The sequence below is a fragment of the Streptomyces mutabilis genome (genome assembly GCF_046628145.1).
Lineage (GTDB): Bacteria > Actinomycetota > Actinomycetes > Streptomycetales > Streptomycetaceae > Streptomyces > Streptomyces mutabilis.
Genome location: NZ_CP176874.1, coordinates 4,279,286 through 4,334,651, shown reverse-complemented (window position 1 = coordinate 4,334,651; position 55,366 = coordinate 4,279,286). Strand labels below are relative to the sequence as shown.

Here is a 55,366-nt window from a genome sequence, read left to right as displayed (position 1 = left end):
CGAGCCCGACCCGTCGGAGTCACCGCCGCCCGACTCGTCGCGTCCGCCCGGGGCTTCACTGATCGCCGGACCGGAGCTCGAGGGTCCGGGGGTGATCGAGGGTGCCGGGTTCTTGCCGTTGGCGCCGTCCTCACGGTCCTTGCCGCCGCCACCGTCGCCGGAGACCACGACCCACGCGATCAACAGTGTCAATAGGGCGAGCAGGGACAGCAGTACGGCCCTCCGTCGCCAGTAGATGGAGGAGGGAAGCGGCCCGACCGGATTGCGCAGAGATCCCACGGCGCAAACTGTACGAGAGATCGGCGCGTTCCCTTGTCCCACCCGCCGTTCGGGGCGGGATCTTTTACCGATCATCATTCCGGAGACGGTCCCGGACCCCCTGCCGATCGTCAGGGGCGGCACATGTCGATCGCAGGGTGTGACGACATCGGGCCGTTGCCTACCGTCCGTGAGCATGAACTTCGAGGACGACGAGCTCTACCGAGACATCACCGGCTTCGCCCATGACACCCCAACGTGGGTACAGCACACGGCGGAAGTGTGGACGGAGGCGGGAATCCTTCTGTTCGGGGCGCTGTTCGTCGTCGCCTGGTGGCGGTCGAGGAGCGACAGCACCCGCGCCTTCGCGATCGCAGCCCTTGCACCCGTGGCCACGGCTTTGGCCTACGTCGGCAGCGAGCTGGTCAAGTCCGTGTTCGCGCAGGAACGTCCGTGCCGGGCGGTCACCGGAGCGGTGCCGTCCCTGGCCGAGTGCCCGCCGACCGGCGACTGGTCCTTCCCGAGCAACCACGCGACGATAGCGGGGGCTTCGGCGGTGACGCTGGCCCTGGTCCGGCGTGCGCTCGTGTGGCTGACGGCTCCGCTGGCCCTGCTGATGGCCTTCTCCCGGGTCTTCGTCGGCGTCCACTACCCCCACGACGTCGTCGCCGGGCTGCTGTTCGGCGCCCTGGTCGCCGCCGTCGCCGTACGCCTGGGCACGCGCCCGGCGACACGACTGGCCGAGGCGATGCGGACGTCGTCGGCCCCGGCGGTGCGGTGGCTGACCGGGGAGGGGCCGCGCACCGCGTACGCCGCCTCGCACCGGCGTCGTTGAGACGGCACGGGCGTCGTCGAGTCGGCTCGGGCGCCATCGAGCCGACTCCAGCGCCATCGAACCGGCTCGGGCGTCGTCGAGTCGGTTCAGGTGTCCGTCTCGACGAGTCCCGCCTCGTACGCCACGATCGCCGCCACGACCCGGTTGCGTACCTCGAGCCGTTCCAGGACCGCGCTCACGTACGCCTTCACCGTGCCCTCGACGAGGTGGAGCCGGGCGGCGATCTCCGGGTTGGACAGGCCGGCGCCGACGAGGCCGAGGACCTCGCGCTCGCGCGGGCTGAGGAGTGCGACGCGTGCGCGTGCCCGCTCCTCGCGGGCGAACCGGCCGCCGTCCCTGCCCAGGTCCTCGACGACGTACCGGGCGACCTTCGGGGAGAGGAAGGCGGCGCCGTCCGCCACGGCCCGTACACCGGCCATCAGTTCGTAGGGGTCGCCGGACTTGAGGAGGAAGCCGGTGGCTCCTGCGGCCAGGGCGCGGGCCACGTAGGAGTGTTCGGAGAAGGTGGTCAGCATCGCCACCGCCGTGCCGGGGACGGTCCGCACCAGCTCCTCGGCCGCCGCGAGGCCGTCCAGGCGGGGCATGCGGATGTCCAGCAGGACCACGTCGGGGCGGTGTGCGCGGGCGAGTTCGACCGCCTCGCGGCCGTCGCCCGCCTCGGCGACGACCTCGCTCTCGCCGCCGCTCGCCAGGATGGCGCGCACGCCGGCCCGCACCATCGCCTCGTCGTCGGCCAGCAGTACCCGGATCACCGTGCGGGTCCCCCGTTCTCCGTGTTCTCGTCGCGGTCCTGGTCCGGCCGGCCGATGCCGGAGACGACGTCCTTCGCGATCAGTTTCCCCTGTTCTCCCCGGGCGTCGAAGCAGAGCCGGAAGTGGTCGATGGAGACCAGGAGTTCGCCGCTCGCCCGGTAGTAGACGCAGTGGGCGCCGGGTGGTGGTGCGGGGGCGCGGTCGGTGGGCGGGTCGTGCGCCTCGCGGTCCGGGAGCACGGGCACGACCTCGCCGTAAGGCATGCCCGGGCTCAGTTCCGCGTACGCGGCCGGGGTGAGCACCGAGTGCGTCTCCGTGTACGCGTACCAGCCGAAGGCCGCCCCGACCAGGACGGCGCCCGCACCGGCGGCGGCGCCCAGGCCCAGGGCTACGCGACGGCGGGCGTGGGTGAAGGGGGCGGCGGAGGTCGTGGGTGTGGTCGGGGTGACGGAGGACGTGGGGGCGGTCGTGGGAGCGGTGGGCGGCAGGGCGGAGGTGGTGGGCTGCTGTGCGGGGACGTACGCCCGCACGCGGAACCCCTCACCGTGCGGGCCTGCCCGGAAGTCGCCGCCGACCGAGGTGACGGCGGCGCGCAGCCCGAGCAGGCCGGAACCGCCCTGGCTCGGGGCAGCCTCCTGGGTGGCCGGTCCGTTGGTGACGGTGACGGCCGTGCCGTGGCCCTGGTCCTCGACCGCCACGACGACCGGGGCTCCCGGCGCGTGCCGGGCCGCGTTGGTGAGCGCCTCGCGCACGATGCGGTGCAGGAGGCGTCCGGCGATGCCGCCGGGCTCGGGGGCGTGGGCGGTGTCCGGGGCGCGCTCCCAGCGGACGGGGAGACCCGACTCGGCGGCCCGGGCGACGAGTTCCTCGACGCTCTCCCCCGCGGGGACGAGCGGGACCGGATCGTCGTCCTCGCGCAGTACGCCGATGATGCGGTGCAGGTGGTCGGTGGCGTCCGCGGCGGCGACGCGCAGGTCGGCCGCGGCGGCCCTGTGGTCGTCGGCGAGGCCGGGCGAGACCTGGAGGGCGGCGGCGCGCAGGGCGAGCAGGCTCAGTTCGTGGCCGAGGGAGTCGTGCATGTCCTGGGCGATCCGGGCCCGTTCGCGCAGCCTGGCCCGTTCCTCGGCGTGCCGCTGTTCGTCCTCCAGCCGGGCGGCCCTGAGCCAGCCGGCCTCGGCCAGCGCCCGGCTCTGGCGCCAGTAGCGTCCGCAGAGCCAGGGGAAGACGCAGCCGAAGAGCAGCGTGCCCGTCATGACCAGCCACTCGGGCGGCGGGTCGACTCCGACCAGCGCGATCCGCGCCGTGCCGACGAGTCCGAGGGCCACGAAGGCGGCGACCGCGGGGCGGGCCCGGGGGGCGCGCAGGCCCAGCAGCAGGGCGAAGACGCCCAGGGCGGGGCCGTAGGAGACGGTGAACAGGGCCGGGGCGGCGGCCAGGCTCACGCCCGCCGCGAGTACGAAGGCGACGAGGGGCCGGCGCCGGGAGCAGGCGGCGGCTCCGGCGAGCACCCCGAGGCCGGCCAGTTGCTGCCAGAGCGGACGGGGCTCGTTCATGCCGAGCCCGTCCGCGGTGACGGCCGGCAGCGCCAGGACGGCCCAGAGGAGGACGCCTCTGGCCACGGGGGCGAGTCGGGAGGTGGCGGGCGTGGGGGTTCCGGCGGCCGGGCCCGCCCCGAGGGCCGGGGTGGTGGCGGGAGCGGCGTCGGGGCCGGAGGGGGCGCGGTGGCCGGGAGCCGCCTCCCGTGCCGGGCCCGGTGCGGTGCGGTCGCCGGGGGAAGCGTGCCGGCCCGCTGCGGCGGGGCCCGCGTCGCCGGACGGACGGGTACCTTCCATGGGACCGACGCTACAAGCGGCGGACGGGGCGGCGCCCCTGCCGATCGTCAGGTGTCGTGGCCGCCACCGGGTGGCGGTGCGCCCGTGCGGTGGTCCTTCCGTGGCAGGATCGGAGGGTCATGACTGCGCCCACGAAGCCCTCGCACAACGGCCCCTCCGACCCCGCCGGGACCCCGGCCCCCGCCGCCGTCCCCGGTACGTCCGTCCCCGCCGCGGTGGCCGGTACGTCTGTCCCCGCCGCGTCCGCCGTGCCGCTGCACGCCCCCGTCGTCGACTGGTTCGACGAGCACGCCCGTGACCTGCCGTGGCGGCGTCCCGAGGCCGGTGCGTGGGGTGTGATGGTCAGTGAGTTCATGCTCCAGCAGACGCCGGTGAACCGCGTCCTGCCCGTCTACGAGCAGTGGATGGCCCGCTGGCCGCGCCCCGCCGACCTCGCCGCGGAGGCACCCGGCGAGGCGGTCCGGGCCTGGGGCCGGCTCGGCTACCCGCGTCGCGCCCTGCGCCTGCACGGCGCGGCCGCGGCCATAGCGGAACGGCACGGCGGTGACGTGCCGTCGGACCACGCGCAACTGCTGGCGCTGCCCGGCATCGGCGAGTACACGGCCGCCGCGGTCGCCTCGTTCGCCTACGGCCAGCGGCACGCCGTGCTGGACACCAACGTCCGCCGGGTCCTCGCCCGCGCGGTCACCGGGGTGCAGTACCCGCCGAACGCCACCACCGCCGCGGAACGGAAGCTGGCACGCGCGCTGCTGCCGGACGACGAGCGCGACGCCGCCCGCTGGGCGGCCGCGTCCATGGAGCTGGGCGCCCTGGTGTGCACGGCGAAGAACGAGTCCTGCCACCGCTGTCCGATCGCCGGCCGGTGTGCCTGGCGGCTGGCCGGAAAGCCCGCGCACGACGGGCCGCCGAGGCGCGGGCAGACGTACGCGGGCACCGACCGGCAGGTGCGCGGCCGGCTGCTCGCGGTACTGCGGGAGGCGCCCGGGCCGGTGCCGCAGGCGGCCCTCGACCAGGTGTGGCACGAGCCGGTGCAGCGTGCCCGCGCCCTGGACGGCCTCGTCGCCGACGGCCTGGTGGAACCGCTGGCGGACGGGCTGTACCGGCTGCCGCTGAGCTGACGTACGGCGCGGGCACAGGGCGGGATCAGGACGGGAACGGGACGGGATCAGGGCCGGCAGCGGTGTGCCGTCGTCCGTGACACCGGTGTGCCGCAGCCCGTCACATCCGCAGCACCCGTCACATCCGCACGATCGGACAGAACAACCCGTACCACCCCCGAACAGGGCATCGATTTACCCGGTTCCTCCTTCCGTTACACAACCGACGGACAGCCGAGGGCTTGCCGAAGGTTGCTCCGCACAGCGCCGTGACAACGGTTCCCTACCTTCGTTTCCGTGCCCCGCAGGCACAGACGACTACGGACCACAGGCAGTGGGCCGGCGGTGACCACCGTCGGAGTACGGGGAAGGCGGTTGACCATGGGCGAGGTGCTCGAGTTCGAGGAGTACGTCCGCACCCGGCAGGACGCGCTGCTGCGCAGCGCCCGGCGCCTGGTCCCGGACCCCGTCGACGCCCAGGACCTGCTGCAGACCGCGCTGGCGCGGACGTACCGCCGCTGGTCGACCATCGAGGACAAGCGGCTCGCGGACGCCTACCTGCGCCGCGTGATGATCAACACGCGGACCGAGTGGTGGCGGGCGCGGAAGCTGGAGGAGGTGCCGACCGAGCAGCTCCCGGAGTCCTGCGTGGACGACTCCACCGAGCAGCACGCGGACCGCGCCCTGCTGATGGACGTCATGAAGGTGCTCGCCCCGAAGCAGCGCAGCGTCGTGGTGCTGCGACACTGGGAGCAGATGTCAACGGAGGAGACCGCCGCCGCCCTCGGCATGTCGGCGGGAACGGTCAAGAGCACGCTGCACCGGGCGCTCGCCCGGCTCCGCGAGGAGCTGGTCGCCCGCGATCTGGACGCGCGGGCGCTGGAGCGTGAGGAGCGGGAGCGTTGCGCGGCCTGACCGCCGGTCGATCACCCGGCAAGGCAAGGAGTGGCACGCAGGCGGCGAGTGCGGCGGTGGCCGCGTTCGTCGCCCTCGGCGTTTCCCTGTCCGGCTGCGGGGCGGGCGGCACCGGCGCCCGCGACGAGGGGCCCGCCCACGCGGAGGCGGTGGAGGGCGCGGCCTCCCCCTCGCCCGTGGCCTCTCCCTCGAAGGTTCCCGACCGCGTGGACGCGGTACGGCTCGTCAAGACCGACCCGAAGGTCTCCGCGGAGGTCAAGCGCGAGCTGAAGCCGTGCGTCGCCGACCAGTACCCCGTCGACGTGTCGTACGGGAAGCTGACCGGCGGCTCCGCCGAGGACGTCGTCGTCAACGTGCTGACGTGCGGTGACGGGGTGGGTGTGGGCAGTTACGTGTACCGCGAGGAGGACGGCGCGTACCAGAATGTGTTCCAGGCGGAGGAGCCCCCGGTCTACGCGGAGATCGACCGCGGCGATCTGGTGGTGTCCAAGCAGGTGTACGAGAGGGGCGACCCGGTGTCGAGCCCGTCCAGCCAGATCGTGATCACGTACGGCTGGTCGTCGGGCCGGTTCACCGAGGAGTACCGCACCCACAACGACTACAGCAACGCGGTCGGCAGCGTGCCCTCCCCGGTTCCGGACCCGGAGAGCTGACCCGGAGAGCGGGCGCGCACGGCGGGGTGAACCGTTCGGGCCGCCCGCACCGATGAAGACATGAACACCGGCGATCGAGACGAGAACGCCGGCGATGGAGACATCGACACCGGCGGGGGAATGAACGCGGCGGGCGATCGCCGCGTCTACCGAGTGACCGCACACGAGGACTGAGAGCACCGGGATGGCAGACCAGACCCACGTCCTGTTCGTCGAGGACGACGACGTCATCCGCGAGGCCACGCAGCTCGCCCTGGAGCGGGACGGCTTCGCGGTCACCGCGATGCCCGACGGACTGTCGGGGCTGGAGGCGTTCCGGGCCGACCGACCCGACATCGCGCTCCTCGACGTCATGCTCCCGGGCCTCGACGGCGTCAGCCTGTGCCGCCGCATCCGGGACGAGTCCACCGTGCCGGTGATCATGCTGTCGGCGCGGGCGGACTCCATCGACGTGGTGCTCGGCCTGGAGGCGGGCGCCGACGACTACGTGACCAAGCCGTTCGACGGGGCCGTACTGGTCGCCCGGATCCGCGCGGTACTGCGCCGCTTCGGGCACGCGGGCGGCGGCGACCGGGCGGACGCGGGGGGCGCCTCGGACACCGGGGGCGTGCTGACCTTCGGTGAGCTGGAGGTCGACACCGAGGGCATGGAGGTACGGCGGGCCGGGCGGCCGGTGGCGCTCACCCCGACCGAGATGCGGCTGCTGCTGGAGTTCTCCTCGGCGCCGGGCACGGTGCTCTCGCGCGACAAGCTCCTGGAGCGCGTGTGGGACTACGGCTGGGGCGGGGACACCCGCGTCGTCGACGTCCATGTGCAGCGGCTGCGTACCAAGATCGGCCAGGACCGGATCGAGACGGTCCGCGGCTTCGGCTACAAGTTGAAGGCCTGAGCGGGGATACAGGGATATGCGGGGGTTCTTCCGACGCCGGTCCGCCTCACCGGGCCGCCCGAGTGAGGGCACGGGACCGGGCCGCCCGGGTGAGGGCAGGAGGCCGGTCCGTCCAGGCCGGGGTGGACGGCCGGGCCGCCCGGCGGTGAGGCCGGGCATCCGCACGCTGGGCATCCGCAGCGGGCTGCGGTGGAAGCTCAGTGCGGCCATCGCGCTGGTCGGCGCGCTGGTCGCGGTCGCGCTGAGCCTGGTCGTGCACAACGCGGCGCGGGTCTCGATGCTGGACAACGCGCGCGACCTCGCCGACGACCGGGTCCTGATCGCCCAGCGCAACTACGAGCTGTCCGGGCGGCAGAACTTCCCCAACGCCAAGATCGACGACCCCGAGCTGCCCCCGGAACTGCTCCGCAAGGTCGAGGCCGGGCGGCGGGCGACGTACGTCTCCGAGGGGCCGGACGGGGTGACGGACATCTGGGCCGCCGTGCCGCTCAAGGACGGGCACGTGATGTCCCTGCACTCCGGGTTCACCGACCGCAGCTCCGACATCCTCAAGGACCTGGACCAGGCCCTCGTCATCGGCTCCATCGCGGTCGTCCTCGGCGGCAGCGCCCTCGGCGTGCTCATCGGCGGCCAGCTGTCGCGCCGGCTGCGCAAGGCCGCCGCAGCCGCGAACGAGGTCGCCAAGGGCGAACCCGACGTGCGGGTGCGGGACGCCATCGGCGGTGTCGTCCGGGACGAGACCGACGACCTCGCGAGCGCGGTGGACGCCATGGCGGACGCCCTGCAGAAGCGGCTGGAGGCCGAGCGCCGGGTCACCGCGGACATCGCGCACGAGCTGCGTACGCCGGTGACCGGGCTGCTGACGGCGGCCGAGCTGCTGCCGCCGGGGCGGCCGACCGAGCTGGTGCTGGACCGGGCGAAGGCGATGCGCAAGCTGGTGGAGGACGTGCTGGAGGTGGCCCGGCTCGACGGGGCCTCCGAGCGGGCCGAGCTGCAGGACATCATGCTGGGTGACTTCGTGACCCGGCGGGTGGCGGCCAAGGACCCGGACGTCGCCGTCCACGTGGTGCACGAGTCGGAGGTCACCACCGACCCGCGGCGCCTGGAGCGCGTGCTGTTCAACCTGCTCGCCAACGCCGCCCGGCACGGCCGTCCACCGGTCGAGGTCAGCGTGGAGGGCCGGGTGATCCGGGTCCGCGACCACGGGCCGGGCTTCCCCGAGGACCTCCTCGCCGAGGGGCCGAGCCGCTTCCGCACCGGCGCCGCGGACCGGGCCGGCCGCGGTCACGGGCTGGGCCTGACCATCGCGGCCGGGCAGGCCCGGGTCCTGGGCGCCCGGCTCACCTTCCGCAACGTACGGCCCGCCGGGGCGCCCGAGCACGTGCCGGCCGAGGGCGCGGTCGCCGTGCTGTGGCTTCCGGAGCACGCGCCGACGAACACCGGGAGCTACCCGATGCTGCCGGACCGGGCGGCCACCGCCTCCTGACGCCCACGGGGCGGGGCGGCGCTAGCAGGCGAAGTCCTGGTCCATGTCGAGGCCGCCCTCGCGGGGCTGGGTGAAGGAGAACCAGTTGCCGGAGTCGTCGCGGAAGAGGGCCTCCGTGCCGTACGGGCGCTCCTGCGGCTCCTGGAGGAACTCGACGCCGCGGTCCTTGAGCTTCTTGTAGTCGCCGTGGATGTCGTCGGTGGTCAGCACACCGGCGCCGAGCGCGCCCTTGGCCACCAGCTTCCTGATCATCTCGGCGGACTCGGGGTCCATCGCGGGGCCGGACGGGAGCATCAGGGTCAGTTCGACGTCGGGCTGGTTCGGCGAGCCGACGGTGAGCCAGCGCATGCCGCCCTCGCCCATGGTCATGTCGGTGCGGACCTCCAGGCCCAGCTTCTCGGTGTAGAACTCCTTGGCCCGGTCCTGGTCGAGGACCCAGACGGTCGAGATGGCGAGACCCTTGATCATGGCGTGCTCCTGCTGCTGTCCGGTGGCCGTTTCCCTTGTCCTGCCACGGTAGGCAGCGCCGGTCTCAGTCCGCTTCTCCGGAATTGCGCCGCACGCCGCCCGCCCAGTGCATGACGTAGCAGCCGGGTATGAGGGCGGTGCCCCGGCCGACGTGCTTCGTCCGGTACTCGCTCGGGGTCAGGCCGGTCCACGCCTTGAACCGGGTGGAGAAGGTGCCGAGGCTGCTGAAGCCGACCAGGTGGCAGATCTCGGTGACGGACAGGTTGGCGGTGCGCAGCATGTCCTCGGCGCGCTCGATGCGGCGGCGGGTGAGGTACTGGCCGGGCGTCTCGCCGTACGCCTCCTTGAAGGCGCGCAGGAAGTGGTACCGGGAGTACCCGGCGTGCGCGGCGACCGCGTCCAGGTCCAGGGCCGGGTCGGCCCAGTCCCGGTCCATGGCGTCCTTCGCCAGCCGCAGCTGCCGCAGCTTGTCCATACGCCGATGGTGGCACGGGCCACTGACACCGGCCGGTGGGTGCGCGGGCGGCGGTGTCGGTGGTCGCCCCTAGCCTTGGGCGCCATGGGGATACGGATCGACGCAGAGGTGTCCTACCCGGTCAACGACGAGGTGGAGCGGGTGCTCGGGCTGGCCGAGGCGGTCGGCGAGCCGGTCACGGTCACGTTCGTGTGGGACAGGGGCCGGCCCATGCTGCACGGGGTGCTGGTGCCCTCGGCGACGCTGGCGCTCTGGGAACACTGGGCGCCCACCGCCTACACGGCAGGCGACCGAGGGGAGGAGCCGGCGCTGGCTCACCCCGAGGAGTTCGGTCCGTACACGCTCTTCCGGCGTCGCGCCGGAGGGCGCACGGCGGTCGCCCGCGACGGCGTGGTGGTCGCCGAGCTCCTGGACCCGGTCGAGGCGCACTGGCTCGAGGAGCAGGCCCGCAACGTCCGCCAGGGCTTCATGGACCCGAAGCAGAAGGCGGCGTTCGAGGAGTTCCTCGCCCGGCAGGCGGCGCGCGGCGACTAACGCAGCCCGTCGACGAACGCCTGCCAGGCCCGGGCCCCGACGGTGACGACCGGGCCGGACGTGTTCTTGCTGTCGCGCACGGGGACGGCGCCGGTGGGGCAGTTGTCGGCCACCTCGACGCAGTCGCCGCCGGTGTTGCCGCTGTAACTGGACTTACGCCACTGGGTGTTCCTCAAGCTGGGAGCCGTGTCCATAACGTTCCTCCATCACCCGCGTGATCAGTTCGGCCGAATCCTCCACGGAGAGGGCGGCAGCCTGCAAGCGAGCGTAACGGAGAGCGGCTTCCCTGATGGTCTCCGGATTGGCCGTCATGTGACCGGAGATGATGTCCTCCGTGTAGACGATGTCCGGGTTGTCGTCGAAGCGGAGGAAGTTGAACGAACCGGCGAGGCTGGCGTGGGCCCCCGCCTCGTTCGGCAGCACCTGCACATGCATCCACCGGTGGCCGGCGAACTCCAACAGCCGTTCCAGTTGGCGCCGCATGACCTCCCGGCCGCCGATCGGCCGATGCAGTACCGCCTCGTCCAGCACCACCCAGGTCAGCGGCGGCTGCTTACGCTCCAGGATGCGCTGGCGTTCCATCCGCGCCGCCAACAGGCCTTCCAGGTCGTCCGGCATGCCGGTGGCGAGCACCGCCCGCGCGTACTCCTCCGTCTGCAACAACCCGTAGACCAACTGCGCCTGATACGTCGAGATGTACGCCGCCTTCGCCTCCATCTCCGCGTACGGCTGGAACCACGTGGGCAGTTGGCTGCGCAGCACCAGCCCGATCAGCCGCGAGAACAACCCGTCCGTGCCCAGCGCCGCGTCCACCCGCTCGGAGAAGTCCCGCGTCGGGACCTTCTTCGTGGTCTCGATCTGGCCGATCAGTGAGCCGGTGCAGAAGATGATCTCGCCGAGCTGGCCCTGCTTGAGGCCGTGCGCCTCGCGCTGGCGGCGCAGTTCCCAGCCGTAGTAGTCGAGCGGGGAAGCGGTCGGGTCGAGGGACTGGACGTTGGCCACTGCGGCACCTCACTCCGGGACTGCGGACGGCAACACCTCACGGCGTTCGTTCCTGTGCGTAGCCGAGCGTACGCAGCGCGTCGCAGCCTTGTGGCGTGAATCACGCAACCGGTCCGCGAGCGGCGGACGTCGAGAGCCAGTACCACGCCGAGTTCGCCATGGGCGCGCACTCGGCCCGCCATCTGCGCCGCGTGCTGCGGCTGTACCTCGTCCGCTCCGGGCTGCGGGAGGTGGCCGACGCCGCCGAGCTGGCGCTCACGGAGCTGGTCGCCAACGTCGTACGGCACGTGCCCGGCCGCCGCTGCCGCGTGTGCTTCCTGCTGTACCCGGGCGGAGTGCGCGTGGAGGTCGCCGACGACTGTCCGGAGCTGCCGGTGGCGGTGGCCGCCGACGCGCTGGGCGAGGGCGGGCGCGGGCTCGTGATCGTCGGGGCGGTGACGGACCGGTGGGGCGTCACGGCGTACGCCGACGGGCGGGGCAAGACGGTGTGGTTCGAGTGCGGCCGCGGCTGACCGGCGTACGACGAAGGCCCCCGGGTGGCCGGAACCACCCGGGGGCCTCGGCGCAGGCGGCGCGGGCGCTCACACCGCCTCGGTCACCGGTGCCTTCGCCGCCGCCGTGTCGTCGTCCCCGTCGGCCGGGCCGTCCGCCGCCTTCGGGCCCGCGCCCTTCAGCGGGACCTCCTTCACGAAGACCGCCGCGACCAGCGCGAGGACCGCCACCGCGGCACCCAGCAGGAAGGCGCCGTGGCTTCCGGCGGACACCGCGTGCTGGTAGGCGTCGCGCGCCGCCTCGGGCAGCTTGGCCAGGCTCGCCGCGTCCAGCTGCGCCGACTGCTCCGTCACCTTCGACCCCAGCGCCCCGGCCCGCTCGGCCATGACGTCCTGCACCCGGTGGTTGAAGAGCGCGCCCATGATCGCGACGCCGAAGGAGGAGCCGAGCGTACGGAAGAGGGTGGTGGACGAGGACGCGACGCCCATGTCCTTCATCTCCACGCTGTTCTGCGCGACCAGCATGGTGATCTGCATCAGACAGCCCATGCCGAGACCGACCACGGCCATGTACACGCCGGAGGTGAAGCGGCTGGTGTCGGTGTCCATGAGGGAGAGCAGGTAGAGCCCGACGGTCATCAGCACGCCGCCCGCGATGGGGAAGATCTTGTACCGGCCGGTGTTGGTCGTCACCCGCCCCGCGACCATCGACATGACGAGCATCGCGCCCAGCATCGGCAGGAGCAGCAGCCCCGAGTTGGTGGCGGAGGCCCCCTGCACCGCCTGCTGGTACAGCGGCAGGAAGAGGGTGGCGCCGAACATCACGAAGCCGGTGATGAAGCCGATCAGGGACATCAGCGTGAAGTTGCGGCTGCGGAAGATGTGCAGCGGCACGACCGGCTCGGCGGCCTTGGTCTGCCAGAACACGAACCCGACCAGCGCGGCGACGCCGATGCCGATCAGCTCCATGATCCGCGCGGAGGTCCAGGCGTACTCGGTGCCGCCCCAGGTGGTGACCAGCACGATCGCGGTGATGCCGACGGTCAGCAGCGCGGCGCCGAGATAGTCGATCCGGGCCTGGCCGCGCTTCTTCGGCAGGTGCAGCACGGCGCTGATGGCGACCAGCGCGATCGCGCCGAGCGGCAGGTTGATGTAGAAGGACCAGCGCCAGCCCCAGTGGTCGGTGATGGTGCCGCCGACCAGCGGTCCGCCGATCATGGCCAGCGCCATGACGGCGGCCATCATGCCCTGGTACTTGCCGCGCTCCCGCGGCGGTATCAGGTCGCCGATGATGGCCATCACACCGACCATCAGACCGCCGGCGCCGAGGCCCTGGACGGCGCGGAAGCCGATGAGCTGGCCCATGTCCTGGGCCATGCCGCTGAGCGCGGAGCCGATCAGGAAGATGACGATGGACGTCATGAAGACGCCCTTGCGCCCGTACATGTCGCCGAGCTTGCCCCACAGCGGCGTGGAGGCCGCGGTCGCGAGCGTGTAGGCCGTGACCACCCAGGACAGGTGCTCCAGGCCGCCCAGCTCGCCCACGATCGTCGGCATTGCCGTACCGATGATCATGTTGTCCAGCATCGCGAGCATCATCGCGATCATGAGCGCGAGCAGGACCACCCGCACGCTCCTCGGCTGTTTGCCGTCACCCGTTTCGACGGCCCCCGCCGCCGGTGCGTCCGCCATGAACCTTCACTCCCCCAGCTGCCGCTGTGTCTCGCACCTACTTACTTGCCGACCGGCAAGTTGACTACACTCGGGAAAGTAGACGCGCTACTAGCCGGGCGTCAAGTAAGTATTCGGAAAGTGCGCGGAGCGGGAGGTGCGTAGGAGGATGGGCGGCACGATGGACAGCACCAAGCAGCAGCGGCGCCGCGGGGACACCCGTCGGCGCATCCAGGACGTGGCGCTCGCACTCTTCGCCGAGCAGGGGTACGAGAAGACCTCGCTGCGCGAGATCGCGGAGCGGCTGGACGTCACCAAGGCGGCCCTCTACTACCACTTCAAGACCAAGGAAGAGATCCTGGTCAGCATCTTCGAGGGTCTGGTCCGGCCGGTGGAGGACCTGATCGAGTGGGGGCGGGAGCAGCCGCACACCCTGGAGACGAAGCAGGAGATCATCCGCCGCTACAGCGACGCGCTGGCGGCCGCGGCCCCGCTGTTCCGCTTCATGCAGGAGAACCAGGCGACGGTGCGGGACCTGCGCATCGGGGAGATGTTCAAGACCCGCATGCTGGGCCTGCGGGACATCCTCATAGACCCCGAAGCGGACCTGGCCGACCAGGTGCGCTGTGTGAGTGCGCTCTTCACGCTGCACGCCGGGATGTTCGTTCTCAACGACCTGGCGGGCGACCCCGAGGACAAGCGCGCTGCCGTCCTCGAGGTCGCCACCGATCTGGTCACCCAGGCGCACCGGGGAGCCGGCGGCTCCTAGCCGGCGACCGTCAGACGGTCACGCCCTTGGAGCGCAGGAAGGAGACCGGGTCGACGGCCGAGCCGTAGTTCGGGGTCGTACGGATCTCGAAGTGCAGGTGCGGGCCGCTGGAGTTACCGGTGTTGCCGGACTTCGCGATGGACTGGCCGGTCTTCACGATCTGGCCGATCTTCACGTTGATCTTCGACAGGTGCGCGTACTGGGAGTACGTGCCGTTGCCGTGCTTGATCACGATGGCGTTGCCGTAGGCGGGGCCGTCGCCGGCGCCGTTGCCGCCGGCCTTGACGACGGTGCCGCCGTGGGTGGCGACGACGTTGGTGCCGATCGGCACGGCGAAGTCCTGGCCGCTGTGCTTGCTGGCCCACATGCCGCCGTTCTGGGCGAAGCTGGCGGTGAGCTTGTAGTTCTTCACCGGGTCCACCCAGGAGGCGGCCTTCTTCTTGGTGGCCGTCTTCTTGGCGGTGGCGGTCTTGGCGGCGGCCTTCTCGGCCTTCGCCGCCTTGGCCTGCGCCGCGGCCTGGGCCTCGACGGCGCTCGCCGCGGTGGAGGTGCTGGAAGCCGCCGTGGTGCCGGTGGCGGCCGCGACCCCGGCTCCCAGTGCGACCGAGGCTCCGAGGCCGGCGGCCATCACCGCGGCGCGGGTGCGGAGGGTCGTACGGGAAGAACGGGACGTGACACGCGGGAACATTCGAACCTCATGGGGACGGGAACAGAGGAAAGCCCCTCCGGCGGGACGCTCGAGGCGCTCACCGGGCGGGCTCCACCTTGGTAACCCGACCAGCCCAAAGTGCACAAAGGTGTGACCTACGACCCCATGTAGTACTTCAGCGCGATACTTCCCAGCTCCCGACACAACTCCCATTCAGTACGCAACCAGGCCAGAGCCCCGCAAAGCGGCCATCGCTTCGCGGAGATATGTCCGTTTTCGTAGTTCTTGCGGCTTCCACTATTCCCCGTAGTACGCCCCGAAACCCCTGTGCGGCACATCACCGGCGGCGGCACCCGAGGACCCCTCGAATGTGACCCGGGCTACCCCGCTCCGACCCAACCCGCCGCCGACACAAAGGGGTTAAAAGACCCCCGGACAGTGGTCGGCGTCACGCGAAACGGGCCCCTCACCGGCCGTCTCCGGTGCGCGAATCAGCCACCTACCGCCCAGTAACCCAATCGTTGCCCTACGGCCACTTGCTCAGGTGAGCATGCTCGCGACAACTTGTGTGCCGTCAGGCATCCGCACAGGCATGAGAGGACCCCAACCCCCCATGACCGAACAGAACGGACAGACCAGACAGCCCCGGCGTACCTGGAAGCGTGTGGCGGGCACGGCCGCCGTCACCGCGGCCGCGCTCACCGCGACGGTCACGCCGTCCGCCGCCGCCCCGGCCGAGACCCGGCCCGCCGCCGCACCGGTCACCGCCGCCGCGGCGGACGTCGACTACGACACCTGGCAGCGCGACTGCCGGGCCGTGATGGACCAGGCGCTGCCCTACCTGAAGGAGCGCATCGCCGACGCCGCGCCCGGCGAGAAGCAGGCGATCGTCCTCGACATCGACAACACCTCTCTGGAGACCGACTTCGGCTTCAGCTACCCGCAGCCCGCCAACCGGCCGGTCCTGGAAGCCGCCCGGTACGCCCAGGAGCACGGCGTCGACCTGTTCTTCGTGACCGCCCGCCCCGGCATCATCGAGGCACCCACCGAGTGGAACCTCGACCACGCCGGCTACGAGTCCTCCGGCCTGTACGTCCGCGGCTTCCTGGACCTCTTCCGCAACGTCGCCGAGTACAAGACCGCACAGCGCGCCCACATCGAGTCCAAGGGCTACACGATCATCGCCAACATCGGCAACAGCCCCACCGACCTGTCGGGCGGCCACGCCGAGAAGACGTTCAAGCTCCCGGACTACGACGGCCAGCTGTCCTAACGCCGCCCGATAGGCTCCACCCCTGGCCGAACGTACACGGGGGTGGCGCATGGAACCGGCGGTACTGGGTGGGAAGTTGGCGTCCAGCCTGGTCGCCCCACTGGTGAAGAAGCTGTTCGTCACGGGCGGCCCCGGCGCGGGACTCGTCGACCGTCCGGTCCGGCTGACCCGACTGGTCTCCTTCCGGGGCGAACAGCGCCACCTCGGTGAGGCGGAGGTGCGCAGGCTCGCCGAGCGGCTCGTCGGGGCGTCCCTGGACTCCCCCGGCGAGCCGCCCTTCCCTCCCGACGAGACAGAGGCCGTCACGGACGCCCTGACGGTTCGTCTGCTCGCCCTCGGCGACCTGGACATGGACGACGTCCAGGCGGTGCGGCTGGGCCACCGGGAACTCGCCGGGCAACTGCGGCGCCGGACGCCCTCGGCCACCGGGGGCCTGTCCGCCGACGCCTGCTACTTCCTCGACTCGGTGACGGAGTGGGCCTGCCTGCACATCCTGGAGTTCTTCACCCGGCGCTCGACCTTCGTCGCCCGGACCCTGGTGGAGCAGACCCGCGGCCAGGCCGAGCTGATCGCGAAGGTCGACGAGCTGATCGCCCGCGTCCCCAGGCCGGACGCCCGCGACACGGCGTTCGAGCGCCGGTACCTGCCGTACGTCGCCGAGCGCCACAACCACCTCACCATCTACGGCCTCGACCTGCGCGACTCCCCCGACCGCTGGCCCCTCGAAGTCGCCTACCTGAGCCTGGAGGCGACCACCGACGGGGAACCCGGCCGGGACACGGCGACCGGCGAGAGCGCACCGGCCCGCATGGGGCGGATGCCCGCCGAAGCGGCGCTGGACAGGGAACCCCGTGTGCTGCTGCGCGGCGATGCGGGCTCCGGCAAGACGACCCTGGTCCAGTGGCTGGCGGTGACCGCGGCCCAGGAGGGCACGCGCGTCCCGTTCGTCCTCCCCTTGCGCACCCTGGTCCGTACCGGCCCCCTGCCCGCCCCGGCCGCCTTCCTCGGCGCGGTCGGCTGCCCCCTGACGCCGCCGGAGGGCTGGGCGGAACGCGTCCTGGCCGACGGCCGCGCGCTGGTCCTGGTCGACGGCCTGGACGAAATTCCGCAGGCCGACCGTCACGCCACCCGGGACTGGCTGAGCGGCCTTCTCCACGCCTACCCCGAAAACCACTGGCTGCTGACCAGCCGCCCTACCGCCGTACGCGCCGACTGGCTCGCCCGGGAACGCTTCGCTGAACTCTCCCTCGCGCCGATGGGCCGGGCGGAGGTCGCCACCTTCCTCCACCGCTGGCACGAGGCCGCTCGCTCCCCCGAGTACGAGCAGCGGCTGCTGGACTCCCTGCGCACCAAGCGCGACCTGGCCCGCCTCGTCACCAACCCGTTGATGTGTGGCCTGATCTGTGCCCTGCACCGCGAGCGCCGCGGTTACCTGCCCACCGGCCGCAAGGAGCTGTACGACGCGGCCCTCACCATGCTCCTCGCACGCCGGGACCGGGAACGGGGCACGGTCGCCGTGGACGGCCCGGAGCTGGGCGAGGAGGCCCAGCTCGAACTGCTGCAGCGCCTCGCCTACGCCCTCGTCCTCAGCGGTCGGCAGGAGATGACGCTGGAGACGGCCGAGGGCATCGTGGACCGAGCCCTGCCCTCCCTCGGCCCGGCTTCCGGGCAGGGGGGCGCCCCCGAGGTGCTGCGGAACCTGCTGCTGCGCAGCGGCGTCCTGCGCCGCCCGGCCCAGGACGTCCTGGACTTCGTCCACCGCACCTTCCAGGACTACCTGGCAGCCCGGTACGCGGTCGAGGAGGGCCACCTCGGTGTCCTCGCCGGCCATGCCGAGGACACCGAGTGGGAGGACGTGATCCGCATGGCCGTGGCCCACGCCCGGCCACGCGAACGCGTCTTACTGCTCAGGGAGCTGCTGGGCGGGAACGACCCGCGACTCACCCTGCTGGCCCTGGCCGCCCTGGAGCACGTCGCCGCCCTGGATCCGGAGGTACGGACGGAGGTGGAGCAGCGGGCCGCCGAGCTGATCCCGCCGCGCACGGCCGAGGCCGCCCGGGTGCTGGCGGGCGCGGGGCCGCTGGTACTGGAACTGCTGCCGGGCCCGGAGGGACTGTCGGCCGAGGAGGCGCAGGGCGTCACGGTCACCGCCTCGATCCTCGGCGGCGAGGAACCCGACGGCGCCCTAGCCGTCCTCCGCCGGTTCCGGGACCACCCCGACCTGGACGTCCGCCGCCAGCTCGCGGGCACGTGGCACCGCTTCGACGCGGAGGAGTACGCGAGGGAGGTGCTGGACCACCTGGACCGGACGGAACTCATCCTCGACTGCAAGACACCCGAGCAGTTCGCGACGCTCGCCGGAATGCGGCCGTGGCACAGGCTGACCGTCTCGGGGCGGTACTCCGCCGATTCGCTCGCCGCCCGGATCCCCGAGCCCTCTGCGGTCACCGAGCTGACTATCGCCGACAACCCGCTGCTCACCGACCTGTCCGCCCTGCGCCGTTTCACCTCGCTGAAGCGGCTGGCGTACTACCGGTGCCCGAACGCGCACGGCCTCGACCGGCTGGCGGGGGTCGGCCTGACCGAACTCGCCCTCGGTTCCGGCACCGACCTGGCGGGGCTCCGGTCGCTCACGACACTGACCCTCCTCTCTCTGGTCCAGGAACTGCCGGGCACCGATCTCACCGAGGCGCTGCCCACCGACGCCCCACTGGACTTCCTCTACCTAGGGGACGAGTGCACCGCGTCGACCGGGTTGCGGGGACTCGGTCAGTGGCGGACGTTGCGCATCCTCAGCCTCGGTGCCCTGACCACGGAGCTGACGGAGGACGACTGGCGGGAGGTCGCCGCCCTGCCCGCCCTCACCCACCTGTACCTGAACGCGGCGATCCTCCGTGAGGTGCCGGCTTCCATCGGCAGGATGCTCGAACTACCGGGCGTCGAGGTGCTGGCGGTCGTCGGCCTGGAGGGCACCGAGCACCTGGCAGCGCTCGCGGACCGGCTACCGGATGTGCACCACGTGACCCTCATCAACCGTGTCGGCCACTCCCTCGCCCTGGCCGACTTCCGTCCCCTCTTCCCGGGCGCCGAGGTGGTCCTGGAGGAACAGTGACCCGGCATGCGAGTGGGGCTGCTCCGGGACCGGAGTCCCGGAGCAGCCCCATTCTCGGCTCACCCCGAAGGGGCTACGCCTCCTTGCTCAGATTCGGCCCCGCACCGCCGGCCGCCTGCTCGATCGGCGGGACGTCGGGGAGCGCCGACTTCTCCTCACCCCGGAAGGTGAAGGTCTTGGCGTCGCCCTCGCCCTCGGTGTCCACGACCACGATGTGGCCGGGGCGCAGCTCGCCGAAGAGGATCTTCTCCGACAGCGTGTCCTCGACCTCGCGCTGGATCGTGCGGCGCAGCGGACGCGCGCCCAGCACCGGGTCGTAGCCCTTCTGGGACAGCAGCTCCTTGGCGGACTGGGAGAGCTCGATGCCCATGTCCCGGTCCTTGAGTCGCTCGTCGACCTTGGCGATCATCAGGTCGACGATCCGCAGGATGTCGTCCTGGCTGAGCTGCGGGAAGACGACCACGTCGTCGACGCGGTTGAGGAACTCGGGCCGGAAGTGCTGCTTGAGCTCGTCCTGGACCTTGTTCTTCATGCGCTCGTAGTTGGTCTTCGTGTCGCCCGCGGCGGCGAAGCCGAGGTTGAAGCCCTTGGAGATGTCCCGGGTGCCGAGGTTGGTCGTCATGATGATGACCGTGTTCTTGAAGTCCACGACCCGGCCCTGGGAGTCGGTCAGGCGACCGTCCTCCAGGATCTGCAGCAGCGAGTTGAAGATGTCCGGGTGGGCCTTCTCGACCTCGTCGAAGAGGACGACGGAGAACGGCTTGCGGCGGACCTTCTCGGTCAGCTGGCCGCCCTCTTCGTAGCCCACGTAACCGGGGGGCGAACCGAAGAGACGCGACACCGTGTGCTTCTCGCTGAACTCCGACATGTCGAGGGAGATCAGCGCGTCCTCGTCACCGAAGAGGAACTCGGCGAGCGCCTTGGACAGCTCGGTCTTACCGACACCGGACGGACCGGCGAAGATGAACGAGCCACCGGGACGCTTCGGGTCCTTCAGACCCGCACGCGTACGGCGGATCGCCTTCGAGAGCGCCTTGACGGCGTCCTTCTGGCCGATGACCCGCTTGTGGAGCTCGTCCTCCATGCGCAGCAGGCGGGAGGACTCCTCCTCGGTCAGCTTGAAGACCGGGATGCCGGTGGCGGTCGCGAGGACCTCGGCGATCAGCTCGCCGTCGACCTCGGCGACGACGTCCATGTCGCCGGCCTTCCACTCCTTCTCCCGCTTGGCCTTGGCGGCCAGGAGCTGCTTCTCCTTGTCGCGCAGGGAGGCGGCCTTCTCGAAGTCCTGCGAGTCGATCGCGGACTCCTTGTCGCGGCGGACGCCGGCGATCTTCTCGTCGAACTCGCGCAGGTCCGGCGGCGCGGTCATCCGGCGGATGCGCATCCGGGAACCGGCCTCGTCGATCAGGTCGATCGCCTTGTCCGGCAGGAAGCGGTCCGAGATGTAGCGGTCGGCGAGCGTGGCCGCCTGGACCAGGGCCTCGTCCGTGATGGAGACGCGGTGGTGCGCCTCGTAGCGGTCGCGCAGGCCCTTGAGGATCTCGATGGTGTGCGGCAGCGACGGCTCCGCGACCTGGATCGGCTGGAAGCGGCGCTCGAGGGCCGCGTCCTTCTCCAGGTGCTTGCGGTACTCGTCCAGCGTGGTGGCGCCGATGGTCTGCAGCTCACCGCGGGCCAGCATCGGCTTGAGGATGCTCGCGGCGTCGATGGCGCCCTCGGCGGCACCCGCACCGACCAGCGTGTGCAGCTCGTCGATGAACAGGATGATGTCGCCGCGGGTGCGGATCTCCTTGAGGACCTTCTTCAGGCGCTCCTCGAAGTCACCGCGGTAGCGGGAGCCGGCGACCAGCGCGCCGAGGTCCAGGGTGTAGAGGTGCTTGTCCTTGAGGGTCTCGGGCACCTCGCCCTTGACGATGGCCTGCGCGAGGCCCTCGACGACGGCGGTCTTGCCGACGCCGGGCTCACCGATGAGCACCGGGTTGTTCTTGGTACGGCGGGACAGCACCTGCATGACCCGCTCGATCTCCTTCTCGCGCCCGATGACCGGGTCGAGCTTGGACTCACGAGCGGCCTGGGTGAGGTTCCGGCCGAACTGGTCGAGGACCAGGGACGTGGAAGGCGTGCCCTCCGCAGGACCGCCGGCGGTGGCGGTCTCCTTGCCCTGGTAACCGGAGAGCAGCTGGATCACCTGCTGCCGCACCCGGTTCAGATCTGCGCCCAGCTTGACCAGGACCTGGGCGGCGACGCCCTCGCCCTCGCGGATCAGGCCGAGCAGGATGTGCTCCGTGCCGATGTAGTTGTGGCCCAGCTGGAGGGCCTCGCGGAGCGACAGCTCCAGGACCTTCTTGGCACGGGGGGTGAAGGGGATGTGACCCGACGGGGCCTGCTGGCCCTGCCCGATGATCTCCTCCACCTGCTGGCGGACCGCCTCGAGCGAAATCCCGAGGCTCTCAAGGGCCTTGGCGGCGACACCCTCACCCTCGTGGATCAGGCCCAGGAGGATGTGCTCGGTGCCGATGTAGTTGTGGTTGAGCATCCGGGCTTCTTCCTGAGCCAGGACGACAACCCGCCGCGCGCGGTCGGTGAACCTCTCGAACATCGTTAATCGCTCCTCAGAGCGGTCAGGCAGTAAGGGGAACTTCCCCTCCCTGTCCTTCCGCAGCTTAGTCCCGCAAGCGGGGACCGCTCATTCCAACTGCCGACACCGTCGATGGCCTCCTGACCCCAGACGCCGACATCTGCCACAACCCGATGGTGCGAGACGATGTTCCCGCAGGCCAGGCACTTACCCCACTCGCCACTACGCCGATGGCGAACGTGAGGCGGCCCGATCCGCGCGTCGCCCCCTCCCACTAGGGATGTCTTACCCGCTGGGACGGACACTCCATGCCGGGCGCCCCGGTTCCCTCCGCTACGGGCGAACAACCTTGCGCCTTCCCGCACCCCCGCACGCCCCCTCTTCCAGCACTCTGCGCATTCGTGGCAACACCCAGCGTAACTCGAAGGCTCTTGCGGCTGTTGCACTTGGCATGGTTGGCGCCCCGCCCCCGGACTCTCCGGTCCAGCAGCCCCCGCCGGGCCGACGACTCCCGCCGGTCCGGCAGCTCCCTCCAGTCCCACCGGCCTCTCCGTCTCCGGACCTGCCGGTCACTCCAGACCTGCCGGTCACTCCGGAACCCGCAGACCCTTGGGACGCATCGGCACCGGGACTCCCCGTGGCCCCTGCCGTCTCCGCGGCTCCGGCGGGGCCCGTGGCCTTCGCGACGTCGGTGGTGCCGCTTCCCCGTCGGCCGGTCGAAACGGCCGGGCCGTGGGACCGGGTGCGGCGGTGGTACGAGAGCGTGCTCGGCTGGCCGACGGCGCCCGGTTCGCCGGTGCGGCTGCGCGCCGGAGTCCGCTTCGACGTCCTGGACGTCCCGGCCGGGGCCGGTCACGCGGCGCTGGAGCGGCTCGGGCGCCCTGGCGCCGGTCTGCGGCGGCCGGGGTTCCCGGTGGCCCTGTGGGGCGAGCGGATGCTGCTGCTCGTGGCCGTGGGCGGCGCGGACGAGCTGCCGGGGCTGCTGGAGTGGCTGGAGTGGGGCTCGCTGCCGCTCGACCTGAGGGCGGTCGGAGCGGGCGGCCTCATCGAGGCACCGCTGGGCCCGGCGGTCGGCGCGGGCGGCCTCATGGACGACGCGGCCCCGGTCCCCGGCTCGGACCTCCTGTCGCCGTACCCCCCGGACCGCGACCGCCGGTCCCGGCGGGGGGCCGCCGTGTGGTTGCGGCCCCCGGAGCAGGGGCGCGAGGTCGAGGCCTCGCTGCCGGCGTTGTCGGCGGTGGGCGGCACCGCGTCCGCCCCCGATCTCGCCCGGCTCGTACACACCCTGGCGACGGAATGCCACCGGGTCCGGCTCTCGCACGGTCCCCGGCTCCCGCGGCCCGCCCGGGCGACGCGCTGAGAGCGTCCGGGGCCGAGCCCGTGGCATGCGGCGTGGCCGGGTGATCAGCCGTTGGCCTTCTCGTACGCCTCGCGGATGATCGCGGGGACACGGCCGCGGTCGTTGACCTCGTAACCGTTCTCCTTCGCCCAGGCGCGGATCGCCGCGGTGTCCTGGCTGCCGCCGGAGGAAGCGCGCGCCTTGCCGCGCCCGCCCGAGGCACGGCCCCCGGTGCGACGCCCGCCCTTCACGTAAGGCTCGAGCAGACCGCGGAGCTTGTCCGCGTTGGCGGTGGTGAGATCGATCTCGTAAGTCTTGCCGTCCAGCGCGAACGTCACGGTCTCGTCTGCCTCGCCACCGTCGAGGTCGTCGACAAGAAGGACCTGAACCTTCTGTGCCACCGGATTTCCTTTCATCGATAACTTGAGGGCCGGAGGTCCGCCGGCGTCCGCCGTATCGCCGTCCCTTGTTATATGCAGTACTGCAGTACGTCGGAAAGCAAACCGCTTTTGCCGGGAAAACACAAACCCCCGGGAGAGACCGACAGCCCGCCTCCGGCACGGAAAGATGCGCGTTTCGGACATAGGGAACCCGCGCACGGTCCACCGGCGGAATAAACCTGGAGTCGCCCGGCGATCACAGGTGCAGAAGCATCCGGCTGTTGCCCAGGGTGTTCGGTTTCACTCGTTCGAGACCGAGGAACTCCGCAACGCCCTCGTCATAGGAACGCAGCAGCTCCGCGTAGACATCCCTGTCGACGGGCGTCTCCCCGATCTCCACGAAGCCGTGCTTGGCGAAGAAGTCCACTTCGAAGGTCAGGCAGAAAACACGGCGAACACCGAGCCAGCGCGCGGTGTCCAGCAACTTCTCCAGCAACCGGTGTCCGACGCCGAAGCCCTTCAGGCCGGGCTTCACCGCGAGAGTCCGCACTTCCGCGAGGTCTTCCCACATGACGTGCAGGGCGCCGCAGCCGACCACCTCGGCGTTGTCGTCCCGTTCCGCGACCCAGAACTCCTGGATGCTCTCGTAAAGCGTCACCATCGCTTTGTCGAGCAGGATGCGGTCGCGAACGTAGGCGTCGAGCAGCCGGCGCACGTCCGGGACATCGCTGGTGCGGGCCCGTCGGACGGTGATGGCTTTTGACATGTGGGGACGCTATCGCTCGCCCGGATCCGGTACCGAACCGGGGTTGGGCGCGGGGGTATCCGGCGGGGTATCCGGTCCCTGCACGATGCGGATGGCGTCTCTGAGTGCCTGGCGCTGTTCCTCGCTCATCATGCCGAAGAAGGCGATGAGGGCGGCGGCCGGGTTGTCGCTCTGGGACCACGCGTCGTTCATCAGCGCGGCGGCGTAGGCGGCGCGGGTGGAGACCGCCTCATATCGATAGGCCCGGCCTTCCGCCTCGCGGCGCACCCAGCCCTTCTGATGGAGATTGTCCAAAACGGTCATCACCGTGGTGTAGGCGATGGACCGTTCCTGCTGCAGATCTTCCAGGACTTCTCGAACGGTCACCGGGCGGTTCCACTTCCACACCCTCGTCATGACCGCGTCTTCGAGTTCTCCCAATGGGCGAGGCACGCTTCGAACGATAGTGGGAGATCCGGGTCATGGCGTGCCGGAACGGGCCGGACGTGCGCGTTCGGCCGCAAACGGGCGCGAAAGGGGTGAGAAGAGCGGCGTACGACTCCCCGTGACGTCGCGGAGAGTCGTACGGCGAGCCGGCCCGGGCGCGGAGTGGAGCGGTGCGGCGCCGGTCAGGCTTCGGGGCGGGCGGACGGCCGGGCGCCCTCCGCCCGCGCGAGGGCGGCGTCGACGGCCGCGTCCTCCTTGGCCTTGTTGGCGCCGCCCTGGGTCTTCACGATCACCCTGATCACGCCGATGAAGAACACGGCCATGACGGCCGGGGGCAGGAGCGCGGAGACGTAGTCCATGGATCCAGGGTAGCCAGGCCGTGTCAGCCGGCCGCGAGGTGGTGCCGGGAACCGGGGGCGGGCGGGGCCGGCTTGCGGCGGGGGAACACCTCGCCGGGGGTGGGGACGGGCCGCTTGGGGGCGGTCGGCTCCGGGGCCGGTTTCGGGGCGGGCTCCTGCGCGGGCTTCCGCGGCGGGTCCTGCGCGGGCTTCCTGTCGGACTGCCGGCCGCCGGGGAGGGCGAGGAGGAGGCGGGTGCCGGTGCGGGTGCGGGTGCGGGCGGCCGGGAGGGTGACCGTGGGGACGGGGGTGGCCGGTGACGCCGCGGGCACCGTGGGCGCCGCGGGTGTGCAGCGGGCCAGGAGGGCGGCCGCGGCGGGGTTGCCGCGCAGGGCACCGAGGGCGGCCAGGTCGTCCGCGTCCGGGCGGTGTCCGGCGGCCAGCGCCTCGTCCAGGAGCGCGAGGTAGCCGGTGGCGGTGCCGGGCAGGGCGGCGCGGTACCGGGCGAGGTCGGCCACCAGGAAGGCGCGCAGCCTGGCGCTCTCGCGCACCGCCTCGTCTAGCGACTCCGCGAGGTGGAGGCAGTCCTGTGCCTCCTGTGCCGAGACGGGGCTGGACTTGAGGGCGAGGGCGAGGGCACGGCGGAGCACACGCAGCTCCTGAGCACCGAACGCCATGCCGCCGCGGGATCCGTAGGGCGTGGGCATGCGGTGACGATACGCGCTAATCGGACAAACATGGCATAGGAGGTGGGGTGTGGCGCTGCCCCGTCCCCTTCCCGGCGTACGCGACCGTCCGTCGTGCCTGCGGGCGCTCGTGCCTCCCCGGTGCCCTGAGGGCGTGCGAGGACCCCCAGGGCGGCGGGGCACCTCCCGCGACCACGACGACCCACCCCTCGGCGCCCGCACCCGCGCCGGGGCGCCGGCTACAGGCGGGACACGTTCCGCTCGTACACCAGGCGGAGCCCCATCAGGGTCAGCCACGGCTCGTGCTCGTCGATGACCGAGGACTCGCCCAGCACCATCGGCGCCAGCCCGCCCGTCGCGATCACCGTCACGTCGTCCGGGTCGTCGGCCAGCTCGCGGGCCATGCGGTTGACGACGCCGTCGACCTGGCCGGCGAAGCCGTAGACGATGCCGGACTGCATCGCCTCGACCGTGTTCTTGCCGATCACGCTGCGGGGACGGGCGACCTCGATCTTGCGGAGCTGGGCGCCCTTGACGCCGAGCGCCTCCACCGAGATCTCGATGCCGGGAGCGATGACCCCGCCGATGTACTCCCCGCGCGCGCTGACCGCGTCGAACGTCGTCGCCGTGCCGAAGTCCACGACGATCGCCGGACCGCCGTAGAGCTCGACCGCGGCGACCGCGTTGATGATGCGGTCGGCGCCGACCTCCTTGGGGTTGTCGGTGAGGATGGGGACGCCCGTCTTGACGCCCGGTTCGACGAGGACCGCGGGGACGTCGCCGTAGTAGCGGCGGGTGACCTCGCGGAGTTCGTGCAGGACCGAGGGGACGGTCGCGCAGATGGCGATGCCGTCGATGCCGTCGCCCAGCTCGTCGCCGAGGAGCGGGTGCATGCCCATCAGGCCCTGGAGGAGGACCGCGAGCTCGTCGGCCGTGCGGCGCGAGTCCGTGGAGATGCGCCAGTGCTCGACGATGTCCTCGCCGTCGAAGAGGCCCAGGACGGTGTGCGTGTTGCCTACGTCGATCGTCAGCAGCATGGGTTCTACTCCGCCGCTCGCAGGTCCAGGCCGATGTCCAGGATGCGGGAGCTGTGGGTCAGGGCTCCCACGGCCAGGTAGTCGACGCCCGTGGTGGCGTACGCCTTGGCGTTGTCGAGGGTCAGGCGGCCCGACGCCTCCAGGGCGGCCCGGCCGGCGACCAGGGCGACCGCCTCCTCGCACTCCGAGGGGGTGAAGTTGTCCAGGAGGATCAGGTCGGCGCCCGCGTCGAGGACCTCGCGGAGCTGGTGCAGGGTGTCGACCTCGACCTCGATGGGGACGTCCGGGAAGCGCTCGCGGACGGCTTGGAAGGCCGCTGCCACGCCGCCGGCCGCGACCACGTGGTTGTCCTTGACCAGGGCCGCGTCCGAGAGGGACATGCGGTGGTTGACGCCGCCGCCGCAGCGGACCGCGAACTTCTCCAGGCTGCGCAGGCCGGGGGTCGTCTTGCGGGTGTCCCGGACCTTCGCCTTCGTGCCGTCCAGGACGTCCGCCCACGCGCGCGTGGCGGTCGCGATGCCCGACAGGCGGCACAGGAGGTTCAGCGCGCTGCGTTCGGCGGTGAGGATGTCGCGGGTGCGGGTGGTGACGGACAGCAGCTTCTGGTCCGCTTCGACGCGGTCGCCGTCCTCCACGTGGCGTTCCACCTCGAACTCGTCCGTGCAGACGACCGAGAGGACCGCCTCGGCGACCCTGAGGCCCGCCACGACGCCGGGCTCGCGGGCCGTGAAGTCGGCGGTCGCCACGGCGTCCTCGGGGATGGTCGCGACCGTCGTGACGTCCACGCCGCCCGCCAGGTCCTCCTGGACGGCAAGGTTCGCGAGGTCCTCGACCTCGATCGGGTCGAGGCCGGAGTCCAGGAGGAGCGCCGCGAGGGCCGGGTCGAGGCCGCACTCCATGTAGGTCTCGTCGTCGGTGTCCGCGCCGCAGGCGCAGCCGTCGCCGCAGCCTCCGCCGGAGGCGAGGGGAAGGTCGGGGGTGTTCACTGCTGTCACTGCTCCTGGGGGCGCTGCGTCGGCTGGGGAGTGGGGGTCGTCGGGGGGAATTCTGGCGTGTCCGTGGTGTGCACGGCGAGGGTGCGGTCCGGGTTCAGGCGTACGACGATGTGGCGGCGCCACGTCGTGTCGTCGCGGTCGGCCCGGTCCTCGCGCCAGTGGCAGCCGCGGGTCTCCTCGCGCCGGGCCGCCGCCGCCACCAGGACGCGGGCCACGCAGAGAAGGTTGGTGGCCTCCCACGTGTCCACGCCCGGTTCGGAGGTCTTGCCGTGCTCGTGCAGGGCTTCGCGGGCCTCGGCGTGCAGGTGGTGGAGCCGGTCCGCCGCGCGGGTGAGCGATTCCGCCGAGCGCAGGACGCCGGCGCCCTCGGTCATGATCCGCTGGATGGTCAGGCGGGACTCGGGCGGGAGGAGGGGGTGCTCGGGCTGTTCGCGGTGCGGGAGGGCGGCCGGTACGCGCGCGTGCAGGGTGCCTTCCGCGTGGGCCGTGGCTATGTCGGCGGCGATGCGCTCCGCGTAGACCAGGCCTTCGAGGAGGGAGTTGGAGGCCAGGCGGTTGGCGCCGTGCACGCCCGTGCAGGCGACCTCGCCGCACGCGTACAGGCCGGGGACCGTGGTGCGGCCCGAGGCGTCGGTGCGGACGCCGCCGGAGGCGTAGTGGGCGGCCGGGGCGACCGGGATCGGCTCGGTGACCGGGTCGATGCCGTGCGCGCGGCAGGCGGCGAGGATCGTGGGGAAGCGGTTCTCCCACATCTCGGCGCCGAAGTGGCGGGCGTCGAGGTACATGTGCTCGGCGGCCTGTTCCTGCATGCGGCGCATGATGCCCTTGGCGACGATGTCCCGGGGGGCGAGTTCCGCGAGTTCGTGCCGGCCCCGCATGAAGCGCACTCCGTCGGCGTCCACCAGGTGTGCGCCCTCGCCGCGCACCGCCTCCGAGACCAGGGGCTGCTGGCCCTCCGCGTCCGGGCCGAGGAAGAGGACCGTGGGGTGGAACTGGACGAACTCCAGGTCGCTGACCTCGGCGCCCGCGCGGAGGGCGAGTGCCACGCCGTCGCCCGTGGAGACGGCGGGGTTCGTCGTGGCCGAGAAGACCTGGCCCATGCCGCCGGTCGCGAGGACCACGGCGGGGGCGTGCACCGCCCCGACGCCGTCGTGCTGGCCCTCGCCCATGACGTGCAGGGTGACGCCTGCGGTGCGGCCGTCGGCGTCCGTGAGGAGGTCGAGGACGAGGGCGTTCTCGACGGTGCGGACACCGCGCGCGCGGACCGCCTCGACCAGCGCGCGGGAGATCTCCGCTCCGGTGGCATCACCGCCGGCGTGGGCGATGCGGCGGCGGTGGTGGCCGCCCTCGCGGGTGAGCGCCAGGCCGCCCTCGGTGGACTCGTCGAAGTGCGCGCCGGTCGCGATGAGGCGGCGTACGGCGTCCGGGCCCTCGGTGACCAGGATGCGGACCGCCTCCTCGTCGCACAGTCCGGCGCCGGCGACCAGGGTGTCGTCCAGGTGCTGCTCGGGGGTGTCGCCCTCCCCCAGGGCCGCGGCGATGCCGCCCTGGGCCCAGCGGGTGGAGCCGTCGTCGAGGCGGGCCTTGGTGACGACGACCGTCCTGAGGCCCGCCGCCTCGCAGCGCAGGGCCGCGGTGAGGCCGGCGACGCCGGAGCCGACGACCACCACGTCCGCGGCGATGGCCCAGCCCGGCGCGGGGGCGTGCAGTCGTATGCCTGTGCTGGTCACGAGGCGGCTCCGAAGGTGAGGGGGACGTTGTCGATCAGCCGGGTCGCGCCGACCCGGGCCGCGACGGCGAGGACGGCGTCGCCGGTGTGGTCGTCGCCGACCTCGGTGAAGTCGGACGGGTCGACCAGGGCGAGGTAGTCCAGCTCCAGCGGCGGGTCGAGGCGGGCGGCGTCGTCGAGCACGAGGCGGGCGGCGGCGCGCACGGCTCCGGGGGTGCCCGGGGTCGCGTGCGAGACGGCGTGGGCGTCGGCCGCCGCGCGGGACTCGCCCAGGGCGCTCAGCGCCTCGGCGCGCGCGTGCGTGGCGGGCACCTCGCGGGCCCGCGCGCGCAGTGCCTCCTGGGCGGCGTGCCGGTCGAGGCCGGCGAACAGCGCCTGGGAGAGGGCGAGGGCGGTGCGGCGCTCCTGGGGCGAGAGGTAGCGGTTGCGGCTGGAGAGGGCCAGGCCGTCGTCCTCGCGCACGGTGGGGACGCCGACGATGTCCACGCCGAAGTTCAGGTCGCGGACCATGCGGCGGATGAGGGCGAGCTGCTGGGCGTCCTTCTGGCCGTAGAGGGCGAGGTCCGGGCGGGTGAGGTGGAGGAGCTTGGCGACGACGGTCAGCATGCCGTCGAAGTGGCCGGGGCGCGAGGCGCCCTCCAGGCGCTCGCCCATGGGGCCGGCGGTGACGCGTACCTGGGGTTCGCCGCCCGGGTAGACCTCGTCGACGGCGGGGGCGAAGACGGCGTCGGCGCCCGCCCGGCCGGCGATCTCCAGGTCGGCGTCCAGGGTGCGCGGGTAGCGGTCGAGGTCCTCGCCGGCGCCGAACTGGAGCGGGTTGACGAAGACGGTGGCGACGACCTCGCCGTCCGGGCCGACGAGGTCGCGCGCCGTGCGGATCAGCGTGGCGTGGCCCTCGTGCAGGGCGCCCATGGTCATCACGACGGCCCGGCGGCCGTGCCTCTCGCGCCCGTGCAGCTCGGCGGCGGTGCGCAGCAGGACGGGCGGCGGGGTGGTGGGCGTCATCGGGCGTCTCCCTCGGTGCCGTCGGTGTCGTCGGGGCCGGGCTTTTCGGACGGGCCCGGCGTCTCGGCGAGCACCCCGAGGAGGTCCTCGGCGAGTTCGGCCTTCAGCAAACCGTGGTCCAGGGCCCGGTCGGCGGTCGCGCGGGCCATCGCCACGTAGCCGGCGACCGCCTGCGGGGCGTGTGCGCGCAGCTCCTCGATGTGCGCGGCGACCGTGCCCGCGTCCCCACGCGCGACGGGACCGGTGAGGGCCGCGTCGCCGGAGCGCAGGGCGTTGTCGAGGGCGGCGCCCAGCAGCGGGCCGAGCATCCGGTCGGGGGCCTCGACGCCGGCCGTGCGCAGCAGCTCCATGGACTGGGCGACCAGGGTGACCAGATGGTTGGCGCCGAGGGCGAGCGCGGCGTGGTACAGCGGGCGCCGCTCCTCGGCGATCCACTCGGGCTCGCCGCCCATCTCGATGACCAGGGCCTCGGCGGCCAGCCGCAGCTCCTCGGGCGCGGTGACGCCGAAGGAGCAGCCGGCCAGGCGCTGGACGTCCACGGGGGTGCCGGTGAAGGTCATCGCCGGGTGCAGGGCGAGCGGCAGGGCGCCCGCGCGCAGGGCGGGGTCCAGGACCCTCGCGCCGTACCGCCCGGAGGTGTGCACGAGCAGCTGGCCCGGCCGCACCGCCCCCGTCTCGGCGAGCCCGGTGACCAGCCCCGGCAGGGCGTCGTCGGGAACGGTCAGGAGGACCAGTTCGGCGCGCTGGAGGACTTCGGCGGGCGCGACGAGCGGCACGTCGGGCAGGAGCGCCGCGGCGCGCCGTCTGGAGGCGTCGGACACCCCGGAGACGGCCACCGGGCGGTGCCCGGCGAGCTGGAGCGACGCGGCCAGCGCGGGGCCCACGCGTCCGGCGCCGACGACGCCTACGGTGAGCCGCGCGGGGCGGTCCTTGGGGTCTGGCTGTGGGGTTGTGTTCACGCGACGGCGGCCTTCCCGTTCCAGTCCGCTCGGGGTACCGGACGATTTCTCGTCATGTTAACGCGATTGGTTCGGGGCACGTCCGGTCGTCCACAGGCTGTGGGTTTCCGCACGGCGGCCGGACACACCCGGCGGCGCGTGCCGGACCGTGGGAAATCCCGGGTGCCCGGCCGTGGACCTACGCGGCACGGCCCCGGCATGATCGCGGCATGAGCGATACGGCAGAGCAGACCGACCCGGCCGAGGAACGGCGACGCCTCCGTCTACGGCGCGTGGCCGCCCACCGCGAGGCGCGGCGCGTGCTGGCGCGCCCGGGTTTCATCACGACCCTGCGGGAGCGCATGGCCCTGCTGGACGACGCCGCCGCGCTGTACGACCTCGACGAGCCCTCCGACATGTACGGCAACGGCATCGTGGCGGCGCTGGAGGAGAGGACCGCCGCCCTGCTCGGCACCGAGGCCGCCGCCTTCTTCCCGACCGGCACCATGGCCCAGCAGGTGGCCCTGCGCTGCTGGGCGGGCCGCACCGGTAACCCGGCCGTCGCGCTGCACGGGCTGAGCCATCCCGAGGTGCACGAGCGCGACGCCTTCAGCCGGGTCGGCGGGCTGCGTCCGGTGCGGCTGACGGACGAGCCCCGGCAGCCGACCGCCGACGAGGTGCGCGGTTTCGAGGAGCCGTTCGGCGCGCTCATGCTGGAACTGCCGCTCAGGGACGCCGGTTTCCTCCTGCCCACCTGGGACGAGCTGACCGAGGTCGTCGAGGCCGCGCGGGAGCGCGACGCGGTCGTCCACTTCGACGGGGCCCGCCTGTGGGAGTGCACCGTCCACTTCGGCCGCCCGCTCACCGAGATCGCCGGCCTGGCGGACAGCGTGTACGTCTCGTTCTACAAGTCCCTCAAGGGCTACGGCGGTGCCGCGCTGGCCGGTCCCCGGACGCTGGTCGAGGAGGCGAAGGCCTGGCGGCACCGGTACGGCGGCCTGCTGTTCCAGCAGTTCCCCACGGCGCTGTCCGCGCTGGCCGGACTGGAGCGCGAGCTGCCCCGGCTGCCCGAGTACGTGGCCCACGCGCGCGTGGTGGCCACCGCGCTGCGCGAGGGCTTCGCGGCGGCCGGGCTCCCGTGGGCTCGGGTGCACCCCGAGGTGCCGCACACCCACGAGTTCCAGGTCTGGCTGCCCTGCGACGCCGACGACGCGGGCGAGGCCGCGCTGCGGCAGGGCGAGGAGACCGGGACGATGCTCTTCTCCCGGCCCTGGGACTCGCGCGGTCCGGGGATCGCCTTCACCGAGGTCGGGGTGGAGTCGGCGGGCCTGGAGTGGACGGCCGCCGACGTGAAGGCGGCGGTCGCCGACTTCGCGGCCAGGCTGAAGGCCTGACCGGCGGCGCCCCGGGCCGGCCCCGCGGGCGGCCCGGGGCCCGGTCTCGTCAGCCCAGGGCGCGCGGCCACAGGGACCACCACCGGCGCAGGGCCCGCCGCACACGGCCGTGCGCGGGGCGGCCGGCGAGCACGGCCCGGAACCGGCGGCGGTCGCGCCACTCGCCCACGACCTGCCGGTCCCGGGTGCCGGGCGCCGGCGGCGCGGGCTCGCCGAGCTGCCGGGCGCGGTAGGTGTCGAGGAGGTACTGCTGCGTGATGCTCATGGCGGATCGCCTTCTCCAGGGGACGTAGGAGTGGGAAGTCGGGCTCCGCGGCTGCCCCGTGGCTCCAGACTGCGCCGCGGGGGAAGCGGCAGTCCCGTCGATTGACGGCGGCGGTCAATCGACGGCGGCGTTGTCAGTGGCGGGGTGCACCATGAGGACATGAGCGTGCGCATCGACATCGCGGGGCTGCGGCCTGAGAGGGTCGCCGTCGTTCCCTCACCCCTGGCCGAGCTGGGCATGGCGCTGCACGCCCTGTCCGAGCCGGGGCACCACCCGGGCCTGCAGGGCTGGGCGACGGGCGTGACCGCGCGGCTCGACTCGCATCTGGCGGACCGGATGTGCGAGGCCGACTTCCTGTGGCGGACGACGTTCTCGGACCTGTTCATGCCCTTCGCCGGTGTGCCGGGCCGCGACACGCTGCCCGGCGCCACCCTCGCCGAGGACCTGGACCTGCTCGACAAGCTGTCCGACGAGCAGTTCGTGGACGCGGCGCTGGAGTTCACCTGCGCGCTGCCGTACAGCACGGGTGGCGTCTCGGCGCTCACCGACCCCGAGGCGCGCCGCCGCGCGCTGGACCTGGCCGCCGCGCGGGGGCCGCAGCAGCTGCGCTTCAGCGAGCGGCTGCTGGCCGACCCGCCGCGCATCCGCGGCTGGCTGCGGCAGTTCGCGCAGGACTGCGACGAGGCGTTCTTCGCGGAGGCCTGGTCACGGCTGCGCCACCAACTCGCGGCCGACGCCCGCCACAAGACGGACCTGCTGCGCCACAAGGGCCTCGCCGAGGCGCTGGCCGCCGTGTCCCCGGCCGTCTCGCTGGACGAGGGCGCCGCGCGGATCACGGTCGACAAGCTGGGCGACGGCCGCTCGGCGACCGGGGACGGCGGCCTCCTGCTCGTCCCGACCAGCCTGGGCTGGCCGCACCTGATGGTCCTGCACCGGCACGACTGGCAGCCGGTGCTGCACTACCCGGTCGGTTCCCCCGAGCTGGCCTCGCCGCCGTCGGTCGAGCAGCTGACCCTGCGGATGACCGCGCTGTCCCACCCGGTCAGGATGCGGATCTGCCGCCACCTGGCCCGCAGCGCGTACACCACGAGCGAGCTGGCGCAGGCGCACGGGATGACGGCGCCCGAGATATCCCGGCACCTGGGGGTGCTGAAGAAGGCAGGACTGATCACCACCCGCCGTCGCGGCCGGTACGTGCTGCACCAGCTGGACGTGACGGTGGTGGCCCGGCTGGGCAGCGACTTCCTGGAGGGCATACTCCGCTGATCGTGGGCCGATCGGAGCACGCCCGGCCCCGCCGGCCCCCTCAGCCCTGCCCGCCGCCCGCCCGCACGAGCCCCGTCTCGTAGGCGAGGACCACCACCTGCACCCGGTCGCGCAGGCCCAGCTTGGTCAGGATGCGGCCCACGTGGGTCTTCACCGTCGCCTCCGACAGCACCAGCCGGGCCGCGATCTCCCCGTTGGACAGTCCCTGCGCCACCAGCACCATCACCTCGCGCTCCCGCTCGGTGAGCCGCTGGAGCTCCTTGTGCCGGGGCTCCTGTCCGGTGGCCGGCAGCATCGGCGCGAAACGGTCCAGGAGCCGGCGGGTGGTCGAGGGGGCGACCACCGCGTCCCCGCTGTGCACGGACCGGATCGCCGCGAGCAGCTCACCGGGGGGCACGTCCTTCAGCATGAAGCCGGAGGCACCCGCCTTCAGCGCCGAGAAGGCGTACTCGTCGAGGTCGAAGGTGGTCAGGATCAGCACCTTCGGCGCCTCGGGATCCACGCAGATCCGGCTGGTGGTCTCGACGCCGTCGAGCTTGGGCATGCGGACGTCCATCAGGACGACGTCCACGGAGGTCGAGCGCAGCACCTGGAGGGCCTCGACGCCGTCGCCCGCCTCCGCGACGACCTCCATGTCCGGCTGGGCGGCGAGCACCATCCGGAACCCGGTGCGCAGCAGCACCTGGTCGTCGACGAGCATTACGCGGATCGTCATCGAGGCCTCTTCCTCACAGGTCTTACGGGTCTTACAGGTCTTACGGGTCTTACGGGTCTTACGGGTCTTACAGGTGTCAACGCGGTACGCGCGTACGTGCGCGGTCGTCAGTGTGCGGGCTTCAGCGGCAGCAGCGCACTGATCCGGAATCCTCCGCCCGGCCGCGGTCCCGCGTCCAGGGTGCCGCCGACCATGCCGACCCGTTCCCGCATGCCGATCATGCCGTGCCCCTGGCCGTCGAAGCCGCCCTCCTCGTACAGCTCGTGCGGGGCGCCCTTGCCGTCGTCCTCGATGAGCAGCCCGAGGCCGTCGTCGAAGTAGACCAGCCGCACGCTCGCGCCCGCGTTGGGGCCGCCGTGCTTGCGGGTGTTGGTCAGCGCCTCCTGCACGATGCGGTACGCGGTGAGCTCGACGCCGCTGGGCAGCTCGCGCGGGGTGCCCTCGACCTTGAAGTCGACGGGCAGCCCGGAGCTGCGGCACTGCTCGACGAGGTCCTCGATCTGCTGGACGTCGGGCTGCGGGACGTACTCGCCGGCCTCCTGGTGCTCGCCGGTGCGCAGCACGCCGAGCAGGCGTCGCATCTCGGCGAGGGCCTGGCGGCCGGTGGAGGAGATGGTCTCCAGGGCCTTCTTCGCCTGGTCGGGGGCGGCGTCCAGGACGTAGGCGGCACCGTCGGCCTGGACCACCATCACGGAGACGTTGTGCGCGACGACGTCGTGCAGCTCGCGCGCGATCCGGGCGCGTTCGGCGGCGACCGCGACCTTGGACTGCGCCTCGCGCTCCTTCTCCAGCCGGGCGGCCCGCTCCTCCAGCTGCGCGAAGTAGGCGCGGCGGGTGCGGACGGAGTCGCCGAGCACCCAGGCGAGGGCGAAGGGCACCGTCTGGAACACCGTTATGGCGATGTTGGCGCCTATGCCCAGGCCGTCGTCGGCCCAGCGCAGCTGGGCGAGGGGCGCCGCGCACAGGCCCACGGCCAGCGCGGTGCGCGAGGCCCAGCGGGCTCCGGTCGCGGCGACGGTGTAGATGATCACCAGGAAGGCGAAGTCGGCCGGGAGCGTGGAGACGTCCAGCACCAGCTGCCCCGCGCCGAGGGCGAGGGCCAGCACCAGCATCTTCTCCGGCATCCGCTGTCGCAGCGCGATCACGCAGCACAGCGGGACGGTGAAGCCGAAGAGCAGCGCCGTGGTGTCCGTGCCCTCGCCCCGGGGCTGCGGGGCCGTCAGGGACACCAGGGAAATACCGAACAGGACGAGGGCCCAGAAACAGTCGACCCCGGTCGGGTGTCTGCGGATGAAGTCGTAGAGGCGCTGCACGTAACCCAGCGTAGGGAAGTGCGATAGGTGCAGGGGTCAACCGGAGGGCCGATCCGCAGCCTCCGCGCATACTCCGCAAGGTGGAGGCTCCGTTCGCCTGTGCCCCTAGCCTGGGTCTGTGACAGCAGGGGCGAGCAGGGCCACAGGGGCCTCGGGAACTCATGAGAACCAGCGGGGCTGGCGGGGCTGGCGGGAAGCGGCACAGGACGCCCTCTACGGACCGGCTGGTTTCTACCGCACCGCGCCGGAGGGACCGGCCGGGCATTTCCGGACGTCCGTGCACGCGTCACCGCTGTTCGCCGGAGCGGTGGCGCGGCTGCTGTGCCGGGTCGACGAGGCGCTCGGGAGGCCCGCGTCGCTGGACTTCGTGGACATGGCGGCCGGCCGCGGGGAGCTGGTCACGGGGGTGCTGGCCGCGCTGCCCGCCGACGTGGCCGCCCGCACGCGCGCGTACGCCGTCGAGATCGCCGACCGCCCGGGCGGGCTGGACCACCGGATCGAGTGGTCGGCCGAGCCGCCGCGCGGGACGACCGGGCTGCTCTTCGCCAACGAGTGGCTGGACAACGTGCCGGTGGACGTGGCCGAGGTGGACGGCTCGGGGCTGGTCCGGCGGGTGCTCGTCCGGGACGACGGGACCGAGCGGCTCGGGGAGCCGGTGGCCGGGGCGGAGGCCGAGTGGCTGGCCCGGTGGTGGCCGCTGACCGGCGAGGAGGGGCTGCGGGCGGAGATCGGGCTCCCCCGGGACGTCGCCTGGGCCCGCGCCGTCGCGGCGCTGGACGCCGGTCTCGCCGTGGCCGCCGACTACGCGCACACCGTCGGCACCCGCCCGCCGTTCGGGACGCTCACGGGCTTCCGGGAGGGCCGGGAGACGCCGCCGGTGCCGGACGGGTCGTGCGACATCACCGCGCACGTGGCGCTGGACGCGTGCGCGGCCGCCGGGAAGCGCGCTCCGGGGCGCACGCTCCCCGACGCGCTGTCGCGCCCCCAGCGGGAGGTCCTGCGGGCCCTCGGCATCACAGGCGCACGCCCCCCTCTCGCGCTGGCCTCCAGCGACCCGACGGCGTACGTACGCGCCCTGGCGAGCGCCTCCGAGGCCGCCGAGCTGACCACGGCGGGCGGCCTCGGCGACTTCCGATGGCTGCTCCAGCCGGTCGGGTCCCTCGACGCCGAGGCCCTACTTGTCGATGTCCCCGACGACGAAGAAGAGTGACCCGAGGATCGCCACCATGTCCGCGACCAGCGTCCCGGGCAGCAGCTCGGTGAGCGCCTGGATGTTGTTGTACGAGGCCGAGCGCAGCTTCAACCGGTACGGGGTCTTCTCGCCCTTGCTGACGAGGTAGTAGCCGTTGATGCCGAGCGGGTTCTCGGTCCAGGCGTACGTGTGGCCCTCGGGCGCCTTGAGCACCTTCGGGAGCCGCTGGTTGACCGGCCCGGGCGCCAGCTCGGCCAGGCGGTCCAGGCAGGCGTCGGCGAGGTCGAGGGCGTTGTGCGTCTGCTCCAGGAGGCACTCGAAACGGGCGAGGCAGTCGCCGTCGGCGCGGGTGACGACCTTCAGGGTGTCCTGGAGTTCGCCGTAGGCCAGGTACGGCTCGTCGCGCCGGAGGTCGAAGTCGACGCCGGAGGCGCGGGCGATCGGCCCGCTGACTCCGTAGGCGTGCACGGCCTCGGGGCTCAGGGCGCCCACCCCGCGCGTACGCCCCCGGAAGATCTCGTTGCCGAGCACCAGGTCGTCGAAGACGTCCATGCGGGAGCGCACGGCGGCGACGGCACCGCGCGCGCGTGCGGTCCAGCCGGCCGGCAGGTCCTCCTTGAGGCCGCCGACGCGGTTGAACATGTAGTGCATGCGCCCGCCGGAGACCTCCTCCATGACGTTCTGGAGGACCTCGCGCTCGCGGAAGGCGTAGAAGACCGGGGTGATGCCGCCCAGCTCCAGGGGGTACGACCCGAGGAACATCAGGTGGTTGAGCACCCGGTTCAGCTCGGCGAGGAGCGTGCGCGTCCACACCGCGCGCGTGGGGACCTCCATGCCGAGCATGCGCTCCACGGCGAGGACCACGCCGAGCTCGTTGGAGAACGCGGACAGCCAGTCGTGACGGTTGGCGAGCACGATGATCTGACGGTAGTCACGGGCCTCGAACAGCTTCTCCGCGCCGCGGTGCATGTAGCCGATCACGGGCTCCGCGCGGACGATGCGTTCGCCGTCCAGGACGAGCCGCAGCCGCAGCACGCCGTGCGTGGACGGGTGCTGGGGCCCGATGTTGAGCACCATGTCGGTGCTCTCCGCGGCGCCGCCGATGCCGACCATGGTCTCCGTCGTGGGAGTCATGCTCACAGTCTCCCCTACGTACGCTGGCTCCATGGAGACGGGGAGCCCTGACGACACGGGCGCGGCGGGGACGGCGAAGGCCACGCGGGACGATCCGGTGTGGACCGGCCTGCCACCGGGACTGCTGCGCATGCGACGCCTGCTGCTGGTGGTGTGGCTGGGGTTGCTCACCCTTGCCGCCGGCCTGCTGCCCGGCCTGTTCCTGGGGCCGGCGTGGGCGGTTCTCGCGCTGCTGCCGCTGGGCCTGGCGGTGTGGGGCTGGGCGATGCTGGAGCGCAACTGGCGATCCTGGCGGTACGCCGAGCGCGCCGACGACCTGCTGATCAGCCGGGGCGTGCTGTGGCGGGAGGAGACCGTCGTGCCGTACGGGCGCATGCAGTTGGTCGAGGTGACCTCCGGGCCGGTCGAGCGGCACTTCGGCCTGGCCAGCGTCCAGCTGCACACGGCCGCCGCCGCGACCGACGCGACCATCCCGGGCCTCGACCCGGCCGAGGCGGAACGTCTGCGCGACCGGCTCACCGAGCTGGGCGAGGCCCGATCGGCGGGGCTGTGACCACGCCGGGGGAGGGAGAGACGGCCAGGGACTCCGCGGCGGCCAGGAACTCCGCGGCGGCCGGGGAGGACCCGGCGGCACCCGGGAAGGAAGAAGCCGGCACCAGCCCCCCGGCCCCCGGACAGGAGGCACCGAGCAAGGGCCCAGCGGCCCCCGACGGCGGGCTCACCGAGCGCCGGCTGCACCCCGTCACGCCCCTGCGGCGGGCCTGGGCGCCGGTGGCCGTGCTGGTCGGCTGGGCCGTGCACGACCCTGACCAGGCGCAGCGCCAACTGACCCGGCTGACCACGACCCACCTGCTGCTCGGCCTCGCCGTACTGATCCCGGCCGCCGCCCTGTACGGCTTCCTGACCTGGTGGTTCACCCACTACGCGGTGACCGACACGGAGCTGCGCATCCGCACCGGTCTGTTGTTCCGCCGCACCGCCCACATCCGGCTCGAACGCGTCCAGGCCATCGACGTCACCCAGCCCCTGCTCGCCCGCGTCGCGGGGGTCGCCAAACTCAAACTCGACGTCATAGGCACCGGCAAGAAGGACGAACTGGCCTTCCTGGGCAACGACGAGGCCCGCGCACTGCGCGCCGAACTGCTCGCCCGCGCGGCCGGACTGGCACCCGAGACCGCGCACGAGGTCGGCGAGGCACCCTCCCGGCAACTGCTGCGCGTGCCGCCGCGCGTGCTCGCCGTCGCCCTGCTGCTGACCGGCGCCACCTGGGGCACCCTGATCGCCGCCGCCCTCGTACCCACACTCCTGTGGCTCGCCACCCACAACCTGTGGACGGTGCTGGCGACCGCCCTGCCGCTGCTGGGCGCCGCGGGTGCGAGCAGCGCGGGCCGGTTCGTCGGGGAGTACGACTGGACGGTGGCGGAGTCCCCGGACGGCCTCCGCCTCGACCACGGGCTGCTGGACCGCGCGCACGAGACGGTGCCGCCGGGCCGGGTGCAGACCGTGCGGATCGTGGAGCCGCTGCTGTGGCGGCGGCGGGGCTGGGTGCGGGTGGAGCTGGACGTGGCCGGGTCGTCGAACTCCGTACTGCTGCCGGTCGCCCCGCGCGAGATCGCGGAGTCGGTCGTGACGCGCGTGCTCCCCGGGGTGACCGTGCCGGCGGGACCGGCGCTGTCGCGCCCGCCGCGCCGGGCCGCGCGCTGCCGGCCGCTGTGGTGGCGGGGCTACGGGCTCGCCGTCACCGACACGGTCTTCGCCGCCCGGTACGGGCTGCTGCGCCGCAGCCTGGCCCTGGTGCCGCACGCGAAGGTGCAGAGCGTGCGCCGCACCCAGGGGCCGTGGCAGCGGGCGCTGCGGCTGGCCGACGTACGGGTGGACACGGGGGCGAACAAGACGGTCACCGCGCGTCTGCGCGACGCCGACGAGGCGGCCACGCTGCTGCGGGCCCAGGCGGAACGCTCCCGGACCGGCCGCCGGGACGCGCTGCCGGACCGGTGGATGGCCTGACGTCCCGCGTCCCTCCGTGCCCGTTCAGGACACGGCGCTGCGCAGCCCCTGCACGTCGATCTGCTCGGTCTCGTCGTGGGCCGTCAGGTCGATGACCTGGCCCACGCCCCGGGACTCCTCGCCCGCCTGCTTGAAGGCCGCCTCCTCCTCCGCCTTGTGCAGGGCGAGGGCCTCCTGGCCGACCACGTCGGCCAGGTCCTCGTTCTGGACGGTCTCCAGGGCTCGGGGCGACGACGCGGCGTCCTGGTCGTTCTTGGTGCCGAAGAAGTCGAAGCCGCCCTCGACGGCGGGGCGCCGGGCCGGGGCCGACGGTACGACGGCCACCGCGGCCGGCACCGTGAAGTGACCGGTGGCCTGCCCGGTGGGCTGGGTGGGCTGCGCGGGCCGCTCGTCGGGACGTGCGGTCGGGGAGGCGGCGGCGGTGCGCTCGTGCCCGTCGGCCGCCTCGGGCTGCCCCTGCCCCTGCGCCTCGTCCTCCCGCGCGGTGCCGTCGTTCCGCGCGGTGCCGTCGTCCTGCGCGGTGCCGTCGTCCTGCGGGGTCTCGTCGACCGCCGCGCGCTCGCCTCCGCCGTTCCCGTCGCCCCCGCCATCGCCACCGTCGCCGTCACCGGAGCCACGGCCGTCGGCGGACACGCCCCCGGAGAAGCGGGCCAGTGCGGCGTTCGCCCGCAGGAACAGCCGGGAGCCCTCGGGCGAGAAGACGGCGGGCACGTCCTCGGCGGGCGCGTCGGCCGCCGCTTCCTCGACCGGTGTCTCCTCCGCCGGAGCCGGCCGGGCGGCCGGCAGCGCGGGCGCCTGCGGCACGGCCTCTATCTCCAGCAGCCGACGGCCCTCCAGCGCGCTGGCCCGCTCGGTCTCGGCGGTGGCGTAACGCCGCAGCAGGGAGGCGTGCTCGTTGCGCAGCCCCGCCAGTTCGGTGCGCTTGGCCCGCAGTCGCTGCTCCAGCTTCTGGCGCAGCTCGCGCGACTCCTCCAGGTCGGACTCCAGTTCGGCGACCCGCTCCTCGTAGCGCCACTCGTCGCTCGCACGCGCGCGCGTGAGGTCGGCGACGCGCTTGCCCGCCTGCGCGTCCCAGTGCCGCATGACGACCGCACCGACCACGGCCGTCACCGCGGCGGCCGCGGCCAGTGAGCGCAGGATCATCGCTTCGCTGAACACCCAGGGGCCGAGGGCGCAGACGACGGAGACGCCTGCGATCGCCGACGGAGGAAGCAGCCTGTGCAGGGGCGGGGAATGGCGGTGACGTCCACGTGGCATGGCCAGAAACTTACCGCGCGTAGGCGATTCTTCGCGCCCCGCCCCGCAAAAACTCAGCCGTCTCCCAGCTGTTCACACGCCACCGGGATTCCACAAGGCCACCGGGGGCCGAATTAGTTCAAGATCATTTATGACCGCTCGCCGATCCGGCCGCTGAGCCACTGAAGCGTCGCGGGAATCTCACGCCGCCAGGTATTGAAGTTGTGCCCGCCGCTTTCCAGGATGATCGAGGAGATCCGCGTCGGCTTCCGTTCCTTGACCAGATCAATGAACTTCAGCGTGTCCCTGTAGTTCGTCTCACCGGACCTGCTGCTGCTGACGAGCAGTGAAGTCTGCGGAGCCGGAAGGTTCTTGACGCTCCACCACAGGCTGGCCCGGTTCCTCAGCCCCTTGTCGCCCTGGAAGAGATCACCCGTGGTGGGGTCGCTGGGCGCGTCGTAGTAGGCGGAGAGCCCGGCCCCCGCCCCGAACACCTCGGGATGATGCACGGCGAGCTTCAGGGCGCAGTAGCCACCGGTCGAATTGCCGACGACGCCCCAACTCCCCCGCCCTTTGTCCACCCGGTAGTGGGCGCTCACGGCCTCGGGCAGGTCCTTGGCGAAGAACGACTCCGTCTGCGGCCCGCCCGGCACGTCCACGCACTCGGTGTCGCGCGGGGGCGCCACGGTGGGCCGCAGCATCACCAGGATCATCGGCCGCATCCGCCCCGCCTCGGCCAGGTCGAACGCCGTACGGGGATAGCGGAGTTTGTCCACCAGCGCCGAGGCGGTCCCCGGATATCCCGTCAGGACGACAGCGGCGGGAAACGTACGCGCACGGTGCCGCGCCTGAAAGTACTCGGGCGGCAGATAGACGTACGCGGGCGACGCGATCCGCGTCGTACGGCCCACGACCCGTATCTCCTGCACCCGCCCGGCGGCCTCCGGCCGTCCTCCGCCCGCCGGCGTCGCCCGCCGTTCGCCGACGACGCTCAGCGGCCCGCCCCCGCCGGCGGAGTGGTCGACGACCACCCCCTGGCCGTCCTCCCGGCCGAACAGGTCGGCCCAGCTCCCGTAGAACCCGAACGCCTGGTTGGCGGCCAGTCCCACCGCCGCGAACACCGCCACCTGGGTGGCCAGCAACAGCCCCACCCGCCCGAGGACGGCCCGCACGCTCCGCCGGCCCAGCCGTGGCCACCACCACACCGTGCCGACGAACAGCAGCACGCCGGAAACCACCGCCAGCGCGAGCACCTTGTCGCTCGTGAGACCCATGCGTTGCTACCTGCCTGCGCTTTCCGTGGGGCTTTCCGACAGGCGGAGTGAACCTCTCCACCCGAGGCATCGTCCTAGAGGGCGCAATGTCGCCGGATGCCCGAAACGGGCCCGGATCCACGATCTCTCGCAGAACCACAGGTGCGATGTCTGTCAGGACAGATGAGGAAATGTCGGGTGGGGTTCCGGCCGAGCCCACCGGCCTACGACGAGTACTGCGCGGCCCCCGCCCGGAGAACGTCCCCGTCCTCGTCGGCCGTGCCTGCGCACTCGTGGGGCTGCTGGACATCGCCGCCGGCGTCTTCCCGCGCTTCCGGCACAGCCGCATGCACGCCCTCGCCGAGGTCCTCCCCGGTTCCTTCGGCCCCTTCGCCGCGGCCCTCTCCCTCAGCGCCGGCGTCCTGCTCCTCCTGCTCGCGCACGGTCTCAGGCGCCGCAAGCGCAGGGCCTGGCGGGCGGCGGTGGCGCTGCTCCCGCTCGGCGCCGTCGCGCAGTTCACGTACCGCCACTCCCTCCTCGGCGTACTGATCTCCCTCGCGCTGCTCGCGCCCCTCCTGCGCCACCGCGACCAGTTCGCGGCGCTCCCCGACCCGCGCAGCCGCTGGCGGGCACTGGCCAACTTCGTCCTCATGTCAGCCGGTTCCCTGGTGCTCGGACTGATCGTCGTCAACGCCCACCCGCACCGCATGATCGGCGACCCGAGCCTGGCCGACCGCATCACCCACGTCCTGTACGGCCTGTTCGGCGTCGAGGGACCGGTCGACTACCGGGGCCACACCTCCTGGACGGTCGCCTTCTCCCTCGGCGCGCTCGGCCTGCTGACCGCCGTCACCACCATCTACCTGGCCCTGCGCCCCGAACACCCCGCGGCCCGCCTCACCGAGGACGACGAGACCCGCCTGCGCGCCCTCCTCGCCCGGCACGGCGGACGCGACTCCCTCGGCCACTTCGCGCTGCGCCGCGACAAGGCCGTCGTCTTCTCCCCCAGCGGCAAGGCCGCCGTCACCTACCGCGTCGTCTCCGGCGTGATGCTGGCCAGCGGCGACCCGATCGGCGACGTGGAGGCCTGGCCGGGCGCGATCGAACGCTTCATGGACGAGGCCCGCGCCCACTCCTGGACGCCCGCCGTCATGGGCTGCTCCGAGACCGGCGGCGAGGTGTGGACCCGGGAGACCGGCCTCGACGCCCTCGAACTGGGAGACGAGGCGGTGGTGGACGTGGCGGATTTCTCCCTCGCCGGCCGCGCGATGCGCAACGTGCGCCAGATGGTCAAGCGCATCGAGCGCGCCGGTTACGAGACCCGCGTACGGCGCGTGGCTGACCTCTCCGACGCCGAACTGGACCGCGTCCGCCGCGCCGCCGGCGCCTGGCGCGGCACGGACACCGAGCGCGGCTTCTCCATGGCCCTGGGCCGCGTCGGCGACCCCTCCGACGGCGACTGCCTGATAGCGACCGCGCACAAGCAGGACGCCGAGCCCGGCGAGTACGGCGACCTCAAGGCGGTCCTCCACTTCGTCCCGTGGGGCGCCGACGGCGTCTCCCTGGACCTCATGCGCCGCGACCGCGCGGCCGACCCCGGCATGAACGAGCTCCTGATCGTGGCAGCGCTCCAGGCCGCCCCGAGGCTGGGCATCGCCCGCGTCTCCCTGAACTTCGCCATGTTCCGCGCGGCGCTCGCCCGCGGCGAGAAGATCGGCGCGGGGCCCGTGCTGCGGGCCTGGCGCGGACTGCTGGTGTTCCTCTCCCGCTGGTTCCAGATCGAGTCCCTGTACAAGTTCAACGCCAAGTTCCGCCCCCGCTGGGAACCCCGCTTCGTCGTCTACCGCGCCTCGGCGGACCTCCCCCGCATCGGCTTCGCCGCGATGCAGGCCGAGGGCTTCGTCACCCTCGCACTCCCCCGGTTCCTGCGCCGCGGGGCGCCCGCGCGGCGGCCGTGCCCGCACGGGGTGACGGAACGAGGCGCGCGGGCGGCGTGACGCGGCACGGCGGGCGACGCCACGGGCGCCCGCCGGCGCCCCGCCCCGCCACCGGAGGCAGCGGCGAACACCACCCCCACTGGGCCTACGCTGAACACATGAGCAAGCAGACCGCCCGCCGCCACCTCGCGGGACTGACCGCATGGGACCGCTGCGCGGTCATGGGAGTCGTCAACGTGACCCCCGACTCCTTCTCCGACGGCGGCCGCTTCTTCGACACCACGGCCGCCATCAAGCACGGCCTCGACCTGGTGGCCGAAGGCGCCGACCTGGTGGACGTCGGCGGCGAGTCCACCCGCCCCGGCGCGACCCGCGTCGACGAGGACGAGGAGCTGCGCCGTGTCGTCCCGGTCGTGCGCGGACTGGCCTCCGAGGGCGTCACCGTCTCCGTCGACACCATGCGCGCCTCCGTCGCCGAACAGGCCCTCGCCGCCGGCGCCGCCCTGGTCAACGACGTCAGCGGCGGCCTCGCCGACCCCCGCATGATCCCCGTCGTCGCCGACGCCGGCGCCCCCTTCGTCGTCATGCACTGGCGCGGCCTCCTGGAGGGCGGCAACGTCAGGGGCACCTACACCGACGTCGTCACCGAGGTCGTCGACGAGCTGCACGCGCGCGTGGAGGCCGTCCTGGCGGGCGGCGTCTCCCCCGAGCGCATCGTCGTCGACCCCGGCCTCGGTTTCTCCAAGGACGCCGAGCACGACCTCGTCCTCCTCGCCCACCTCGACCGCCTCCACGCCCTCGGACACCCCCTCCTCGTCGCCGCCTCCCGCAAGCGCTTCCTCGGGCGGGTCCTGGCCGGCCCCGACGCCACCCCGCCCCCCGCGCGGGAGCGCGACGCGGCCACCGCCGCCGTCTCCGCCCTGGCCGCGCACGCCGGCGCGTGGGCCGTACGCGTGCACGAGGTCCGCGCCACCGCCGACGCCGTACGCGTGGCCCGCGCCGTCGAAGGCGCGCGCCCCCCGCACGAGAACCCGGGCGGTACGGACGGCACGGCCCCGGAAGGAGCCCGGTGAACGCCCCGCACATCGACGTCGAACAGGTCGAGGCGGCCAACACCGCCTTCTACGAGGCACTGGAGCAGGGCGACTTCGAGAAGGTCTCCGAGTTCTGGCTCACCCCGTCCGACCTGGGCATCGACGAGTCGTACCACGATCCGGCCGACGCCGGCGTGGTCTCCTGCGTGCACCCCGGCTGGCCGGTCCTCACCGGCCGCGGCGAGGTCCTGCGCTCCTACGCCCTGATCATGGCGAACACCGACTACATCCAGTTCTTCCTCACCGACGTGCACGTCTCCGTGACCGGCGACACCGCCCTGGTGACCTGCACGGAGAACATCCTCAGCGGTGGCCCCGCCCCCGAGGGCGACGACGAGCTCGGTCCGCTCGTCGGCCAGCTCGTGGTCGCCAGCAACACCTACCGGCGCACGCCCGCCGGCTGGAAGCTCTGGTCGCACCACGCCTCCCCGGTACTCACCGAGACCGGGGACGACGACGAGGACCCCGAGGTCACACCCCCTGACCGGTCCGGGTGACCCCTGGACGACGCAAGAAGTGGTTGGAATCACGGACCGCCGGGTATGGGCGGCTACCAACCCGTGATCCACCGGGGCCGCCAGGGCAAACACGGGATGAAACCTCCCGGTGACCGCCCGCCCCCGCACACCCCGTGGCCCGGCGCTGTCGGTGCCCGCGGGTAGATTCGACTGTGGCCGCCGTACCGCCCGCACGCGGTACGCACCGGCCGAGACCGACGACTGCAGGAGTGATTCGCGTGGATCGTGTCGCGCTGCGCGGCCTGAAGGCCCGCGGGCACCACGGTGTGTTCCCCAGGGAGCGCGAGGACGGCCAGACCTTCCTCGTGGACATCGTCCTGGGCCTGGACACCCGACCGGCCGCCGCCGACGACGACCTGGCGAAGACCGTGCACTACGGCATCGTCGCCGAGGAGGTCGTGGCCGTCGTCGAGGGAGAGCCCGTCAACCTCGTCGAGACGCTCGCCGAGCGCATCGCCCAGGTCTGTCTGAAGCACGAAGGGGTCGAGGAGGTCGAGGTCTGCGTCCACAAGCCGGACGCGCCGATCACCGTCCCCTTCGACGACGTGACCGTCACCATCATCCGGAGCCGTGTATGAGCGCCCCCTTCGCCAAGGGCCCCAGCGACCCGACCGTACAGCCGGTGCCCGCCTCCGTCATCGAGCAGGTCGACGCGGCCGACACCACGCTGTCCAACCCCAAGCGCGCCGTGGTCGCCCTCGGCGCCAACCTCGGCAACCGCCTGGAGACCCTCCAGGGGGCCATCGACGCCCTGGAGGACACCCCGGGCGTGCGCGTCAAAGGGGTCTCGCCGGTCTACGAGACGGAACCCTGGGGCGTCGCCCCGGACAGCCAGCCCTCGTACTTCAACGCGGTCGTGATCCTCAAGACCACCCTGCCCCCGTCCTCCCTGCTGGAGCGGGCGCACGCGGTCGAGGAGGCCTTCCACCGGGTCCGCGACGAGCGCTGGGGACCGCGCACCCTGGACGTCGACATCGTCGCCTACGCGGACGTCGTCTCCGACGACCCGCAGCTCACCCTCCCGCACCCGCGCGCCCACGAACGCGCCTTCGTCCTCGCCCCCTGGCACGACGTGGACCCCGACGCCCAGCTGCCGGGACACGGCCCGGTCGCCGACCTCCTGGACGCCGTCACCCGGGACGGTGTCGCGCCCCGCGCCGACCTGGAACTCCGGCTGCCCGAATAGTCGTTAAGGTCGACGGGTCAGGACGACCGTGCCGACGACGAGGCCGAGGGCCACGCCGGGGAACCGAAGGGACACCCGAACACCGTGAAAGAGTTGCGCATCAGGGTGCTGGTCGGCGTTTTCCTCGTCGCCGGAATCCTGTCCTGGGCGGGCGCCCGCCTGTGGAACTCGATCGGGAGCCTCCCGAGCGTCCCCCTGGCCGCCCCCGTCGTCCTGGCGCTGATCGCCGTGATCCTGCTGGCCACCGCTCTCTCGCTGCGCGCCCGTCTGAAGGCCCAGCGGGAGCGCGTGCCGGGCGCCAAGGGCGTCGATCCGATGATGGCGGCCCGCGCGGTCGTCTTCGGCCAGGCCAGCGCCTTGGTGACCGCCCTGGTCGCCGGGATGTACGGCGGCACGGGAGTCTTCCTGCTGGAGTACCTGGACGTCCCGGCCCGTCGCGACCAGGCCGTCTACGCCGGCTTCTCGGTCGTGGCGGGCATCGCCGTGATAGCGGCCGCGATCTTCCTGGAGCGCGTCTGCCGGCTCCCGGAGGACGAGGACGACGACCACCCGGGCGCGGCCACGGCCGCCTGACCACCTCTGACCACGCCTGACACGACCATGCCGCGCCCGACGACCGCCGGACGGACCCGCGGAGGGCGTCGGCAGGCCGTCAGCGCGCCATGATCAGGCTCATCGCCTCGTTGCGGGTGGCGACGTCCCTCAGCTGTCCGCGCACCGCCGAGGTGAGGGTCTTCGCTCCAGGCTTGCGTATGCCGCGCATCGACATGCACATGTGCTCGCACTCCACGACGACGATCACGCCCCGCGGCTCGAGGATCTCCATCAGCGAGTCGGCGATCTGTGTGGTGAGACGTTCCTGCACCTGGGGCCGGCGGGCGTAGACGTCCACCAGGCGGGCCAGCTTGGACAGGCCGGTGATCTTGCCGTTGGTCGCCGGGATGTAGCCGACGTGCGCGACGCCGCGGAACGGGACGAGATGGTGTTCACACGTGCTGAACACCTCGATGTCCTTAACCAGCACCATCTCGTCGTGGCCGAGGTCGAACGTGGTCGTCAGCACGTCCTCGGGCTCCTGCCACAGCCCCGCGAAAATCTCCTTGTACGCCCGCGCCACCCGCGCCGGCGTCTCCCGCAGCCCCTCGCGGTCCGGGTCCTCGCCGACCGCGATGAGCAGCTCTCGTACGGCGTTCTCGGCCCGCTTCTCGTCGAACTCGCCGATCTGGCCCTCGCCGTCCAGCGTCACGGGGTCGGTCATCTGGTGCCTCGTTCCTGTCCTGTACTGCGGTCGGCATACGGGAATGCCGCGCCCCCCAAGGCTAGAACCTGGGGGGCGCGGCATACATTCCGGGCCTGGTGGGGCCGCCGGGAGGGCAGGGTCAGCTCTCCGGGCGGTCCTCCGGGGCTCGTTCCGGTGCCGGGGCCGGCTCCGCCGTGGTGCTCTTGGCGGTGGAGATCGCCGCCGTGGCGCCGTTCGCTCCGTTCGTCAGGGCGAGCTCCTTGGGGGAGAGCACCGGCGGACGGGTCGAGGGCGTACGGCGCGAGGAGCCGGTCCAGGCGGGCCGGGACGGACGCTTGACGATCTGCGAGAAGATCTCGGCGATCTCCTCCTTGCCCAGCGTCTCCTTCTCCAGCAGCGCGAGGACGAGGTTGTCGAGGACGTCGCGGTTCTCGACCAGGATCTCCCAGGCCTCGTTGTGCGCCGTCTCGATGAGCTTCTTGACCTCCTCGTCGACCAGCGCGGCGACCTCTTCCGAGTAGTCGCGCTGGTGCGCCATCTCACGCCCGAGGAACGGTTCGGTGTTGTCGCCGCCGAACTTGATCGCACCGAGGCGCTCGGTCATGCCGTACTGCGTGACCATCGCACGAGCCAGGCCGGTGGCCTTCTCGATGTCGTTGGCGGCACCGGTCGTCGGGTCGTGGAAGACCAGTTCCTCGGCCGCGCGGCCGCCCAGCATGTAGGCGAGCTGGTCGAGCATCTCGTTGCGCGTGGTCGAGTACTTGTCCTCGTCCGGGAGCACCATCGTGTAACCGAGGGCCCGGCCTCTCGACAGGATGGTGATCTTGTGGACCGGGTCGGAGTTCGGTGAGGCCGCCGCGACCAGGGCGTGACCGCCCTCGTGGTACGCGGTGATCTTCTTCTCCTTGTCCGACATGATCCGGGTCCGCTTCTGCGGGCCCGCGACCACACGGTCGATCGCCTCGTCCAGCATGTGGTTGTCGATCAGCTTCTGGTCGCTGCGGGCCGTCAGCAGGGCGGCCTCGTTCAGCACGTTGGCCAGATCGGCACCGGTCATGCCGGGCGTACGGCGGGCGACGGCCGACAGGTCGACGTCCGGGGCGACCGGCTTGCCCTTCTGGTGGACCTTGAGGATCTCCAGACGGCCCTGCATGTCCGGACGGTCGACGGCGATCTGCCGGTCGAAGCGGCCGGGACGCAGCAGCGCCGGGTCGAGGATGTCGGGCCGGTTCGTCGCGGCGATGAGGATCACGCCGCCCTTGACGTCGAAGCCGTCCATCTCGACGAGCAGCTGGTTCAGGGTCTGCTCGCGCTCGTCGTGACCGCCGCCGAGGCCGGCGCCGCGGTGACGGCCGACCGCGTCGATCTCGTCGACGAAGACGATCGCCGGGGCGTTCGCCTTGGCCTGTTCGAACAGGTCGCGGACCCGGGAGGCACCGACACCGACGAACATCTCGACGAAGTCGGAACCGGAGATCGAGTAGAACGGCACGCCCGCCTCGCCCGCCACGGCGCGCGCGAGCAGGGTCTTGCCGGTGCCGGGCGGGCCGTACAGCAGCACGCCCTTGGGGATCTTGGCGCCGACGGCCTGGAACTTGGCCGGCTCCTGCAGGAACTCCTTGATCTCGTGGAGTTCCTCGACGGCCTCGTCCGATCCGGCGACGTCCGAGAACGTCGTCTTGGGGGTGTCCTTGGTGATGAGCTTGGCCTTGGACTTGCCGAAGTTCATGACCCGGGAGCCGCCGCCCTGCATCTGATTCATCAGGAACAGGAAGACGACCACGATCAGGACGAACGGCAGCAGCGAGAGCAGGATCCCGACGAACGGGTTCTGCTTCGACGGCGACACCGTGTAGCCGTCGGAGATCTGCTTGTCCTGGTACTTGTTCTGCAGCGTGTTGGCGAGGGTCACGCCCTGGTCGCCGATGTAGCTCGCCTGGATCTTCGAGCTGCCCTCGACCTTTTCGCCGTCCTTGAGCTGAACCTGGATCTTCTGCTCATCGCCGGTGGTCAGCTTGGCCGACTCGACCCTGTTGTCGTTGATCGCCTGGACGACCTGGCCTGTGTCCACCGTCTTGTAGCCGCCGGACGAGCCGACGACCTGCATCAACACGACCACGGCAAGGACGGCCAGCACGATCCACATGACCGGCCCACGGAAGTATCGCTTCACGTCCATCCACACGGAGCGGTGCCGCCCCGTCCCTCCTGCCATAGTGAGTTTGATAAGACAGTTCTTCTGACGGTACCCCAGCCGGGCGGCCCTCAGCCGCACGGGACGGCCGGCGTCCCGTCTGCATGCTCCAACGGCGCGGGAGCCTCCGGGGTTCCCGGCCGCCCCCACGAACGCCGCAGAGCGCCCTGCAGGGCCGTGTCAGCCGCCGTAGACGTGGGGCGCGAGCGTACCGACGAACGGGAGGTTGCGGTACTTCTCGGCGTAGTCGAGGCCGTAGCCGACGACGAACTCGTTGGGGATGTCGAAGCCGACCCACTCCACGTCGATGGCGACCTTCGCGGCGTCGGGCTTGCGCAGCAGCGTGCACACCTTCAGCGAGGCGGGCTCGCGCGAGCCGAGGTTGGAGATCAGCCAGGACAGGGTCAGCCCGGAGTCGATGATGTCCTCGACGATCAGGACGTGCTTGCCCTTGATGTCGGTGTCGAGGTCCTTGAGGATCCGCACCACTCCGGAGGACTGGGTGCCGGCGCCGTACGAGGACACCGCCATCCAGTCCATCGTGACGGGGGTGGACAGCGTGCGCGCGAGGTCGGCCATGACCATCACGGCGCCCTTGAGCACTCCGACGATGAGCAGGTCCTTGCCCGCGTACTCCGCGTCGATCTTCGCGGCCAGCTCGGCCAGCTTCGCGTCGATCTCTTCCTTGGTGATGAGTACCTTCTCGAGGTCGGCACCCATGTCGTTCGCGTCCACCCGCATCACTTTCGGTCGTCCCACCGGCCACTCCGGAGCACCCCGGCGATCCGGCTACGGATCGGTGGGAGGGTCCGGATTCAGCCTTGCCGAATCACCAGTCTGCCACCCTGCCGCCGGGCGACGACTTTGCCGGGGAGGTTGATGGCCCCCTGACCGCGCCATCCGGTGATCAGCCGGTCGACTTCCTCGACGTGGCGGGCGAACAGCGCACCGGCCGGGGCACCGGCGTCGATGGCGGCGCGGCGCAGGATCCGGCGGCGTACGGCGGGCGGGAGGGCGTAGAGCTTGGCGCACTCCAGGACGCCGGAGGCGTCGCGGACGCCGGCCTCGGCCTGACGGGCCCAGGCGTCCAGGGCGTCGGCGTCGTCGCGGGAGAGCTGGGCCGTACGGGCGAGGGCCTCGACGACTCCCTTGCCCAGGGCCTTCTCCAGGGCGGGCAGACCTTCGTGACGCAGCCGGGAGCGGGTGTAGGCGGGGTCGGCGTTGTGCGGGTCGTCCCAGACGGGGAGGGACTGGACCATGCAGGCCTTGCGGGCGGTCTGCCGGTCGACCTGGAGGAAGGGGCGCCGGTAACGGCCGCCGGCCCCCGAGACCGCGGCCATGCCCGACAGGGAGCGGATGCCGGAGCCGCGGGCGAGGCCCAGCAGGACGGTCTCGGCCTGGTCGTCGCGGGTGTGGCCGAGCAGGACGGCGGCGGCTCCGTGGCGGGCGGCGGCGGCGTCCAGGGCGGCGTAGCGGGCGTCGCGGGCGGCGGCTTCGGGCCCGCCTTCGCGTCCGACGGTCACGGCGGTGGCCTCGACGGGGTCCAGGCCCAGTTCGCGCAGGCGCAGGACGACCTCTTCGGCGCGCAGGTCGGAGCCGTTCTGCAGGCCGTGGTCGACGGTGACGCCGCCGGCACGGACGCCGAGCCGGGGGGCCTCGAAGGCGAGGGCGGAGGCGAGCGCCATGGAGTCGGCACCGCCGGAGCAGGCCACGAGCACGAGCGGCGACGGCGGGCGCTCGGGCATGCGCTCGGCGGCCGTCGCGGCGGGTACGCCGGCCGTGGTGTTCAGTTCGGTGAGGATGTCGTGGAGGACGCGGCGGACCGCCAGGCGTATCGCCGCGACCGCAGGATGGGGACCCATGTCCGGTGCCCTTCATGAAGTTGTCGGGGGGTGAGCCCGAGGTTCGGTCACGCAGAGTGTGTAGATGGTGACAGAAACGGGCCGTTCCCCGAGCATCGCACGCCTGTCGAGAGCCCACGGTCCCTCGGACGGGTGATTGGAGGGGCGTTCGACTGCCGTCGGCCGGATTCGTTCACACCCGATCCGCGCGGCTCACGACTCCGTCTTCCGGTGCACCCGCGCGATCCAGTCCGCCGGTTTGGAGATCTCCGACTTGGTGGGGAGGGTGTTGGGCGAGGTCCAGACGCGGTTGAAGCCGTCCATGCCGCACTCCTCGACGACGGCCCGCACGAAGCGTTCGCCGTCCCGGTACTGGCGGAGCTTGGCGTCCAGGCCGAGGAGCTTGCGCAGCGCCAGGTCGAGGCGGGAGGCGCCCTTGGCGCGGCGCTGCTGGAACTTCTCGCGGATCTCCCCGACGCTCGGCACGACCGCCGGGCCGACCCCGTCCATCACGAAGTCGGCGTGGCCCTCCAGGAGCGACATCACGGCGGTGAGCCGCCCGAGCACCTCCCGCTGGGCCGGGGTCTGCACCAGTTCGACGAGCGAGCGTCCGCCGTCCTCCTCCTCGCCCTCGGGACGGCCGCCGGCGAGGGTCTGGGCGGCCTCGCGGACCCGCTCCAGCACGGTCATGGGGTCGACGTCGGTCTCCGCGAGGAACGACTGGATCTCGCCCTCCAGGTGGTCCCGCAGCCAGGGCACCGCGGTGAACTGGGTGCGGTGCGTCTCCTCGTGCAGGCACACCCACAGGCGGAAGTCATGCGGGTCGACGTCGAGTTCGCGCTCCACGTGCACGATGTTCGGCGCGACGAGGAGGAGCCGGCCGCCGCCGTTCGCACCGGCGGGCAGTTCGCGGGTGGCCGGGGCGAAGGTCTCGTACTGGCCGAGGACGCGGGAGGACAGGAACGACAGCAGCATGCCCAGCTCCACGCCGGTGACCTTGCCGCCGACGGCACCGAGGACCGCGTTGCCCGCGCTGCTGCCGCGCCGCTCCTCCATCTTGTCCAGCAGGGGTTTGAGGATCTCCCGGAACCCGGCGACGTTCGCCCGGACCCAGCCCGGGCGGTCGACGACGAGGACGGGGGTGTCGTGTGCCTCGTCGGTGGCCAGGCGGGTGAAGCCCCGGACGTGTTCCTCCGAGGCCTTGGCGTGGCGGCGGAGTTCCGCGACGACGGCCCTGGCCTCGTCGCGGCTCACTTCGGGGCCCGGCCGTACGAGCCGGGTCGCGGTCGCCACCGCGAGGTTCCAGTCGACCATGCCGGAGGATGCGCCGATGCTCGTCATTCCTCAACGGTACGGGAGCGCTGCCGCTGGGGGCAGGCTGTGGCGGGCGGTGGGGTGGGCCGGGCTGGGCTGCTGGGTGTCGACCGGCGTCGGTGCGGGGCGGGGGTGGGTGTCGCAGCCCGGGGTAGCGGGGGGGACGGCTACGGTGCCGCGGACGCCAAGGCCGTCGCCGCTCGGTCCAGGGCCGCCTGGGCCTCCCACGCGTTCGTCGTGTCCGAAGCCAGGAAGGCGAAGCCCAGGAGGCGGCCTTCCTCGGTGACCACCGTGCCGGCGAGGGTGTTGACGCCCGTCAGGGTGCCGGTCTTGGCGCGTACGACACCGGCCGCGCCGTCCGTGTAGCGGCTGCTCAGCGTGCCGGTGAAGCCGGCGACGGGGAGACCGGTGAGGGCCGGGCGGAGCTCGGGACGGGCCGGGTCGGCGGCCTCGGTGAGCAGGGCGGTGAGGAGGTCGGCGGTGATCCGGTCGGTGCGGTCCAGGCCGCTGCCGTCGTGGAAGCGGGCCCCGCCCACGGGCAGGCCCAGCCGCTTCAGCCGGGCCTCGATCGCCGCCGACACGCCGTCGAAGTCGGCGGGCTCGCCCGTCGCCACGGCGGTGTGGCGGGCCAGGGCCTCGGCGATGTCGTTGTCGCTGTTGGTCAGCATCCGCTCGACCAGCACCGACAGCGGGGGCGAGGAGACGGTGGCGAGGGTGTCCGAGCGGTCGGTGGCCTTGGAGGGGCCGGGGGGCGACGCGGTGACGCCGTGCCGCTCCAGGAAGCCGGCGAAGGTGCGGGCGGCGTCGGCGGCCGGGTCGGGCACGCGCGGGGCGGGGCCGCTGGTGGAGTCGTCCGTGCGGCCCTCGTCGGCCATCAGGGCGGTGACGC

The 55,366-nt window shown here is 72.4% G+C and carries 55 protein-coding genes (2 of these 55 cut by a window edge); 23 read left to right on the top strand and 32 right to left on the bottom strand.

Going from position 1 to position 55,366, the window contains the following annotated elements:
• Positions 1–279 carry the beginning of a hypothetical protein gene (locus ACLIN4_RS19495; RefSeq protein WP_107479922.1) on the bottom strand. Its footprint begins 567 nt before the window's first position, so 279 of the gene's 846 nt are visible here — the first part of the coding sequence; it begins with the start codon at positions 277–279; its stop codon lies off the left edge, out of view.
• A gap of 175 nt (positions 280–454) precedes the next feature.
• On the opposite strand from ACLIN4_RS19495, the gene ACLIN4_RS19490 reads away from it, so the two are divergent.
• Complete coding sequence (locus ACLIN4_RS19490; protein WP_107479923.1) at positions 455–1,093, top strand: phosphatase PAP2 family protein; 639 nt, start codon at positions 455–457, stop codon at positions 1,091–1,093.
• A gap of 86 nt (positions 1,094–1,179) precedes the next feature.
• Here ACLIN4_RS19490 and ACLIN4_RS19485 read toward each other — a convergent pair whose 3' ends face one another.
• Complete coding sequence (locus tag ACLIN4_RS19485; RefSeq protein WP_307652374.1) at positions 1,180–1,845, bottom strand: response regulator transcription factor; 666 nt, start codon at positions 1,843–1,845, stop codon at positions 1,180–1,182.
• Positions 1,842–3,677 (bottom strand): sensor histidine kinase, encoded by a 1,836-nt coding sequence (locus ACLIN4_RS19480; protein ID WP_411576053.1) that lies wholly within the window; start codon positions 3,675–3,677, stop codon positions 1,842–1,844. The genes ACLIN4_RS19485 and ACLIN4_RS19480 overlap by 4 nt, the downstream gene beginning before the upstream one ends.
• A gap of 119 nt (positions 3,678–3,796) precedes the next feature.
• Between ACLIN4_RS19480 and ACLIN4_RS19475 the strand changes: the two genes are divergently transcribed.
• The 5 genes from ACLIN4_RS19475 (at position 3,797) to cseC (ending at position 8,717) form a co-directional block, all read left to right on the top strand.
• A complete protein-coding gene (locus tag ACLIN4_RS19475; RefSeq protein WP_257101727.1) occupies positions 3,797–4,795 on the top strand; it encodes an A/G-specific adenine glycosylase in 999 nt (332 codons plus the stop codon).
• Positions 4,796–5,149: 354 nt separating this feature from the next.
• Positions 5,150–5,689, top strand: coding sequence for a SigE family RNA polymerase sigma factor (locus ACLIN4_RS19470; RefSeq protein ID WP_100048447.1), 540 nt, complete (start codon positions 5,150–5,152; stop codon positions 5,687–5,689).
• On the top strand, positions 5,677–6,342 hold the full coding sequence (locus tag ACLIN4_RS19465) for a hypothetical protein (RefSeq protein WP_179342572.1): 666 nt from the start codon (positions 5,677–5,679) through the stop codon (positions 6,340–6,342). The genes ACLIN4_RS19470 and ACLIN4_RS19465 overlap by 13 nt, the downstream gene beginning before the upstream one ends.
• Before the next feature lie 184 nt (positions 6,343–6,526).
• On the top strand, positions 6,527–7,231 hold the full coding sequence (gene cseB, locus ACLIN4_RS19460; RefSeq protein ID WP_100048449.1) for a two-component system response regulator CseB: 705 nt from the start codon (positions 6,527–6,529) through the stop codon (positions 7,229–7,231).
• 16 nt (positions 7,232–7,247) lie between these two features.
• Complete coding sequence (gene cseC, locus ACLIN4_RS19455; RefSeq protein WP_107478776.1) at positions 7,248–8,717, top strand: two-component system sensor histidine kinase CseC; 1,470 nt, start codon at positions 7,248–7,250, stop codon at positions 8,715–8,717.
• A gap of 21 nt (positions 8,718–8,738) precedes the next feature.
• On the opposite strand, the gene ACLIN4_RS19450 is transcribed toward cseC, so the two are convergent.
• Together ACLIN4_RS19450 and ACLIN4_RS19445 are read right to left on the bottom strand one after the other, a co-directional pair.
• On the bottom strand, positions 8,739–9,185 hold the full coding sequence (locus ACLIN4_RS19450; RefSeq protein ID WP_100048451.1) for a VOC family protein: 447 nt from the start codon (positions 9,183–9,185) through the stop codon (positions 8,739–8,741).
• A gap of 64 nt (positions 9,186–9,249) precedes the next feature.
• A complete protein-coding gene (locus ACLIN4_RS19445; protein WP_107478775.1) occupies positions 9,250–9,660 on the bottom strand; it encodes a helix-turn-helix transcriptional regulator in 411 nt (136 codons plus the stop codon).
• A gap of 84 nt (positions 9,661–9,744) precedes the next feature.
• Between ACLIN4_RS19445 and ACLIN4_RS19440 the strand changes: the two genes are divergently transcribed.
• Entirely contained in the window at positions 9,745–10,194 is a 450-nt protein-coding gene (locus ACLIN4_RS19440) for a hypothetical protein (RefSeq protein WP_411576052.1), read from the top strand.
• Here the strand turns inward: ACLIN4_RS19440 and ACLIN4_RS19435 are convergent.
• Positions 10,191–10,370, bottom strand: coding sequence for a DUF397 domain-containing protein (locus tag ACLIN4_RS19435; RefSeq protein ID WP_381915002.1), 180 nt, complete (start codon positions 10,368–10,370; stop codon positions 10,191–10,193). The genes ACLIN4_RS19440 and ACLIN4_RS19435 overlap by 4 nt on opposite strands.
• Complete coding sequence (locus ACLIN4_RS19430) at positions 10,348–11,196, bottom strand: helix-turn-helix domain-containing protein (RefSeq protein WP_289911943.1); 849 nt, start codon at positions 11,194–11,196, stop codon at positions 10,348–10,350. Before ACLIN4_RS19430 ends, ACLIN4_RS19435 begins: the two co-directional genes overlap by 23 nt.
• Before the next feature lie 95 nt (positions 11,197–11,291).
• Here ACLIN4_RS19430 and ACLIN4_RS19425 point away from each other — a divergent pair, with 95 nt between their 5' ends.
• On the top strand, positions 11,292–11,708 hold the full coding sequence (locus tag ACLIN4_RS19425; RefSeq protein WP_373420325.1) for an ATP-binding protein: 417 nt from the start codon (positions 11,292–11,294) through the stop codon (positions 11,706–11,708).
• Between the two features lie 69 nt (positions 11,709–11,777).
• On the opposite strand, the gene ACLIN4_RS19420 is transcribed toward ACLIN4_RS19425, so the two are convergent.
• Complete coding sequence (locus ACLIN4_RS19420) at positions 11,778–13,379, bottom strand: MDR family MFS transporter (RefSeq protein WP_100048456.1); 1,602 nt, start codon at positions 13,377–13,379, stop codon at positions 11,778–11,780.
• Between the two features lie 160 nt (positions 13,380–13,539).
• Between ACLIN4_RS19420 and ACLIN4_RS19415 the strand changes: the two genes are divergently transcribed.
• Positions 13,540–14,127 carry a TetR/AcrR family transcriptional regulator gene (locus ACLIN4_RS19415; protein ID WP_107478778.1) on the top strand — a complete coding sequence of 196 codons (588 nt, stop codon included), beginning with the start codon at positions 13,540–13,542 and terminating at the stop codon, positions 14,125–14,127.
• A gap of 10 nt (positions 14,128–14,137) precedes the next feature.
• Here ACLIN4_RS19415 and ACLIN4_RS19410 read toward each other — a convergent pair whose 3' ends face one another.
• Entirely contained in the window at positions 14,138–14,815 is a 678-nt protein-coding gene (locus tag ACLIN4_RS19410; protein WP_100048457.1) for a M23 family metallopeptidase, read from the bottom strand.
• A 574-nt stretch (positions 14,816–15,389) separates the two neighbouring features.
• Here ACLIN4_RS19410 and ACLIN4_RS19405 point away from each other — a divergent pair.
• Complete coding sequence (locus ACLIN4_RS19405) at positions 15,390–16,049, top strand: HAD family acid phosphatase (protein ID WP_179342571.1); 660 nt, start codon at positions 15,390–15,392, stop codon at positions 16,047–16,049.
• 49 nt (positions 16,050–16,098) lie between these two features.
• Positions 16,099–19,161, top strand: a complete 3,063-nt coding sequence (locus ACLIN4_RS19400) for an NACHT domain-containing protein (protein WP_307652376.1) — start codon at positions 16,099–16,101, stop codon at positions 19,159–19,161.
• 73 nt (positions 19,162–19,234) lie between these two features.
• Here ACLIN4_RS19400 and ACLIN4_RS19395 read toward each other — a convergent pair whose 3' ends face one another.
• A complete protein-coding gene (locus tag ACLIN4_RS19395) occupies positions 19,235–21,760 on the bottom strand; it encodes an ATP-dependent Clp protease ATP-binding subunit (RefSeq protein WP_107478770.1) in 2,526 nt (841 codons plus the stop codon).
• 652 nt (positions 21,761–22,412) lie between these two features.
• Between ACLIN4_RS19395 and ACLIN4_RS19390 the strand changes: the two genes are divergently transcribed.
• The gene (locus ACLIN4_RS19390) at positions 22,413–23,099 is read left to right on the top strand and encodes an SCO3374 family protein (protein WP_411576051.1); all 687 of its coding nucleotides are present in this window, start codon (positions 22,413–22,415) and stop codon (positions 23,097–23,099) included.
• A 44-nt stretch (positions 23,100–23,143) separates the two neighbouring features.
• Here ACLIN4_RS19390 and ACLIN4_RS19385 read toward each other — a convergent pair whose 3' ends face one another.
• The 10 genes from ACLIN4_RS19385 to ACLIN4_RS19340 all read right to left on the bottom strand — a co-directional run bounded on the left by ACLIN4_RS19385 (position 23,144) and on the right by ACLIN4_RS19340 (position 31,399).
• A complete protein-coding gene (locus ACLIN4_RS19385) occupies positions 23,144–23,479 on the bottom strand; it encodes a histone-like nucleoid-structuring protein Lsr2 (RefSeq protein ID WP_043371913.1) in 336 nt (111 codons plus the stop codon).
• A gap of 235 nt (positions 23,480–23,714) precedes the next feature.
• Positions 23,715–24,224, bottom strand: coding sequence for an amino-acid N-acetyltransferase (locus ACLIN4_RS19380; protein ID WP_100048461.1), 510 nt, complete (start codon positions 24,222–24,224; stop codon positions 23,715–23,717).
• A gap of 9 nt (positions 24,225–24,233) precedes the next feature.
• Positions 24,234–24,656, bottom strand: a complete 423-nt coding sequence (locus ACLIN4_RS19375) for a BlaI/MecI/CopY family transcriptional regulator (RefSeq protein WP_100048462.1) — start codon at positions 24,654–24,656, stop codon at positions 24,234–24,236.
• Positions 24,657–24,832: 176 nt separating this feature from the next.
• Positions 24,833–25,009: a hypothetical protein gene (locus tag ACLIN4_RS19370; protein WP_107478769.1), complete on the bottom strand. Its 177-nt coding sequence runs from the start codon at positions 25,007–25,009 to the stop codon at positions 24,833–24,835.
• Between the two features lie 23 nt (positions 25,010–25,032).
• On the bottom strand, positions 25,033–25,665 hold the full coding sequence (locus tag ACLIN4_RS19365) for a hypothetical protein (protein WP_411576763.1): 633 nt from the start codon (positions 25,663–25,665) through the stop codon (positions 25,033–25,035).
• A gap of 248 nt (positions 25,666–25,913) precedes the next feature.
• Complete coding sequence (locus ACLIN4_RS19360; protein ID WP_100047140.1) at positions 25,914–26,711, bottom strand: type III pantothenate kinase; 798 nt, start codon at positions 26,709–26,711, stop codon at positions 25,914–25,916.
• A 5-nt stretch (positions 26,712–26,716) separates the two neighbouring features.
• Complete coding sequence (gene nadC, locus ACLIN4_RS19355) at positions 26,717–27,697, bottom strand: carboxylating nicotinate-nucleotide diphosphorylase (RefSeq protein WP_107478976.1); 981 nt, start codon at positions 27,695–27,697, stop codon at positions 26,717–26,719.
• Between the two features lie 5 nt (positions 27,698–27,702).
• On the bottom strand, positions 27,703–29,436 hold the full coding sequence (locus ACLIN4_RS19350; protein WP_411576050.1) for an L-aspartate oxidase: 1,734 nt from the start codon (positions 29,434–29,436) through the stop codon (positions 27,703–27,705).
• Positions 29,433–30,440, bottom strand: a complete 1,008-nt coding sequence (panC, locus tag ACLIN4_RS19345) for a pantoate--beta-alanine ligase (protein WP_107478978.1) — start codon at positions 30,438–30,440, stop codon at positions 29,433–29,435. The genes ACLIN4_RS19350 and panC overlap by 4 nt, the downstream gene beginning before the upstream one ends.
• Positions 30,437–31,399, bottom strand: a complete 963-nt coding sequence (locus tag ACLIN4_RS19340; RefSeq protein ID WP_100047144.1) for a Rossmann-like and DUF2520 domain-containing protein — start codon at positions 31,397–31,399, stop codon at positions 30,437–30,439. Before ACLIN4_RS19340 ends, panC begins: the two co-directional genes overlap by 4 nt.
• A 209-nt stretch (positions 31,400–31,608) precedes the next feature.
• On the opposite strand from ACLIN4_RS19340, the gene ACLIN4_RS19335 reads away from it, so the two are divergent.
• Positions 31,609–32,772 carry a threonine aldolase family protein gene (locus tag ACLIN4_RS19335; RefSeq protein WP_107478980.1) on the top strand — a complete coding sequence of 388 codons (1,164 nt, stop codon included), beginning with the start codon at positions 31,609–31,611 and terminating at the stop codon, positions 32,770–32,772.
• 49 nt (positions 32,773–32,821) lie between these two features.
• On the opposite strand, the gene ACLIN4_RS19330 is transcribed toward ACLIN4_RS19335, so the two are convergent.
• Positions 32,822–33,037 carry a hypothetical protein gene (locus tag ACLIN4_RS19330; RefSeq protein ID WP_179350397.1) on the bottom strand — a complete coding sequence of 72 codons (216 nt, stop codon included), beginning with the start codon at positions 33,035–33,037 and terminating at the stop codon, positions 32,822–32,824.
• Between the two features lie 159 nt (positions 33,038–33,196).
• On the opposite strand from ACLIN4_RS19330, the gene ACLIN4_RS19325 reads away from it, so the two are divergent.
• Positions 33,197–34,303, top strand: a complete 1,107-nt coding sequence (locus tag ACLIN4_RS19325; RefSeq protein ID WP_381914996.1) for a DUF5937 family protein — start codon at positions 33,197–33,199, stop codon at positions 34,301–34,303.
• Between the two features lie 40 nt (positions 34,304–34,343).
• Here the strand turns inward: ACLIN4_RS19325 and ACLIN4_RS19320 are convergent, their stop codons facing one another.
• Entirely contained in the window at positions 34,344–35,018 is a 675-nt protein-coding gene (locus ACLIN4_RS19320; protein WP_100047147.1) for a response regulator, read from the bottom strand.
• A 107-nt stretch (positions 35,019–35,125) separates the two neighbouring features.
• A complete protein-coding gene (locus ACLIN4_RS19315) occupies positions 35,126–36,331 on the bottom strand; it encodes a sensor histidine kinase (protein ID WP_289911886.1) in 1,206 nt (401 codons plus the stop codon).
• Between the two features lie 118 nt (positions 36,332–36,449).
• Between ACLIN4_RS19315 and ACLIN4_RS19310 the strand changes: the two genes are divergently transcribed.
• Positions 36,450–37,541, top strand: a complete 1,092-nt coding sequence (locus ACLIN4_RS19310; RefSeq protein WP_411576049.1) for an SAM-dependent methyltransferase — start codon at positions 36,450–36,452, stop codon at positions 37,539–37,541.
• Here ACLIN4_RS19310 and ACLIN4_RS19305 read toward each other — a convergent pair.
• Positions 37,506–38,657, bottom strand: a complete 1,152-nt coding sequence (locus ACLIN4_RS19305; protein ID WP_107478983.1) for an NADH-quinone oxidoreductase subunit D — start codon at positions 38,655–38,657, stop codon at positions 37,506–37,508. The genes ACLIN4_RS19310 and ACLIN4_RS19305 overlap by 36 nt on opposite strands.
• 31 nt (positions 38,658–38,688) lie before the next feature.
• On the opposite strand from ACLIN4_RS19305, the gene ACLIN4_RS19300 reads away from it, so the two are divergent.
• Both ACLIN4_RS19300 and ACLIN4_RS19295 read left to right on the top strand, forming a co-directional pair.
• Complete coding sequence (locus ACLIN4_RS19300; RefSeq protein WP_043371886.1) at positions 38,689–39,210, top strand: PH domain-containing protein; 522 nt, start codon at positions 38,689–38,691, stop codon at positions 39,208–39,210.
• Between the two features lie 179 nt (positions 39,211–39,389).
• Positions 39,390–40,664 (top strand): PH domain-containing protein, encoded by a 1,275-nt coding sequence (locus ACLIN4_RS19295; protein WP_100047163.1) that lies wholly within the window; start codon positions 39,390–39,392, stop codon positions 40,662–40,664.
• Positions 40,665–40,688: 24 nt separating this feature from the next.
• Here ACLIN4_RS19295 and ACLIN4_RS19290 read toward each other — a convergent pair whose 3' ends face one another.
• The gene (locus ACLIN4_RS19290; RefSeq protein ID WP_411576048.1) at positions 40,689–41,921 is read right to left on the bottom strand and encodes a hypothetical protein; all 1,233 of its coding nucleotides are present in this window, start codon (positions 41,919–41,921) and stop codon (positions 40,689–40,691) included.
• A 128-nt stretch (positions 41,922–42,049) separates the two neighbouring features.
• Positions 42,050–43,174 (bottom strand): alpha/beta hydrolase, encoded by a 1,125-nt coding sequence (locus ACLIN4_RS19285; protein WP_107478985.1) that lies wholly within the window; start codon positions 43,172–43,174, stop codon positions 42,050–42,052.
• Positions 43,175–43,344: 170 nt separating this feature from the next.
• Between ACLIN4_RS19285 and ACLIN4_RS19280 the strand changes: the two genes are divergently transcribed.
• From ACLIN4_RS19280 to ACLIN4_RS19255, 6 genes are all read left to right on the top strand, one after another.
• Positions 43,345–45,150, top strand: coding sequence for a phosphatidylglycerol lysyltransferase domain-containing protein (locus tag ACLIN4_RS19280; protein ID WP_411576047.1), 1,806 nt, complete (start codon positions 43,345–43,347; stop codon positions 45,148–45,150).
• Positions 45,151–45,248: 98 nt separating this feature from the next.
• Positions 45,249–46,163: a dihydropteroate synthase gene (folP, locus tag ACLIN4_RS19275; protein ID WP_289911867.1), complete on the top strand. Its 915-nt coding sequence runs from the start codon at positions 45,249–45,251 to the stop codon at positions 46,161–46,163.
• A complete protein-coding gene (locus ACLIN4_RS19270) occupies positions 46,160–46,681 on the top strand; it encodes a nuclear transport factor 2 family protein (RefSeq protein WP_100047153.1) in 522 nt (173 codons plus the stop codon). Before folP ends, ACLIN4_RS19270 begins: the two co-directional genes overlap by 4 nt.
• A gap of 239 nt (positions 46,682–46,920) precedes the next feature.
• A complete protein-coding gene (folB, locus tag ACLIN4_RS19265; protein ID WP_100047154.1) occupies positions 46,921–47,280 on the top strand; it encodes a dihydroneopterin aldolase in 360 nt (119 codons plus the stop codon).
• The gene (gene folK, locus ACLIN4_RS19260) at positions 47,277–47,888 is read left to right on the top strand and encodes a 2-amino-4-hydroxy-6-hydroxymethyldihydropteridine diphosphokinase (protein ID WP_100047155.1); all 612 of its coding nucleotides are present in this window, start codon (positions 47,277–47,279) and stop codon (positions 47,886–47,888) included. Before folB ends, folK begins: the two co-directional genes overlap by 4 nt.
• 84 nt (positions 47,889–47,972) lie before the next feature.
• Positions 47,973–48,461, top strand: coding sequence for a DUF3180 domain-containing protein (locus ACLIN4_RS19255; RefSeq protein WP_100047156.1), 489 nt, complete (start codon positions 47,973–47,975; stop codon positions 48,459–48,461).
• A gap of 79 nt (positions 48,462–48,540) precedes the next feature.
• Here ACLIN4_RS19255 and folE read toward each other — a convergent pair whose 3' ends face one another.
• From folE to dacB, 6 genes are all read right to left on the bottom strand, one after another.
• On the bottom strand, positions 48,541–49,146 hold the full coding sequence (gene folE, locus ACLIN4_RS19250) for a GTP cyclohydrolase I FolE (protein ID WP_100047157.1): 606 nt from the start codon (positions 49,144–49,146) through the stop codon (positions 48,541–48,543).
• A gap of 121 nt (positions 49,147–49,267) precedes the next feature.
• On the bottom strand, positions 49,268–51,307 hold the full coding sequence (gene ftsH / locus ACLIN4_RS19245; protein ID WP_100047158.1) for an ATP-dependent zinc metalloprotease FtsH: 2,040 nt from the start codon (positions 51,305–51,307) through the stop codon (positions 49,268–49,270).
• Positions 51,308–51,502: 195 nt separating this feature from the next.
• Entirely contained in the window at positions 51,503–52,042 is a 540-nt protein-coding gene (hpt, locus tag ACLIN4_RS19240) for a hypoxanthine phosphoribosyltransferase (protein WP_229831030.1), read from the bottom strand.
• 95 nt (positions 52,043–52,137) lie between these two features.
• Positions 52,138–53,184, bottom strand: coding sequence for a tRNA lysidine(34) synthetase TilS (gene tilS, locus ACLIN4_RS19235; protein ID WP_100047159.1), 1,047 nt, complete (start codon positions 53,182–53,184; stop codon positions 52,138–52,140).
• A 192-nt stretch (positions 53,185–53,376) separates the two neighbouring features.
• Entirely contained in the window at positions 53,377–54,504 is a 1,128-nt protein-coding gene (locus ACLIN4_RS19230) for a zinc-dependent metalloprotease (protein WP_107479669.1), read from the bottom strand.
• A 140-nt stretch (positions 54,505–54,644) separates the two neighbouring features.
• A protein-coding gene (gene dacB / locus ACLIN4_RS19225; protein ID WP_411576046.1) for a D-alanyl-D-alanine carboxypeptidase/D-alanyl-D-alanine-endopeptidase crosses the window boundary here: on the bottom strand, positions 54,645–55,366 show its 3' portion. It continues 883 nt past the right edge of the window; the window shows 722 of its 1,605 coding nt (coding positions 884–1,605); the start codon falls outside the window, past its right edge; the stop codon is at positions 54,645–54,647.

Excerpts from the sequence above, each read along its gene's own strand:
- ACLIN4_RS19490 (WP_107479923.1), top strand. The coding sequence starts at position 455 with ATGAACTTCGAGGACGACGAGCTCTACCGAGACATCACCGGCTTCGCC.
- ACLIN4_RS19480 (WP_411576053.1), bottom strand. The coding sequence starts at position 3,677 with ATGGAAGGTACCCGTCCGTCCGGCGACGCGGGCCCCGCCGCAGCGGGC.
- ACLIN4_RS19475 (WP_257101727.1), top strand. The coding sequence starts at position 3,797 with ATGACTGCGCCCACGAAGCCCTCGCACAACGGCCCCTCCGACCCCGCC.
- cseB (WP_100048449.1), top strand. The coding sequence starts at position 6,527 with ATGGCAGACCAGACCCACGTCCTGTTCGTCGAGGACGACGACGTCATC.
- cseC (WP_107478776.1), top strand. The coding sequence starts at position 7,248 with ATGCGGGGGTTCTTCCGACGCCGGTCCGCCTCACCGGGCCGCCCGAGT.
- ACLIN4_RS19450 (WP_100048451.1), bottom strand. The coding sequence starts at position 9,185 with ATGATCAAGGGTCTCGCCATCTCGACCGTCTGGGTCCTCGACCAGGAC.
- ACLIN4_RS19445 (WP_107478775.1), bottom strand. The coding sequence starts at position 9,660 with ATGGACAAGCTGCGGCAGCTGCGGCTGGCGAAGGACGCCATGGACCGG.
- ACLIN4_RS19440 (WP_411576052.1), top strand. The coding sequence starts at position 9,745 with ATGGGGATACGGATCGACGCAGAGGTGTCCTACCCGGTCAACGACGAG.
- ACLIN4_RS19420 (WP_100048456.1), bottom strand. The coding sequence starts at position 13,379 with ATGGCGGACGCACCGGCGGCGGGGGCCGTCGAAACGGGTGACGGCAAA.
- ACLIN4_RS19415 (WP_107478778.1), top strand. The coding sequence starts at position 13,540 with ATGGACAGCACCAAGCAGCAGCGGCGCCGCGGGGACACCCGTCGGCGC.
- ACLIN4_RS19410 (WP_100048457.1), bottom strand. The coding sequence starts at position 14,815 with ATGTTCCCGCGTGTCACGTCCCGTTCTTCCCGTACGACCCTCCGCACC.
- ACLIN4_RS19405 (WP_179342571.1), top strand. The coding sequence starts at position 15,390 with ATGACCGAACAGAACGGACAGACCAGACAGCCCCGGCGTACCTGGAAG.
- ACLIN4_RS19400 (WP_307652376.1), top strand. The coding sequence starts at position 16,099 with ATGGAACCGGCGGTACTGGGTGGGAAGTTGGCGTCCAGCCTGGTCGCC.
- ACLIN4_RS19395 (WP_107478770.1), bottom strand. The coding sequence starts at position 21,760 with ATGTTCGAGAGGTTCACCGACCGCGCGCGGCGGGTTGTCGTCCTGGCT.
- ACLIN4_RS19380 (WP_100048461.1), bottom strand. The coding sequence starts at position 24,224 with ATGTCAAAAGCCATCACCGTCCGACGGGCCCGCACCAGCGATGTCCCG.
- ACLIN4_RS19370 (WP_107478769.1), bottom strand. The coding sequence starts at position 25,009 with ATGGACTACGTCTCCGCGCTCCTGCCCCCGGCCGTCATGGCCGTGTTC.
- ACLIN4_RS19365 (WP_411576763.1), bottom strand. The coding sequence starts at position 25,665 with ATGGCGTTCGGTGCTCAGGAGCTGCGTGTGCTCCGCCGTGCCCTCGCC.
- ACLIN4_RS19360 (WP_100047140.1), bottom strand. The coding sequence starts at position 26,711 with ATGCTGCTGACGATCGACGTAGGCAACACGCACACCGTCCTGGGCCTC.
- panC (WP_107478978.1), bottom strand. The coding sequence starts at position 30,440 with ATGACGCCCACCACCCCGCCGCCCGTCCTGCTGCGCACCGCCGCCGAG.
- ACLIN4_RS19335 (WP_107478980.1), top strand. The coding sequence starts at position 31,609 with ATGAGCGATACGGCAGAGCAGACCGACCCGGCCGAGGAACGGCGACGC.
- ACLIN4_RS19330 (WP_179350397.1), bottom strand. The coding sequence starts at position 33,037 with ATGAGCATCACGCAGCAGTACCTCCTCGACACCTACCGCGCCCGGCAG.
- ACLIN4_RS19325 (WP_381914996.1), top strand. The coding sequence starts at position 33,197 with ATGAGCGTGCGCATCGACATCGCGGGGCTGCGGCCTGAGAGGGTCGCC.
- ACLIN4_RS19320 (WP_100047147.1), bottom strand. The coding sequence starts at position 35,018 with ATGACGATCCGCGTAATGCTCGTCGACGACCAGGTGCTGCTGCGCACC.
- ACLIN4_RS19305 (WP_107478983.1), bottom strand. The coding sequence starts at position 38,657 with ATGACTCCCACGACGGAGACCATGGTCGGCATCGGCGGCGCCGCGGAG.
- ACLIN4_RS19300 (WP_043371886.1), top strand. The coding sequence starts at position 38,689 with ATGGAGACGGGGAGCCCTGACGACACGGGCGCGGCGGGGACGGCGAAG.
- ACLIN4_RS19290 (WP_411576048.1), bottom strand. The coding sequence starts at position 41,921 with ATGCCACGTGGACGTCACCGCCATTCCCCGCCCCTGCACAGGCTGCTT.
- ACLIN4_RS19285 (WP_107478985.1), bottom strand. The coding sequence starts at position 43,174 with ATGGGTCTCACGAGCGACAAGGTGCTCGCGCTGGCGGTGGTTTCCGGC.
- ACLIN4_RS19280 (WP_411576047.1), top strand. The coding sequence starts at position 43,345 with ATGTCGGGTGGGGTTCCGGCCGAGCCCACCGGCCTACGACGAGTACTG.
- folP (WP_289911867.1), top strand. The coding sequence starts at position 45,249 with ATGAGCAAGCAGACCGCCCGCCGCCACCTCGCGGGACTGACCGCATGG.
- folK (WP_100047155.1), top strand. The coding sequence starts at position 47,277 with ATGAGCGCCCCCTTCGCCAAGGGCCCCAGCGACCCGACCGTACAGCCG.
- folE (WP_100047157.1), bottom strand. The coding sequence starts at position 49,146 with ATGACCGACCCCGTGACGCTGGACGGCGAGGGCCAGATCGGCGAGTTC.
- ftsH (WP_100047158.1), bottom strand. The coding sequence starts at position 51,307 with ATGGACGTGAAGCGATACTTCCGTGGGCCGGTCATGTGGATCGTGCTG.
- hpt (WP_229831030.1), bottom strand. The coding sequence starts at position 52,042 with ATGGGTGCCGACCTCGAGAAGGTACTCATCACCAAGGAAGAGATCGAC.
- tilS (WP_100047159.1), bottom strand. The coding sequence starts at position 53,184 with ATGGGTCCCCATCCTGCGGTCGCGGCGATACGCCTGGCGGTCCGCCGC.
- ACLIN4_RS19230 (WP_107479669.1), bottom strand. The coding sequence starts at position 54,504 with ATGACGAGCATCGGCGCATCCTCCGGCATGGTCGACTGGAACCTCGCG.